The organism is Proteus sp. fly-1013 (assembly GCF_040140245.1).
Classification (GTDB): domain Bacteria; phylum Pseudomonadota; class Gammaproteobacteria; order Enterobacterales; family Enterobacteriaceae; genus Proteus; species Proteus mirabilis_B.
In genome coordinates this window covers 115,344-173,014 of sequence record NZ_JBEEWD010000004.1, presented here as the reverse complement: position 1 = coordinate 173,014, position 57,671 = coordinate 115,344, and the positions used below count along the sequence as shown (strand labels likewise).

The window sequence follows — 57,671 nt, the reverse complement described above, 5'->3', positions numbered from 1 at the left end:
ATGGAAAAAAGCACAGCACAATTAAATAAGAGAATAAAAGTCGTATTCTTAATCGGCTCATTTTCTCTATTTATTCAATCAATGCCTTTTGCCTTTGCTGATGATTATGAATTTGATCCTTCTTTATTATTAGGTAGCAAAAATAATATCAACATTAATCAGCTTCATGACAGTAATTATGTGGAGCCTGGTAATTACGATGTTGATATATATATTAATAATCGTTTTTTTGAAAGAAAAACAGTGAGTTTTCAATTAAATGATAAAGGTAAAGTGACGCCTTGTTTTAATCAACAACAGATTGATGAAATGGGCATTTTGCTTGATAACGAGATCAATCAAGATAATGGTCAATGTTTAGTATTAAACCAAATTGATAAAAACATTGTAGATTCATTTGATGCTTCTAACTTTAGAATAATGATTGCAGTGCCCCAAATCTTATTAAAACGAAGACCACAAGGTTATGTTAATGAAGAAGATTTAGATGCAGGCAACACCATGTTGTTCACCAATTATTCTGGTAATTACTATAAGAATAAATCGAACGGACAAACTTCAGACTATGGTTTTGGTAGTGTCAACATGGGCGTAAATCTGGGAACTTGGCAATTTCGCCAACAGGCGTCTTATTCTTATAACTCATCGAAATCGGGAAGTAATAGTGAATTTAATTGGATAAGAACGTATCTACAAAAACCTTTATTGACATTAAAGTCGATGTTAGTTGTCGGCGATATTTATACAACAGGCGCACAATTTTCAAGTCTGGCATTTAAGGGTATTCAATTAATGTCTGATGAAAGAATGTTGCCGGATTCTCAAAAAGGCTATGCGCCTGTTATTCGTGGTATTGCGACGACTACTGCACGTGTAGTGATAAAACAAAATGGCACTGAAATTTATCAAACGACGGTATCTCCCGGACAATTTGAAATAAATGACCTTTATCCAACCAGTTATGAAGGGGATTTATTAGTCGAAATTAACGAAAGTAATGGTAAAGTTTCTTCTTTCACAGTGCCATTTACCGCATTACCAGAGTCAGTAAGGGCTGGTCGCTTTAAATATAATTTTACCGCAGGTGAAGTGAATAATTTCGGTTCAGAAAATAGTTATTTTTCAGATATCGCTCTGCAATATGGTGTGAATAATACGGTAACCCTAAATACAGGAATGCGTGTAGGACATCAATATCAAGCAGTATTTGTCGGCTCTGTTATTGCTACAAAATTAGGGGCAATTGGTTTTAATTCGGCATTTTCAAATGCGGAAGTGGGCGGCAAAAATTATCAAGGTGGGCGATTAGGTGTTAGTTATAGTCGTACTTTTAGCCCAACCAATACTGTTATTACACTGGCTGGTTATAAATATTCAACAGAGAATTTCCGCGAATATAATGATGTTTTAGGGTTGAGAAAAAGTGCAAACAATGACATGGAATGGAATTCCAGCAGCTATAACCAAGAAAGTCAGTTTACACTTAGTGTTAATCAGTCTCTTGATAAATGGGGACAACTTTATATTTCAGGCTCTATCAGTAACTATTATGGTAATAAAGGACATGATGCTCAGTATCAAATCGGTTATTCAAATACCTATAAAGATATTGCTTATAGCCTCGCTTACAGCCGCCAAAAAACAGGACAAATGACGGCGAATAATACTTTTACACCAATAACAACTGATCCAATATCGGAAGATATGGTGATGTTGTCTGTTTCTATGCCATTAGGACGTTCTGATTATTCACCAATGCTATCGTTATCTTCTAGCCATTCTAGTGATGATTCGAGTTATCAAACGAATTTATCAGGGCTTTTAGGAGAAGATAAAACACTTTCTTATAGTGTAAATGCAGATTATGACACACAAAATAGAGCTGTAGGCAGTGGTTTACATTTAATAAAACAGCTTCCTTTTACTACGTTATCAGGCAGTATTTCTAATGGTAAACATTACACTCAAGGTAGTGTGGGTATTCAAGGTGCGTTAGTTGCTCACAGTGGTGGCGTAACATTAGGACCTCGTATTAGTGATTCTTTTGCTTTAGTGGAAGCAAAAGGTGCAAGTGGTGCGAGTGTGAGTAATGGTATGGGGGCACGCATAGATCCCTTTGGTTATGCTATTGTGCCTTCTCTTGTTCCTTACCAATATAATAATGTTAGCTTGGATGGGAAAAATATTAGAAATAATAATATCGAGTTGCTGGAAAATACTAAGCAAATAGCACCATATTCAGGTTCAAGTACCAAAATCGTTTTTAAAACTCAAGTCGGATATCCTGTATTGATTTCGGTTAAGCCTGAAAGTGTATTGGCATTAGGTGAAAATGTTTATGATAAGGATAGACATATTGTTGGTATGGTGGGGCAAAGTAACCAAATTTATGTCAGGGTTGAAAATAGAAACGGGACACTGACGGTCGGCAAAGATGAAGATAGTTGCCAAATCGCTTACTCAATACCAGAAGAAAAAGAAGCCGATAAACTCATTTTATTATCAGGTCAATGCTTATGAAATTAAATCGCTGTTTACTTTCTTGTCAGTCCTCTATTTTATTGGCGTTGATGCTATTTCCTTCTTTAGCTTTGGCAACATGTTATAAAATAACAACTACGACGACGAATCCCAATAGTTCGTATTATACCGAGCCTGGTAAAGGTTCAGCGAAAAGTTGGCAAGGTGCTCGGGATGATTCAGGATCAATGGGAAGTACCCCTAAAGTCATTAATGTTAATAACGATCAGTTTCAAATTCCGGGTACATTAGTGGCGAGTGGTTTTGTCTCTTTTTTCGAGGCGGGTTATGAAGTTTATGATCCTGAACAAATATTATTTCGTTGCACAGCCGATGAAGAGGGTAAATTAAGGGAGTTCTATTCAACGAATGGTGACTATAACTATGGTGGCAGAAATTTAGTTAATCCAGCTTTAGGCTTAAATGATACTTATATTAGTTTGGCAAGAGGGCTAGGTATTCGCATTAAAAATACCATTACAGGTGAATATTATAGTCGCTATTGGAAATCTCGCGCTTTAAATAATTTAGAAAGAGATAGCCAAGGATGGATCTTAGTAAAAGCAAAAGACTTCTCTAATATGGAAGTAGAGTTATTTAAGATTAATTATGAAAGAACAGGTGATATGCCACCTGCACAATCAAGTAGTGGTTTAATTACTTTTATTAACCAACCAGCAGGTTATATCGCCTTTCAAAGTTCCAATTTCTCTTATTTATTAAAAGATGGTTCAGATCACGCGACAAACTATCATGGCTTTTATGCTTATTGGCCTGCTGCTGTAAACATGTCTCGCCGTATTTATATTCGTAATGCATCCACTTGTTTTGTGCGAAATGTTACGCCTTACGTTTCATTTCCATTGGTCACTATTAATGAGTTAGCAAGTGGTAAAAAAGTGACTTTACCTATTACGATTGATTTTTATTGCCAATTAACACCACCGGCGAGTGATGGTATGAGCAATATTTCTAGTGGAACAGGAGTAGGACAAACCGCAATGGGGTTTTTACCCAGACCTGCAAATGTTAATAAGGCAATTGAATTAGGATTAACAGTACCTAATGGCGCAGGAATTACCCATTTAGTGACAGATGGTTATGGTACTGACTCTCGTATGGCAAAAGGAGTTGGTGTAAGAATATATCGCCCATCCGGTATGGCATTAAATTTATTATCAACATTAGCCAATGAAGGACAAGGTGAGGGCTACGGTTGGTATCCTGTTTATGATGATGCTAGTTCGGTCTCATTTAATAATGGTATTGCCGATTTAACTAAAACATTATATGCCTCATTAGAAGCGCTACCGAGAGAGAAAATAACTGCGGGTAAATTTAATGCGACATTACAAGTGATTATACAGGTGCAATAAATATGAAAAGGATCAGTATTTTTATTCTGTTACTGTGTTTTTCGTTTATCGCCAAAGCGAATTTAGCATTAGATGGCTCAAGAGTGGTGCTTTATCATTCGGACAGAGAAGCATCATTAAATATAAAAAATGATGGTGAGTTTCCGGTGGTGGTTCAAACATGGGTGGATGATGGTAACCCAGAAAATACCCCAGAGACCATAACTGATGTTTCTGCTTTATCACTACCGCCAGTATTACAATTAAAACCGAGTGAATCACAACAGGTACGAGTGATTAATAAGTTTACCAATACAGATAAAGAGAAAGAGACACTTTATTGGCTGAATTTATATGAAATCATGCCTAAGCCAGCGAATAAAAAATATGATGAAGGCTTAATTAATGTCGTTGTCAGATTACAAGTAAAAGTATTTTATCGCCCTGATAATTTAATTATGGCGATTTCCGATGTCAGTAGTGCTCTTATTTTCACAAAATCAGATCAACAGTTAACAATTGAAAATCCGACACCTTTTTATGTCACTATTAAATCAGCGTCGAGTGAAAATAACCCTAATATTCTTATTCCAATGATAGCGCCATTTTCTAAACAGCAAATCAACCTAGTGGATAGTAAAATAAACACTATTAACTATGTTTTGATTGATGATTTTGGCGGGGAATTTAAAGATAAAAAAGAGATAAAATAGGCTTGTTGATAGTTTATATTGAGTTATCTAATTAAACCAGATTAATTGTTTGCTTTAATTGATTCTATCTACTCTAGATTTGGATAAAGAATAAGCGGGTGCGATTTTCTTTAATCGCCGTATTATTTTGCGTTTTCAGCTTAAGATAAATGCGACACTTTTGCGACACTCAGCTATAAAAGCAAAAAACCACTTCTTGCGAAGTGGTTCAATTGCCTGATTTCTCAGCGTAAATTTGGTGGGTCGTGGGAGGCTCGAACTCCCGACCAATTGATTAAGAGTCAACTGCTCTACCGACTGAGCTAACAACCCGATGCGCTGATTATTCTCCTCTCAAATGCGATGGTCAAGCGCTTATTTTGATTTTTTATCAAATGGATAAAATATCGCCGAATAAATTAAAGAAAGGATCTTATCTGGTTATCAAAGCATCATTCATTTTACTAAAAGTGATCTTTTCATTACTTATACTGAGATTTGTGTCACAATAATTTCGCAAACACATTACCGCGCCAAAAAATAAAATAGCGGTAAAAATAACATCGAAAATATGAAAACACTTCAGGTATTGTATGGAAGATCAAACAGAAATTTCTCCTCCCGTTAGAGTGAAAAATGCCACTCTACAGCGCGGGCTAACAAATCGTCATATTCAATTAATTGCTATTGGTGGTGCTATCGGCACTGGTCTATTTATGGGATCAGGGAAAACTATTTCGTTAGCTGGGCCATCAATTATTTTTGTCTATATGATAATTGGCTTTGTCTTGTTCTTTGTGATGAGAGCAATGGGCGAGCTGTTATTATCGAATTTAGAATATAAGTCATTTAGTGATTTTGCTGGTGATTTATTAGGGCCATGGGCTGGCTTCTTTGTCGGCTGGACATATTGGTTTTGCTGGGTCATTACGGGGATTGCCGATATTGTAGCTATAACGTCTTATATTAGTTATTGGGCACCTAATTTCCCTGAGTGGGGCACATCCTTTATTTGTGTGCTGACATTGCTTATTTTAAATTTAGCGACAGTCAAACTCTTCGGAGAAATGGAATTCTGGTTCTCCATGATAAAAATAACCGCAATTGTCTCTTTAATTATTGTTGGTATTGTTCTTATCAGTATTGGATTTGAATCTCCAGCAGGACACACCGCAGCACTAGAGAATATTTGGAATGATGGAGGGATGTTCCCCAAAGGATTAAGTGGGTTTTTTGCGGGATTCCAAATTGCTATTTTTGCTTTTGTTGGGATTGAATTAGTCGGTACTGCCGCTGCGGAAACGCGTAATCCAGAAAAATCCTTACCAAAAGCCATTAACGCTATTCCTATCCGTATTATTACTTTTTACGTATTAGCATTAGCCATTATTATGTCGGTAACTCCGTGGCGTTCTATTTTGGCGGATAAAAGCCCATTTGTTGAGCTATTCGTTATGATAGGAATACCTGCAGCCGCAAGTTTAGTAAACTTTGTTGTATTAACAGCTGCCGCTTCTTCTGCGAATAGTGGGATATTTTCCACAAGCCGGATGTTATTCGGTTTATCTAAAGAAGGCGAAGCGCCAAAACAATTTAGCCAATTATCTAAACGTGCAGTACCTGCCAATGGGCTGTTATTTACTAGCTTATGTCTGTCATGTGGAATTATATTAATTTATTTTATTCCTGATGTTATGCACGTATTTACCTTGGTAACAACAGTCTCGGCGTTATTATTTATGTTTATTTGGAGTATGATTTTATGCTCTTATTTAGCATATCGTAAAAAACGTCCACAATTGCATGAGAAGTCTATCTATAAAATGCCTTTGGGGATTATTATGTCGTGGCTATGTCTTGCATTTTTTGCATTTATGACAGTGCTATTAGCTTTTGAACATGATACTCGCCAAGCATTAAGTGTGACTCCACTGTGGTTTATCGCATTAGCAGTTGGTTATCAATACGTTAAGAAGAACAAACAGAAAAATGGTGTTCAAAAATAACATAGCGACGACCACATAGATTACATAGTAAAACGAGAGAGCCTTATTATTTAATAAGGCTTTTTATTAAAAATAAAATGCCATTGCTAATAAAATAATTACCAGTTTTTAAAATAAAAATTTATTAAAAATAAAGTTTCCATTTATTTTGATTTATTTTTTTACTTATTTCTTATTATTGTTTTGAGTGAAAAACAGACGTTATTTTTCTGAAATAAAATATTTTTAAAATATGTTAACTACATCCGGTATTTTTCTAAAAATACACTATCCTACAATTAAAATAAAAGGAGACGGTATGTATAAAAATATTTTGGTTCCCATTGATATTGATGAAGATAACCTGATGAACAAAGCAATTCCGTTAGTGGAAAATATTGCAAAAAATGAAGATCCTTATGTTCACTTTTTGTATGTACTTCCTAAACTTCCACAATCTTCTTATTATCGACTTGTTATGAATGGTGATCAATTAGATCAAGGATGCTTAAAAACGTCCGCAGAGAAAGAGCTTAAAAAAATAATCGAACGTTTTGATTTACCTGACGATAGAATGCGAACTCACATTTGTATTGGTACACCACGAGATGCAATATTGCAGGTTGCTGATGAAGTGAATGCTGATTTAATTGTGATTGGTTCACATAATCCTGAAGATGATTCATATCATATAGGTTCAACGGCTGCAGATATTACACGTTATGCAAAACGTTCTGTTATGGTAGTAAGAAAGTAGGGCAGTAAGATAAGCCTAATGTTCTTATAAGTGATAAATAAGAATATTTGCAGATTTAGTGATATCGCTGTTATGTTCCGTTCGCGCGTAACAGCGATTATGCAACTTAAAAAGTAAAGCAATCGCACAGAACAGCAGCTTTTATATTTGGAACAAATTCTTTTTTTAATTACTATAAGTTATCTCCTGATAATAATTAAAAACCCCTATGTTAACGATCACTGCATTGCTAGAAAACAAATCGATTAATCCTGAACTTAACCACTATCCTGGTTTGTCATTATTGTTAGAAGATGATGAGTGCCAAGCTAAAATTCTCTTTGATACTGGAAAAGACCTTACTTTTATTTCAAATGCCAAAAAAATGGGTATTGATTTAACCACATTGAAAACAATTGTTGTGTCCCATGGGCATTATGATCATTTCGGTGGACTCACGCATTTACCCGCAGATTTTTTTACTCATAAACCTCGAATTATCGCTCATCCCCATCTGTTTTCTGTTCGTTATTCAGCACTTTTTTTAGGCAATAAAAATATTAAATTTAAAAGGTTAGCGCCTTTATTTGATCGCAAAAAACTTGAAGCACAGTTTTCTTTTGAATTAACACAAGCACCGTTAGCAATCGAAGAAAACTTTATCTATTCAGGACAAGTAACCCAGCGCCAAGTGAATAAACGCTACGGTGTTATTATTCATGAATCAGGTGAAGAAGATGACTATGTTCTTGATGATAGCTTTCTTGTTTGGCAAGGAAAAAAAGGCTTAGTGATTATCACTGGATGTAGTCACTCGGGTATCGAATCCATCATTGGACATGCGAAAAAAATAACAGGAAATAACCAAATTCAAGCGATTGTAGGAGGATTGCATTTACGTTGTGCAACACCATCAGCATTGCAGCGCGCGAAAAAAGCCATAGATACAAACATTGATGTCTATGGATGTCATTGCACGGGCGTGTTAGGACGAAAATATCTTAATGCAAAAGATTTTAATGCAGGGCAGTCTTTATCTTTTGAATAGGATTAATTGTAAATATTGAATCTAAAAAGACCTGAAATTTTAGTTTTTTGGTCTGTATTCTAACAAGTTAACTATTTGAAATAAAAAAATTAAGGTGCATTTAGTGCTATTTATAACGTAGGAGATCACAGAGTTCTTTTGGCAATAAATAACCTAGTATTATTGCCAAAAGAAAAGAGGGCTAGTGATTTTATTTGCGAATGACCATTACCGAACGTGACGTACTGTTTACAATATAATCCGCTGTCGAACCCAGCAATATATTGCGTTGGTTACGTGAGCTTGAACCTATAATAATGGTATCTGCATCAATTTTTTCTGCTAACTCTAGAATATTGTAATTAGGCGTACCAATAACGGCATGACATTGGTATTGTTCTTTGGGTAAGTTAAATTGTTGTTTTACACATTGCTCTAATTTTTCAGTTAATAGAACTAAAGCTTGTTGCTTTTTCTCAACGACAGACGGACTATCACAATTAAGTCCATAAGCTTCTAAAGAGCGTAAATTAGGCATAACTGTAATGAAATGGAAATAATTTTCTGGTTTCCTAGCTAGGAAGCGAATATCTTCGATCATGCGCTGAATTCTGCTATCTTCTAATAAATCAATTGCAACGAGGTATTTGTTAGCCATAGTGTGCCTTTTCAATAAATTAGCTCTTAAATTAAGTATAAGTAAACCCGCTTACAAGTTGAAATTTAAAAGTGAATATTGCGATTATTGCATCATTATTCTTGGTTTTTTGGCTCTAAAAGATAAAAAATAGTGTGATGAATGCATAAATCTATTAAAATTTAGCCAAATTGCCTAATAGGCCTTTTATCATTTTTTACACATCATAGAATGATCTCACTAGGTTATAGTTTATATGAGAAAATCAAGCGAAGACTTACTGAAATGTATTGCCACTATATTACAGTGGGTGCTTAATATTGGATTACTTATTTTAGCGATTGTATTGGTCAGTTTTCTTATCAAAGAAACATATGTAATTGCTTCATTATTATTTAATTTAGGTGCAGAAGAGTCGTCTTATCAATTGTTAGAAGGTATTTTGATCTACTTTCTTTATTTTGAGTTTATTGCGCTTATTGTTAAGTATTTTTTATCTGGCGGGCATTTCCCTCTTAGATATTTTATTTATATTGGAATAACGGCAATCGTACGTTTAATTATTGTTGAGCATAAAGACTCTGTTGATACGCTAATTCAGTCAGGCGCAATCTTGCTGTTAGTTATTGCGTTATTTATCGCTAACACTGAAAAATTAAAACGAACTTGATTTGCCTATAAGTTGTGCTTATTAAGCGACTTAGCATAGAAAGCATGATTTAAGATTAAAAATAAAGAGCAAGGTTTTCCGCAAGATTGGGAGAGGTATGTTATTATCTCTCCCAATTTTATTCTGGATTATGCAAAAAATATTACTATGTCCTATCAATGTCCATTATGTCATCAGGCACTTTCTCTTCGCGCTCACAGTTGGGTTTGTGACAATAATCATCAGTTTGATTGCGCTAAAGAAGGGTATGTAAATCTGTTACCCGTACAATTTAAGCGCTCAAAAGAGCCTGGTGATAGCGCTGAAATGATAAACGCACGCCGTGAGTTTTTAGATGCGGGGTTTTATCAGCCAATGCGAGATAAAGTGGCTGAGTTAATACAAACATTATTGCCTGAAGATAACAGAGTTGTATTGGATATTGGTTGTGGTGAAGGTTATTACACCAACCAGTTTTATCAAAATCTAAAATCACGTAACCCGCAAGTGTATGGTTTGGATGTTTCTAAAGTCGCGATTAAATATGCTGCTAAACGTTATTCATCAATTCATTTTTGCGTAGCTTCAAGTCAGCGCTTACCTTTTTGTGATGCCTCTTTAAACGCAGTTGTGCGCATTTATGCTCCTTGTAATAGTGATGAATTAGCAAGAGTTATTACACACAATGGTTATATTATTACCGTTACGCCAGCACCTCGCCATCTCTATCAGTTAAAAGCACTAATTTATTCAGAAATACATCTTCATCCATTAAAAGAAGAATATTTTGATGGATTTAATAAAGTATCTGAACATCAAGTTGCTTATATGATGAATTTAAATGGCAAGCAGGCTTTTGATTTATTACAGATGACACCATTTGCATGGCGTGCAAGTGAAGAAGTAAAACAGTCATTAGCAGAAAGTAAAAACTTTGAATGTGAAACCGACTTTTTAATTCGTGTTTATCAACGTCATGCTTAATCACATGAAATAAAAAATAGTTTATTTAGTTAATAAAAAAGCTTAGGTCGTAATATTTCAAACCTAAGCTTTTTAATATACTTTATTAGAGATTATTTGGCGTACATAAATAATTCTAGGTGTTCGAAGACAATATTAAAGCCGATTGCAATTAATACGATCCCGCCAATAATTTCCGCTTTTTTTCCAAGTACTGGACCAATATAACGACCAATTAGCATACCCAGAGTTGCCATAATCATCGTCATCATACCAATTGTCATCGCGGTATGAACAATATTGACTTGAAGGAACGCTAAACCGACACCAATTGCCATTGCATCAAGGCTTGTTGCAATACCTGTTGCAATTAAAGACAGTGAGCTGTGGCGTTGTGGAGCATCTTCTTCACAAGGGCAATCATCACCACGTTTTAAGCTTTGGTAAATCATTCGGCTACCAAGAACAAACAATAATCCAAAAGCAACCCAATGATCCCATTGAATAATATATTGGCTAGTATATAAGCCTAGTGCCCAACCAATAACAGGAGTGCTGGCTTCAATAATACCGAATATAAATCCAGTGCGGAGTGCTTCACGAAAACGAGGTTTGTGTAATGTGGCACCTTTACAGACTGCGACAGCAAATGCGTCCATAGAAAGGGCAAGGGCGAGAATGATAGTAGCGTAGAAACTCATAATAAAGCCTCGGTTGGGGTATTTCCATATACACACAATTGACCCCCAACCAAAGAAGTACAATCATGTGTCTATGGTCTTGCCAACCGTATTACGGCATCTGCACCACGCTAGATGAAAATAAGCGAGTATGTTGATACAGATTTCTTAAAATAATGTTTTTTATTTTAAGACAGGCTACTCCCCAATGACTTGGTGCAGAAGATAACATATTATTTTCGAAAGGCAACATATTATTTATTATATTTCAAAGATGATATTGATAATAATTATCATTATTAAATCGAGTGGTTTTAAATATATTATTAATAATCACAAAATGTTAAAAAAATGATAAATTTCAATGTGATGAATAATTAACCATATAATAAACAATGGGTTTTAATTATTTTTATAATAAGAAGTCAAATTTTTATAGAAATAAATACACCTGATAATTATAAGCTCTATTTCTTACAAAATTAAATGAATATTCAATGAGCCTATATTTAATACGTATATTTAATGCTTATATTTAATATGGGAAAATAAGAAAGGTTTAAATTATAGAAAGATATATTACTTAATTTTAAATGTGTATTTTATGATTATTATCTTTAGTTATCTAAGGGTTAAGTGATGATTAAAAATAAAGTAGCCAAAATAAAAAAAGCCATTCAAGATGAATGGCTTTTCGTCTAAATAGTGCTAGTTAGTCACACTGTACTTTGATCGCAAGACCACCGCGTGATGTTTCACGGTATTTAGCATTCATGTCTTTACCTGTTTCATACATGGTTTCAATGACTTTATCGAGAGAAACACGAGGTTCACTGGTACGACGGATTGCCATACGTGCGGCATTAACAGCTTTAACTGAAGCAATAGCATTACGTTCAATACAAGGAACTTGAACTTGACCTGCAACTGGGTCACAAGTTAAACCAAGGTTGTGCTCCATACCGATTTCAGCAGCAATACAGACTTGCTCAGGGCTTCCACCTAATAATTCAGCAAGACCTGCAGCCGCCATTGAACAAGCTACGCCTACTTCGCCTTGGCAACCTACTTCAGCGCCTGAAATAGAAGCATTCATTTTGTAAAGAATACCAATTGCGCCAGATGCTAAGAAATAACGTAAGTAGGTTTCTGGTGTAACGGGTTCGATGCAACGATCGTAGTAAGCCAATACTGCAGGAACGATACCACATGCACCATTTGTTGGTGCTGTGACAACGCGTCCACCTGCTGCGTTTTCTTCATTAACTGCCAGTGCAAACATATTGATCAGATCAACAACTTTCATTGGATCGTTTGACAGGCTGTTGCTTGATGTTAATAAGCGATTTAATGCAGCTGCACGACGAGGTACACGCAATGGTCCCGGTAATACGCCTTCTGTATTTAAACCGTGTTCAATACACTCTTGCATTGTTTTATAAACATCAGCGAAATAAGCATTAATTTCTGCTTGAGTATGCAGATCTAGCTCATTTTTCATCATTAAACTAGAAATGGATAAACCCGTTTCTTTACAGTGCTTTAATAACTCTTCTGCACTTGCATAAGGGTATGAAACTGGCTTGCTATTTAATGTTGATTTACCGAAATTTTCTTCATCAACGATAAAACCACCACCAATAGAGTAGTAGGTTTTTCTATAGACTTCTTTGTCGCCTGCAAAAGCATGGATTGTCATACCGTTTTCATGTAATGACAGGTTGTCATTGCTGAAATGCATACTTTCTGCTGGGAAATCGACCACTTTTAGGCCGTTTGCTAATGATAGCTTGCCAGTTTCTTCAACTTCACGAATAAAACCGGGAATGCTGTCAATATCGACAGTAGCTGGTGCGTTACCTGCTAACCCCATAATAATTGCGATATCAGTATGGTGACCTTTGCCTGTCAAAGACAAGGAGCCGTAAACATCAACAGCTACGCGAGTGACAGACGCAATCAGTTCCTGGCTGACTAAATCATCGACAAATTCTTTACCCGCTTTCATTGGCCCTACGGTGTGAGAGCTAGATGGTCCGATGCCCACTTTAAACATGTCGAAAACGCTAATCACGTCAGACTCCTTAATAATAAGAGAGAGGGTTAAAAAGAATAAAATATAGTTATTTATAGTAAAGGGATCGTTTTTACGATTATATCGTCCCGTTAATGATGTAGTTTACAACATTTTTTTAAAATAGCTAAGTAGAGTTGTGAAGGCGGTGATAAAAAGCACAGGCTGAATATAAAATAGCGTATTAAGTGATATGCAAAGCGAGTCTATGTAAAATAGCGGCGGTTAATCCCCAGACAAGATGTCCATTATAGGGATAAAAGTAGATACGATGATTTTCACCAGCACGATGAAAATCTAATGGTTGATAATGTTGGGCATTAAGTACATGGCTTAATGGCATTTCAAAGATAGAGGCGACTTCAGCAGGATTATGACGCAAAGGTAAGCCCGCAGGAATAACGCCCACAATCGGGGTGACTAAATATCCGCTAGAACTTTGTAAAGGGGCTAACTGACCAATAACGGATACGGCATTAGGTGGAATAGCCACTTCTTCATGTGCTTCCCTTAGTGCAGTTGCAATAAGGTTGCTATCTTCAGGATCACGTTTACCGCCGGGTAAAGCGACTTGTCCTGCATGAGAGCGTAACGTTGATGCTCGCTCAGTTAATAATAATGTTGGGTTAGGTTTATTGATAATCGGCAGCAAGACGGCCGCCGATTTTTGGGCATGAAGAGGCTGATTTACCTTGTCATCAGGTAATGTGAGTTGAAAACGATTGATAAAAGTATCAATGGGTGTCATCGACAGGAGACTCACTTAAAACAGTTAATATTTGCCCAAGTTTATCGAATGTTTCTTGGTACTCTTTTTCAGCAACGCTATCAGCAACAATACCACCACCAGCCCAGCAGTAAATTTTATTTTTTTCAGTCAATAAAGTGCGGATGCTGATATTGGTGTCCATTGTGCCACAAAAACTGATATAACCAATTGCACCACAGTATCCATGACGACGATGAGGTTCAAGTTCTTCAATGATTTCCATTGCTCTGATTTTTGGCGCTCCCGTAATAGAGCCACCGGGGAATGCTGCCCTTAATAAATCAGTCGCTGTTAAATGTGAAGGTAACTGCGCCGTGATCGTACTGACTAAATGATGTACCGCAGGGAAACGCTCAACAACAAATAATTCAGGTACTTTTACTGAGCCTGTTACTGCAACTTTGCCAATATCATTACGCATTAAATCAACAATCATTAAGTTTTCAGCGCGATCTTTACGAGAGTTTGCTAATAACTGTGCTTGTTCATCATCTTCTTCTGGCAATGCTTTACGAGGCAGAGTTCCCTTTATTGGGCGTGTTTCTATTTTATTATCAGCTAAATGAATAAAGCGCTCAGGTGAAACACTAATCACAAAATTGTTGGGTAAACACATAAAAGAAGAGAATGGTGCTTTATTTGCTTGATTCAGTGTCAAGAATGCATTCCATTCACTACCAGTATAATTTGCACAAAAACGTTGAGCTAAATTAACTTGATAGCAGTCACCCGAAAGTAAATATTGGTGTATTTTAGCAATTTTCTCGTTATATTCATCACTACTAATGTTTGATTGCCAATCAGTTGTTAACGTAAATGCGGTATCAATAGATGTGGATGTTTGTTTTTCTAACCACTGTAAGCGCTCATCAATATTGTGATAGCTAATTAAAGTGGCTTTTTTTAAATGGTGATCAACAATAAGTGCCCAATCATAAATACCAATTGCCATATCGGCGAAATTAAGTTCATTTTTCGCTATTTCAGGCAAAGTTTCAAAACGGCGGCCTAAGTCATAACTCCAAATACCTAAAGCGCCTCCCAAGAAAGGCAACGACTCATTATGCTCTGGGTGGAAATTGAATTGTTCTAACGCAGTTTGAATAAGTGTGAACGGATCTTTTTTAGAGCGTTTCACCGCACCATTTTTTTCTTTGATGGTTGTTGTTTGTTTGCGTGTTTCCAAAGTTATAGCCGGATCGGAGACAACAATATCAAAACGGTTATGAGGATGTTCGGCAAAGCCAGAATGAAGTAAACTAGACCAAGGCAATGACGCAATAGGAGAGAATACCCGAAGTGCTAGATCAGGGGTATAAGTTAATTCACGTTGTTGTAATTGCATATCCATCTTATGACCATATAAACAAAGTGTGTTGTATTATTCGCACAATAAATTGTAATCAAAAAGATTACATTCATGTAAATACAAAATAGACGTTAATAAAGATAAGAGTAACATTATGTTTCTAGGAATGCCTACATTAACACATGAAGAACAACAAAAAGCAGTAGAAAAAATTCAATCTCTTATGGCTGAGGGAATGAGTAGCGGAGAGGCAATTCAGTTAGTCGCTCAAGAATTAAGAGAGAAACATACAACCCGTGAATCTGTATCCATCGTATTTGATGATGAGAATGAATAAAACAATTTTTTAATAAATGTCACAATTGTGTTATTAACCATATGCTATGCTTATTGAAAACACATCCTGTTTTAAAAGATATTTTCGGGAGGTTATATGAAATTAAGCAAGTTAGTTGGTCAAACAGGGATACTTGGAGCAGGTCTTTTACTTGCTGTTTCTTTTGGAGTATCTGCAGAAAGTATCGAAAAGGTTAATGACGATATTGTGCGTTCCGCTCCCTTTGCGAGTTGCGTTAATTTAGATAACAATCAACTTGTTACACGAGTAAAGAATGATTATTTACAGAATCGTCTACCTCGCTGGCAAGATGATAAGAATGCGTTAGGGTCAAAACCTGTTGCTAGTATCAATGCGAATGAAGTTATCAAGATGAATAATAACTATCAGATGGTATTGAATGTAAGAGGTGCAAGAACAGACCTTCGTTACAATGTTCAAGTCAATTGTGATGACAATACGATTACTTATGTTTCTCCTAAATAATTGATAATTGATAGGTGATAGTGAGTTGTCGTTAATCTATTGAAAGAAAAAGAGATAAACCTTGGTTTATCTCTTTTTTTATCATTATTAAAGTCGTGCTGAGTGTTTGCTATTTTTTTACCGGAGGTTCATAAGGTAAACGAGAATAGTGTTGGCTTCTTGCACGATAAAATACTAGCCTTTCTTGAAAGAAGGCTTGAAAAGCTTGAGGTTGTTCTCTTAAAACAGCATCTGCTACAACGGGCATGTTATAGCGCTCTTTAAAAGCGACGCCTGAAGCAGCTAAACTTATATTTAGCTTATCTTTTTCTTCTTGTGTCAATTCTGAAAGGTTATAACCCATTATTTATCCCTCTGTAACGATATAAGTAAGGTAAAAGAGCATGCTTATTAATGCAAGCAAATAAAGATATTAGTCATTAATGTGCATTAAAAATGATGTACTTTATTTGGGTCGATTTTTAATCAAGGTGATTTAATATAACAATAAAATCTTATTCCTCTTTAATTGTTATACCACTTTGTGGGTAATTGAAATAAGGCGAATGATAAAAAAAATATTTTTAACCCTTATTAAATAGATTTTAAAATGGAGAAAAAAGCAGTTTACCTACGAAAAGAGTAAATAATATGAATGTTTAATTTGACTTAGATCAAAGAAAATAATGAAGGATTTTGCATTAAAAATAAGTAAATAATGTTAATTTATCAATTAAATATTTCATGTGTTTTCATTTTGTATTACTTGACAAGGGGTTATGGTAAGGTGCTGAAATATTAGGATAAAAAAATGCCCTGTTGGGGAAACAGGGCGAAAATTAATACAACACCAGGGAAAAACATAGTATAAATAAAATTAACCAAATGGTTAATAGGTAAACTTACGTGATTCTGCATTTTTTTATTAATATGAAATAAAGCGTTATTAAACTTTAATTAATGTTCAAAAAAGAAGAGAGTTATTAATGAATAGCAAGTGAATAAAAAAGAGAAGAGAAACTAATCAACAGTATTCTTAAAAATGTAAGATAACAAACCATGTTAGAATTAATACATTGGAGAAGCATGATAAAATAAGGATGCAAAGTTTGTTTTTTATCTTACCTTAATATCTTATTAATATTAAAGCATTTTATTAATGCGGCAATATAAAATATTTATTGTTAATTGTTGTAAAAATCTTTATTTCTTAAATGTTAAATATCAAAATGTTAAATTAGATATTAAAAAAACACTTTAATTAATCACTTTAATAGTTCATTTAAATCTTATTTTAGATAAATAGAAAAGGTTATTAATTGATGTTTTTTTAATCTGTTTATTTTTTTCTAAAATGACTGATTAACTTAATGACTAAAGTATTTACTTTACTTTTTCGAGTTAATAAAATAAAGAAATAATTATTTATCCTAATGATATGTATGGTTTTTTTATTTTGCAATATTGTTTGTTTTAGTTAACGAGATAATTAAAATAAAATAATAACATGTAAAAAAATAAACAAAAAATATACATATCACACAATGTTGTGTTACATTTAGTTCGCTTTTCACACAGTAATCTTTGATATTACTTTAAGACGGATTCGATTCAGTAATTGACTCAATTACACGATATCTGCTTACTTTTTTATTTCAATAGCGATGTAAGGATAGGTTATATACGTTATTATATAAGGGGATTAATTTGACAGGGCTAATAAACTTTGCGAATAACATTTTATGGGGATATGTTCTTATCTACTTACTTCTTGGAGTAGGTATTTACTTTACTATCCGTACTGGATTTATACAAATCCGACATTTTAGTCATATGTTCTCTATTTTAAAAAATAGCCACAAGTCAGATAAATCAGGGATCTCTTCCTTTCAGGCATTATGCACCAGTTTAGCTGCGCGCGTAGGTACTGGAAACTTGACGGGAGTCGCGATTGCTTTAACAGCGGGTGGCCCTGGCGCTATTTTTTGGATGTGGGTCGTTGCTTTAATAGGTATGGCGACATCATTAATAGAAAGTACGCTCGCGCAACTTTATAAAACAAAAGATGATGATGGCAATTACCGTGGTGGTCCTGCTTATTATATGACTAAAGGACTGAAAATGCGCTGGATGGGTGTTCTCTTCGCCATTTTCTTGATTATCGCCTTCGGTTTAGTTTTTAATGCTGTTCAAGCAAATTCTATTGCTCAAGCCACAGCTTCTGCCTTTAATTTTGATCCACTCTATGTGGGGTTCTTTTTAGTACTAACCAGCGGATTTATTATCTTTGGTGGCTTGCGTTGGATTGCACGAGTTGCTGAGTTAGTTGTTCCTATTATGGCAACGGCTTATTTATTATTAGCATTTTGGGTTGTTGCAGATCATATTGAGCGCTTACCTGAAGTTTTCATTTTAATTTTTAAAAGTGCTTTTGGATTACAAGAAGCTGCCGCAGGTGCAATTGCTTACGGTATTAGCCAAGCGATGACACAAGGTATTCAGCGCGGTCTATTTTCTAATGAAGCAGGTATGGGATCGGCACCTAATGCTGCGGCATCAGCTACACCTTATCCACCACATCCAGCATCTCAAGGCTATATTCAAATGCTAGGTGTTTTTATGGATACCTTAGTTATTTGTAGTGCTACTGCGGTGATCATTTTATCATCAGGCGTACTCGATAGTTATCCTGAAGGCATTAACGGGATTCAATTAACACAATTGGCATTGTCATCGAGTGTAGGAGGTTGGGGAAGTACCTTTATTGCGATTGCCATTTTCTTCTTCGCTTTTACCTCTATTATTGCTAATTATGCTTATGCTGAAAGTAATATGATTTTCCTTGGGCGCAATCACACAACAGGGCTGTTTCTTTTACGTTCAGCGGCTTTAGCAATGGTGATGTTTGGCGCTTTAGCGGATATGCCTCTTGTTTGGAAAATGGCCGATCTCTCAATGGGATTAATGGCAATGACTAATTTAATCGCAATCATCTTGCTTTCTGGTGTCGCCTTAAAATTAGTTAAAGATTATAACCAGCAACGACAAGCCGGTTTACTGCCTACATTTGATATTCGCCAATATCCAGAGTTGCAAGATGATATTGAAGAAGGAATTTGGGATGAGAATATTATTCCTGATGAGCCTTTAGTTCGATGTGAAAAAGTGGGCAATAACTAAAGCAATAATAAAAAAGCGTCAAAACACAAAACCCATATTCTTTAATATGGGTTTTTTTATTACAATTTAGCTTTGGGAATATTAAATCAAGGATCAGAAATGAGATCTAGTCGGTATTACATAGGATTACTTATTGCAATAAGCCTCTTAACCAGTTGTGCCAAGCAACCAGAATTTATTGATAGAGGTGAATATATAGTTAAAGTTATTCCTAATAAGCAGGAAGCTAATGACTGTGTAAAATATTTAGTGATGCACTATACCGCGCTAGATGATGAACGCTCACTTAAGGTTCTTACTGGGGGACGAGTTAGCAGCCATTATTTGATCCCCACACATCCTTCATCTATTGACGGAAAACCAGTGATCACTTCATTAGTGGATGAAAGACAAATCGCATGGCATGCAGGCATTAGTCAGTGGGGAGATGCAACTAGCCTAAATAATTGCTCTATTGGCATTGAGATAGTCAATCTGGGTTACCGTGATAATGGTAAGTTTAGGTATTGGTATTCTTATACCGCAGATCAAATCGTGACTATGTCAGTCGTGATGAAAGATATTATTGAACGTTATGATATCGAACCTCAAAACGTTTTAGGTCACAGCGATATCGCACCTCAAAGAAAAGTTGATCCGGGACCTTTATTCCCTTGGGAAAGATTAGCAAATCAAGGAATAGGTGCTTGGGCTGATAAGGAATTAGTGCAAACTTATTTAGCGGGTAGAGATCCTTCAGAGCCGGTTGATGTGGCAAATTTCCAAAAGTTATTACAGCAATATGGTTATCAAACACCAACAAATGGTGTGTTAGATAATAAAGCACTAAAAGTGGTAAAAGCTTTCCAAATGCATTTTAGATCAACGAAAGCCAATGGCATCCCTGATGCTCAATCAGAAGCGATTTTAAGGGCATTGATTGAGAAATACCGAACTTAATTAAAATATCCTGTGATAAGTAGACAATAAAAAAGCGTCTCCAATATAAAATTTGGCAGACGCTTTTTTTATCAACTTACAATCAGTATTACAAATTAGGTGTTATATGCTGATTATTTTGCTGTATTTCCTACTGGAAGGTTTTCTTCTTTAAGGTTTAAGCTAACAACCAGCGAAATTACGAATGCAATCACACCTGGTAATACCCAACCTAAACCATAATCAGAAAGCGGGATATAGCTAAATAATTGTAGTAAATCAGCATTTAACCATTTCAATTGTTTCAATGTATCGAAAAGACTCATTAAGACAATGATTGCAATGGTAAAGCGATAGGTAAAGCGGGGTGCTTTTAATTTATTACGAATAAATTGTAGTAATACTAATGTGACTGATGTTGGATAAATCATTAATAATGCAGGAATAGTCACTCGTAATAATGTATCAAGACCAAAAGTTGATACGACTGTGGTCATTAATGTAAATACCACAACCCAGAAACGATAACCTAAGCGATGATGGAATGTCGCAAAGTAGTCTGCAGCGGCACTTGTTACACCCACAAGTGTTGTCATACTGGCTAATAAAACAATACCACCCATCAGCCAAGTACCCACAGAGCCAAATAATGCATCAACATAACGTGAGAAAATTTGACCACCGTTAGTGGCATTAAGAGCAGGATCAGCAAAGACAGAAACAGAGTGGCTTGTCGCACCTAAGTAGAAAAGGCACAGATAAAGCGCGGCTAACAGTAAAACTGAAATCATGCCGGCTTTTACGGTAATAAAACCGATCTGGCGCGGTTCAGTAATACCTTTGGTATATAAAGCACGAGCCACGATACCACCAAACGCCATAGCAGAAAGGACATCCATGGTTTGGTAGCCATCAATAAAGCCAGAGAAGAAACCATTAACAGCATAAAGACCTGTTGGCTCACCAATTGGGGAAATCGGTTTAGCCACAACAGCAATACCTACAACCACCAGCAGGACTAACAGTGCCGGAGTCATAAACTTACCAATGGCGCTGATCATGGTGCCTTGTTTTAGCATGAAGAACATACTAGTGATATTGAAAATAAGTGCAAAAGTAAGGTGTGTTACCGTATTTTTCTCAATAAGCCCTAAAGGTAAGAAACCCATTTCATAAGCGGTATTGGTGACACGAGGCATTGCAAAAGTAGAGCCTACGATAAGATACAGTGCTACCCAGAAAATAACGGCAACCCATGAAGGCAAATCAACAGAAAGACGCTCACCACGCCCGCGAATTGCAACAATAACTAAGGTTAGGAAAGGGAGTAAGACACCAGTAACAAGGAAACCTAAAGATGTACTAAACCAGAGGTTTCCTGATTGAAAACCCGCCATAGGGGGGAAAATAATATTGCCAGCGCCAAGGAATAGTGCAAAAACCATCATTCCAAGAACGAGCATATCTTTTGTAGAAAGCATAACTTAAACTACCTGTCTGTGAAGAAAATATATAAATGATTTATATTTGTTATTCTACATCTAGCTTAATTAACAGCTTAATATGTTGTGAAAATGCAGTTTGAATAACGAAAAGTGAATTGATAGTAACAAATTCTGAAGGATATGTAAGAAGAAAGGCAGATTTAACGCTCATTTAACAGCAATTATAGAATAATAAAAGGCTGTGTTTTTGGTCGAAAAGCAGTGTGATCCTCTGCTAAGGATCACAATTGCTATATAATTTTGTAGACATTCACGATAAAACACAAAAAAGATCGTGTTTAAATAAATTTATTGATAGCGGCTGCAACACCGTGCTCTTCATTAGAAAGTGTGACGAATTTGGCGACTTTCTTCACTTCTTCAGGGGCATTTCCCATCGCAACACCTAAACCAGCATATTTTAGCATTGCTAAATCATTACCTTGATCACCAATACACATGATTTTTTCTGGTGTAATTTTTAAATATTCAGCCACTTTTTGAACCGCACTCCCTTTATTAACATTGGTGTTCAACACTTCAATAAAATAAGGGGCACTACGTAATATGCTATATTGCTCATAAATATTAGTAGGAAGATATTGAATGGCATTATCTAAAACAGCAGGTGCATCAACAATCATAAACTTACTAAAATACATATCCGTTTGCATTTCATTCAGTGGACGATAATAAAGCGGTGTCCAAGATAAAAAGGCTTCTTGGCAGGTGAAATGGCTAATATGACTATTGGTGGTATAAATCTTATTGTCACTAATAACGTGAAAATGGACGCCTATTTCACGAGCAAGGCTTTCAAAATAGAGGTAATCCTCGAAATTGAGCAGATCTTGAATAATAACCTCACCGTTATCTGCTTGATGGATTTGGCTACCATTATTGCTGATACAGTAACAATCAGAGGTATCAAGACCAAGTGTTTTTAAATAAGGAGAGATGCCATTAAAGGAGCGTCCTGAAGCTAATACAATCTTAACTCCCGCCTCTTTTGCTCGCTGAACTGCTTGTTTTACTTCAGGCGTAATTTCGTGTTGTTTGTTGAGCAAGGTTCCATCTAAATCAATAGCGATAAGCTTAATACTCATTAGCATCCCCATATTAAATAAAAGCAATCATGATAAAGGAAGGGCGAAGCGGTCTATCATCACATAGCTTGAGTATTATTTATGTGACATTAAAGGCTATCTGCATAATGCCACATAAATGGAAGGGTTAATCACAACAAGGTGATTGTAAATGTAAAGGCTGTTTGGTTTCTAAAACGATCTCTTGATTTTGCCGAAAATCGAAAGGCGTGATGCCATACTCTTTACGGAACATATAAGTAAAGTGAGATTGTGAACCAAAGCCGAAATCAAGGGCGATATCGAAGATAGAGCGCTCACTGGTACGTAATAAATGAATAGCGCCAGCTAATCTACGCTGACGGATATACTTTCCTAAAGAGGTGCCTGTGACTTCTTTAAAGATTTTCTGCATGTGCCAAAGAGAATACCCAGAATAAGCCGCCAACTCTTCAAGATGGATAACACGGCCTAAATGCTCCTCAATCCATTTACTTAGCGCGCAAACCAATGCGAGATGATTATCTTGTGGCATTACAGTTCCATTCTATCAATGAAGTTAAGGTAAAAATCAAAATTAACTCCCTAATCTTATACAAAAAATGGCAGACAGAGAAATCCATATTAATGGATAGCTATCTCTAAATCGTTGGCAAAATGTGTAATTAAATAATATAAGGTCATTTTACATACAGTTTAGAGCGAAATAATGCAAATTATCTGAAGTCTGTCGAGGAAGCGTTTACCTTTCATAATGAAAGTTATGCTAAATTTACTCATAGAGATAATTGATTGCGGATTTTATAACAACAACTCCCTGTCTTGTTATCGTATTTAAGCGAATGCTTATAATGTGATAAGTCATACTAACAAAATGTATTTAAAGGATTTTAAATTGAACGCAAAGAAAATAATTATTAGCTTAATTATTGCATTAGCCATTACCTTTGGCCTCTATCTTGTGGCTTTAGATAATTTTTGCGATCGTGGAGAGGATTTCCAACAAGGTCTTTGTCGCTTTACCACATTATTCCCCTCTAAACATCACTAAAAGATAGCTTTTCTTATTATTTTTCGCCTAGCATAAAATGTATTTGTTATTCAAGTCAGAATAGTGTTTTAATGGTGGCTTGAAATAAACAAAATCGTAAATATTAGTTTACACGTTAAGTTGATAAAATAATAAAGAGAAGAGGATGTATGGCGAGAGAGTCGCAACAGACAGAACTTAAGCGCGGTCTGAAAAATCGACATATCCAGCTAATTGCGCTGGGTGGTGCTGTCGGCGCTGGTCTGTTTCTTGGTATAGCGCAAACAATTAATATGACAGGTCCATCAGTTATCTTAGGATATGCTATTGGTGGTTTTATTGCGTTTATGATCATGCGCCAATTAGGCGAAATGGTTGCCGAAGAGCCAGTTGCGGGTTCGTTTAGTCACTTTGCTAATAAATATTGGAGCCCATTTGCAGGCTTCTTATCTGGCTGGAACTACTGGGTGATGTTTATTCTTGTCGGCATGGCAGAATTAACCGCAGCAGGTAAATATATTAACTATTGGTTACCCGATATTCCTGTTTGGGTTTCTGTTGCTATCTTCTTTGTGGCAATCAACTTAATTAATCTGATTAACGTGAAAATGTATGGTGAAACAGAGTTCTGGTTTGCCATTATTAAAGTATTGGCGATTGTCGGGATGATTTTGTTTGGAAGCTACTTACTGGCGAGTGGTAATGGTGGCCCTCAAGCTTCTGTCAGTAATTTATGGGAGTTAGGCTTTTTCCCTCATGGTTTTACGGGCTTTATGTCTGCATTAGCCATTGTAATGTTCTCTTTTGGTGGACTTGAGCTGGTGGGGATCACCGCTGCTGAAGCTGAAAATCCAAAAGTCAGTATCCCGAAGGCGACTAACCAAGTTGTTTATCGTATTTTAATTTTCTATATCGGTTCGCTATTAGTGTTACTTTCACTTTATCCTTGGACTCAAGTTGTTAAAGGTGAAAGCCCATTCGTTCTGATTTTCCATAACTTGGATAATTTCCTAATCGCGAATATTTTAAATGCGGTGGTATTAACAGCGGCACTGTCTGTTTATAACAGTGGTGTTTATTCTAATAGTCGCATGCTTTATGGTTTGGCTAAACAGGGTAATGCACCGCATGCACTCTCTCGTATTAATAAACGTGGTGTGCCAGTCGTGTCGTTACTGTTATCTGCAATTGCGACTTCATTGGGTATTTTAGTTAACTACTTATTACCTGATCAGGCATTAGAGTTATTAATGGCATTGGTTGTAACCACGTTAGTGCTTAACTGGATTATGATCTGTTTGGCGAATTTAAAATTCAGAGCCGCAAAAAACAAAGAGGGTGTAGAGCCTTTCTTTAAAGCACTTTGGTATCCATATGGTAACTATATCTGCCTTGCTTTCTTATGCATGATTTTAGTGATTATTTTATTTATGCCACAAGTGAATATTTCGGTGATTTTAATGCCATTCTGGATTGCATTCTTATGGGTTGGATTTAAGATTTCCCGTATGAAGAAAGCACCTAATAGTACTCAAGCAAGCCAAGATATTTAAGTTATTACAGATTGATTGAGTCATTTTGCTGAATAAGAAAAACGCATCTAAATGATGCGTTTTTTTATGTTCTATTTTTATTGCTTACACTTATTCTGATAGACAAAAATAAGGAAACTACTGCCAACGTAACCAAGCAAATAACACGTTACCGTTGTTATAAGTTCCTGGTACATAGGTTGCTTGTAGTGAAAGATGCCCGTAGCCGACAGAAACTAACGGTAAAGGAAGTGGCATAGGAATATAGTTGTATTCATGGCGCGCTGTAATGCTTAGTGTAAATCCTGCCCCCATACGGAACCCGTCTTGATCGCCGGGATACCACATTTTCTCAAAACCATAGCCCATAATAGGTTGTACTCGGTTATTTGAGTCCATAAATGCCATCGCATAAAGAGAGTGCCAATCACCGTCATTGTCATAACGATATTTACCCATACCAAAACCCCAAGGTGTTTCGTTATAGCGATTAGTTTTTTCTCTATCGTAAGTAAAACGGTTATGCCAAGTCCATACTGGTAAATAGTAATTATATTGGTCGTTATCCCAAGTTTGATTGACATTACGCTTAAATTTTCCCCAGTAGCTCTCTTCATTATTAGATTGAGACGCATTACTGGTGACTTGTTGGTTTTCTGTCGTAATAATCTGATGGGTATTTGTATTATTTTCAGAAGCGAAAGCAGTTGTTGTTAACGCAAGCGAAAACAACGTGGTTGCTAATACGCTAGAGTGAAAATAGGATGATGACATAATATAACTCCGAGTACGGCATAAACAGTGATTCTGGTGATGACAAATAAACATTACTAATAGTGTTATTTAATCGACAAGTATTTAAGATAAGAGGTATCTGAAACTTTACTTCTTAAATAAAATCTTAAGGGATTAGAATCGGTTAAGAAGAAAACAAATAGATTTATTGTACTTATGAACGTAATTTTGTCTGATATTAAATGCTGTTATTCTTTATGATAATGTATTGTTTTTAATAAAAAATTAAGTTTTTATTAGATTTTAAATAAATAACTGATAAATAAGGCCTGTAAGATATAATTTAGGCTTAGTCATCTTCAACAGAAAAAATCCACAAAATATCTATTTTTATGACTTAATTGAAATATTGATATCAACTTGAGATAAATTTAATATCAATAACATCAACTTATCAAAAGAGATTAATTTCCAGCAGGATAATAGAGTAATGAATAAGAAGAGTTAAATAAAAAAAAGAAAAATTCTGTGTTGGTTTATAAATCGTTTAAGTGGTGAGCGTTTTATTTAGTAAGGTGTCGGTTTTTTGTGCAGATTGTCCTAAAGCAAAAACGTGCGAATAATGTTTATTCACATATTTTCAGGAAATATATTGTTTATTATTGAGATAATTTTTCTTGGCTAATGATAAGTAGCCGATGGGTATCGTGATCTTTACTCCAGTAACAATTTTCCCATTTTTCATAAAGTTCATCTAAACAGTTTATCGTAGTTAGTGAATGAATACCTTTTGTTCTATTTGAAAGAGATATAAAGTATTTTTTGCTAAAAGCCCATGAAATCATTATGTCCCAAAATCGTTTATTTATCCCTAGTTGGTCTTCTAAAGTGATCATAATGTGATAATCATTTAGGATGTGATGGACTATAGATCGTGGAAAATCATTATTTGCATCACGATGTTTAGGTATACGGGAACGCCAAACTTTTATTTGAGTACACGTTGTTTTTCCATAAACAATATCTTGCCGAAGTCTAAGTTCAACAAGGTAGGCTGTTTCACTTTCTTTATCTGCGGTGATAAGTCTGTATTGATCTTTACGTAATGATTTAACTAAACGGTATCCGATTGGAATTTCAAAATAATTTATTGAAATATCGTTAACTCCTTCATTTAAAAAGTGAATTGTATTTTCAACATTGGCGCTATTTATTCTTAATAATTTATCAAGATTTATATCGTGTTCTTTATAATTCATTGATTTTATTCTGTTATTTTATTTGATGATTTATCATATTCACTTCTTCTGACAATTAATATATCGATTATCGTTAAAACGGATAAAAATATACAAAGCGATCCTCGCTGGTTACTAGCATCTTTATCTTGAGCATGCGATACTCCTTATCGCCTGAATTTACAGGCTTTGGCTCGGGGCGCCTTATGGCTGAGATGAACCCGTATAACCTGATCTGGATAATGCCAGCGTAGGGAAGTCAAGGTAACTCTGCTGATTAACAGAGCCCGACTTTTCTGTAACTGGTGAAAGGAGGAGTTAATCAGTGAGATTCAATGCATTGTCTATCGCAGGCACCGATCCTAGTGGTGGTGCGGGTATTCAGGCTGATCTGAAAACATTTTCCGCACTGGGTGTCTATGGCACGACAGTAATGACAGCACTTGTTGCTCAAAATACCTGTGGTGTCCGTCGTGTTTATGATTTATCCCCCGATTTTGTTGCCGCTCAATTAGATGCTGTTTTGTCTGATGTTCGCATTGATAGTGCCAAAATTGGTATGCTCTCTAATGCCGCGATTATTGATGTGGTTTGCGACAAACTTCAGCAATATGCCATTCCTTTTGTTGTACTTGATACCGTAATGATTGCAAAAAGTGGTGATCCGCTATTACAGCCTGATGCCGTTAATAAAATGGTTAATCAGCTTTTGCCTTTGGTTGATTTGATCACACCTAATTTACCTGAAGCGGCAGCACTGCTAGGTTGTGAGGTCGCTAAAGATGAAATAACGATGAGACAACAAGGTTATGCATTACTAAAACAAGGATGCAAAGCGGTGTTGATGAAGGGGGGGCATTTAGCTGAAAATGAAAGCCCTGATTGGTTATTTACTCAAGATGGCGAGTGGCGATTTACTTCAAAACGCGTTAATACAAAAAATACCCACGGTACAGGATGTACTCTTTCAGCCGCTTTAGCGGCTATTCGTCCTCAAGTTTCTGATTGGCAAACTTGTGTTGAACAAGCAAAAGCCTATTTACAACAAGCGCTAGAACATGCCGATAGTTTAGAAGTTGGGCAAGGCTTCGGCCCTGTACATCATTTTCATCGCTGGTGGTAATGTGGCTTACAACAACACTTATTTTAAATAGAGTCTTTATGGCTCTATTTTCATTTTATGATCAAACTCTCTAGATAATTAACACTGTCCTCAATATAAACAGCCTGTATATTGAGGAACTAAGGTAAGATATATTTTATTTTCAATAAGGGATGATATGAATACTGCTTTTCAAAAACCACGCTGGTTACGTGATTTACTTCGCTTTATTCCATTGAAAAGCCAGTTTGTGTTATTTGGTAATGTGCGCGACTTACAAGCCAGTGAAGTTGCACCCAATATAATAACACCACTGCCTTTTAACCAGTCACTTTATAACAGTTTGTATGAAGTGGGCTACGTTCATATCATCACTTACACGCCGTTAGCTGGGTTTCAATGGGTTGCTAATCCTACGCAGTCTTTACAAGATGGCGCAATATTAATGCAACAATTAGGATTAACAGTTACGGGCGATCGCGCATCAGGTAATATCGACAGCTTAAATAGCGTATTAGAAAAATGGCAAACGATAACAGGTCAGCCGATTGCGTTATGTATCGATTTCGCCTCTTGCTTGCTTTCTCATCGTGATAATCTTACGCCTGCCGAACATAGCTTATTTACACGAGCATTAGTGACTTCTCATCAAGCTAAAGCAAGACCCGCCGGCGAACATAATCAACCTTTCTTTAATAGCGTTTTTTGGGTAGTGGAAAAAGAGACTGATTTACCGGATTGGTTTACCGTTAATAATCCTCGAATTCGCGCCATTCCTGTTGCAAAACCCGATAGCCAGATCCGCAGAGCGCTAGCACCTAATTTATTGGTGTCATTGGCAGGATTTTCATCGCTTATTGAGAGTGAAAAAGAGTCACTTCTTAATGATTTTATTGATGAAACAGAAGGGCTATTACTGCTGGATTTAGTCGCGATAGTGCAATTAGCGCGTATCGAAGAAGTGGAAATAACGCGAATTAGTGATGCGGTAAGACGTTACAAAGTCGGTATTACGGAAGATCCTTGGCAAAAAATCGATAAACAAAAAATTCGTAACGCACCACAAGTTATACAACGTCGTGTTAAAGGGCAACAACATGCTGTCACGCATTTATTAGATATTATTAAGCGTGCAATGACGGGTGTCGGTAGCAATAAAGGCGGAAGACCTCGGGGCGTGCTATTTTTAGCAGGACCAACGGGGGTGGGTAAAACTGAGTTAGCGAAAACGGTGACACAACTGCTGTTTGGTGATGAAAGTGCTTATATTCGTTTTGATATGTCTGAATTTAGTGCCGAACATGCAGATCAACGTTTAATTGGTGCGCCTCCAGGTTATGTCGGTTATGACTCTGGTGGTGAATTAACCAATGCTATTCGTGAAAAGCCTTTTAGTGTTGTGTTATTTGATGAAATAGAAAAAGCACATCCTCATTTAATGGATAAATTCCTACAAATTATTGATGATGGGGTATTAACCTCTGGGCGTGGTGATCGCGTCTATTTTTCTGAAGCTTTAATTATATTCACCTCAAACCTTGGAATTTATCGCGTTGATAATAATGGCGAAAGAGTGGCGAATGTTCTACCTCATGAACCGTTTGAAAATGTCAGCCGTAAAGTAAAAAGTGAAATAGAGCGTCATTTTAAATTAGTTTTAAATCGACCAGAATTATTAAACCGTATAGGTGAAAACATTATCGTTTTTGATTTTATTCGAGAAGATGTCGCAGAGCAGATATTTGAACAAATGGTCGCAAATATCTTATCTAGCCTTGATAAACAATCGCTTACATTGTCGATATCAGAGGCGGCTAAATCAACGTTAAAATCCTACTGTTTATCTGATTTATCAAATGGTGGCCGTGGTATTCGTAACCAATTAGAGGTTTATTTAATTAACCCGCTCTCAAGGGCTATTTTTGACAGTGATTTAGCAGTAGGAAAAGCCTATCAAATTGCGGATATTCAAATAGGTGAAATGACCAATATTATTTTGGTGCCACAGGCAAATTAATGCAGATCAGTTTATCTCGAATTCACTTTCCAGTGACAACATTAGGGCCAGGAAAACGAATTGGTATCTGGTTTCAAGGATGCTCTTTACGCTGTAAAGGCTGTTTATCACCAGATACATGGGAAAGCAAAGCCGAAAGCTCCTCAGTTGATGCACTTATTCAACAAATTCAACCTTGGTTTGCATTTGCTGATGGTATTACGATTTCGGGTGGTGAACCTTTTGAACAGCCAGAGGCGCTTTATGCGTTATTAATCGCGCTACGTCAGCAATTCACAGGGGATATTTTTATTTACAGTGGTTATCACTGGGATGAGATAGAACCTCAAGTCACTAAAATGTCAGGCTTAATTGATGCGTTGATGAGTGGTCGATATCAAGTGGAAACCACGCAAAGTTTGATGTTACGAGGCAGTGATAATCAGCAACTTCATTGCTTAACAGCGATGGGGTGTGCGCGTTTTAGTGCCTTTGATAGAAGCGTGACCGAAGAAGATAAAGTGCTTGATCTCTCAATGGATAGCCAAGGACGTATTTACCTTACAGGTATTCCTCAAAAGGGCGATATGGCTCGTTTGCGTGAAGTATTAGCACAACAAGATATTCAGTTAAAACAGATAAAAAGATAAGAGAGATGGAATAAAGGATGACCATGATACGTTTTTGTCCTCACTGCCAAACTGAGCGTCAGTTAACCGAAATTTTCTGTGCAGGACAAGTGAATGATAAGCTTTGTGGATGGGATCTAACGATTGAACCTATTCATGAGTCAGGGTGGCGTCCATCTCCTCCAATATCTTCTTCCATTGATACACCTGCGATAATTCCCGATCTTAATCACGATCAGCCTAGAAAGTGTATTAACGGACACTTGATGGGAGAAGATGATTTTATCTGTTTTGAATGTGGTGCTGATCCGGCTGATGAGATTGAAAATAACGACGCTAGCGATAATGAAACGTTTAGATTGATTGGTGATTGGCGTCTTGAACAACGTATCAATTCTATTAATAGTGAAAGAGAACGCTATAACGTAAGCAATATCAAAACAGATCAAGAAGGTGTATTAACACTCTATCTTAAAGGTGAAGAGCCTGATCCTGCTATTTATCAAGTCTTAAATCTGATCTCTATTGACCATATTCCTGTATTTTACGAAACGGGTCGATGGGAGGATCGCGCTTGGCACGTTACTGAGCGATTAAACGGTGGTTCACTAAGCCAATTTATTGAACGCGGTGACTTTTGGCAACCGGATGAAATTAATGTATTAGTCTCCGAATTAGGTACGGCGATTGCAGCATTAACTGAACATGGTGTGCGCCATCGTGATTTAAAACCCTCAAACTTGATGATCCGTGCTCGTGATCCTCTTGATATTGTGGTGATTGAATATGGCTCGGCATGTTTATCTGAGTTCGATCTCGATATTGTCTCTCCGCTTGAAATTTCACGTTATAGTGCGCCAGAAATATTAGCGGGGGGGGGTTCGGCAGCATCAGACTGGTGGAGTTTGGGGATCATTTTACTTGAGCAATTAACGCAAGGAGACTGTTTTAAACATATCCATGATAATGCGTTTTTAATTCAAGTAATGACTAATGGTGTTGAATTACCGGATAATTTAGAACCCAACATTCAATTACTTTTACGCGGCTTGCTCTGCCGTGATCGCTTTCAACGCTGGCAATGGAATGAAGTTAATGCGTGGTTACAAGGTTTAGCGGTACAAGCGCCAGATATTAATCACAACAATGGAAATCAGCAATATTATCAATTTCAATTTGCAGATCATCAATTCAATCAACCTGATGCGTTTGCGATGGTGGCGGCACAAGCACAATATTGGGATCAAGCCACGCAATTACTTCTTCATGGTGAAATCACGACTTGGTTAAGCCAATTTGATAATAGTGGAAAGCAAGTTACCCAATTGCAGTCATTAGTTGAAAAACAAGATATTGAGCCAAGTTTACGTTTTACTCTCGCGTTACGAATTTTAAATCCGAATATGCCATTGATTCACCGTGGCGAGATCATTACACCTTCATGGCTTTTAGAGCATCCCTTATTAGGTTATCAATTAATTTGTCAGCCTATTGCCACGGAACTGCAATCTATTGATGAGACACATTGGCTTGTTCAGCTCTATTATCGTCAATGCGCTGTTCGTGAGAGGGCTCAGCAACAACGTATTCCATTAAATGAAGAAAGCTTACAGCTTTATTTGTTAATCACCTCTTTAAGTCAATTAGTGGCTCGTTGGGAGATCCTTCGTGCCGAATTTCCTGATGCCTATAATGAAAATCTACGGGCATTAATTGATCGTAAAAACATGCATGAAAATGACTATATTTTGTTATTAAGTGCAGAGATTGGGCAATATATCACGATAGATTCGTTGGTGAATAATGCGGCTAAATTAGCCAGAAATCTTGCAATTAAAACGTTTGATAAACAGCAAGCAAAAACATTATTAGCCACCCCTCGATATCAACTTATTGAACAGCTTAGTGAAAGAATAGGGGATTTTAAGCGTGTTAATATCGATATTATTGATAGATGGGCTGATGATTTTCTTTTAACTCGTAGATTGCCTCTTGAGCATATTATTGTGATGCTCTGTATTCCCGTTGAACAATGGCAAGTACCTGAATCACAAAAATATATTTTAGAAGTATTGCATTTTTTTGCTAAGAAATTAGTTTCCACAAGTCAACGCGGTAATTTAGTCAGAATGCGTTTAACGCCAAATGCGGGGCGTGTTGATTTAACTGAATGCTGTTCTGATAATGAAAAAGCGACAAACTTACTTGAGCATTTAATTAACCGCAAGAAAAGGCTGTTTTCATTAGAGGGTGAAGTATTACGTCAACGTGAAAAATTAAATAATCGCTTGTGGCTCTTGCAACAGAATACTCAGTCTTACCAACGAGATACGGGTATTAACGGCATGTATTTAGGCTTTCCTTTTTTAGTACTAAATACGCAACCTAATAAAATAAAACCGCGTATTGCACCGCTTTTCTTGTGGCCTGTTTCAATGAATATTTTGGGTGGCACTCAAGGTGCTGTGCAAATTGGATTTGATACAGAGCGTGCCTCAGTGCGTTTAAATCCTGCTCTGGCGAATTTTGTCGGTATTCCTGCGGTTAATGAATGGCAAAAAGTACTCGATAGCTTAATGTCACAAACGGGCTTGAGTGTCAGTGAAATGATGAGCACACTTTCGTCGTTATTAACCACAACTGAACATTCACTAAGCTCGTTGCCTTCATTAACTAAAGAAATACCAGAAAACAGTGCTTATATTCATTGTTCAGCAGTGTTATTTCACACCTCTTTTATTGGGCAGATGATAAGTGCTGATTTACAACAAATTGCCAATTTACCTATTAACGGCACGGCTCTTGCCACTATGTTGCAAGTCAATACACAGGCAAAAACGTTAGAAACACAAGATCCATTGGTTGATAACTATTTGCTGTCGCTGGCAGATCCTTCTCAAAATACCATTATTCAAGCGGCAAGAAAGCAAACGGGGTTATTAATAGAAGGGCCTCCGGGAACAGGTAAAAGCCAAACTATTGTTAACTTAATTGCTGATGCAATAGGGCGGCAAAAAACAGCACTGGTGCTTTGCCAAAAGCCTGCCGCGCTGGATGTAGTGTATAAACGATTAGTTGCAAATGGATTGCAAGATAGGGTGCTGATTATTCATCAAAACCCTAAAGGGCGAGAGATTATTTCAGCAATTAGAGAACAACTACAATTAGAGCGTAAACGGCAGTTGATTGCAGATGTTAAGCAAGATACCCCTTTTAATCGTGATAGAACGCTTAACTTAATTCAATTTTATGAAACAACATTAGATGCCTACTATAAAGCGTTATATCTAACTGATAAACAATATGATTATTCCTATCGAGAAGTGTTATCTGGATTACTCGAATTAGAGTCACAACAAAAGCTAACAATAAGTTCGGATAAATTAACCTCACTGCTTTCTCAATATAATAAAACAACTTTTGTTCAGCTTATCGATAAATTAACGTTATATGGTTTAGATTGGTATGCGATTAATTATGAAAACACACCATTAAATGGTGTTGTATTGTTCTCGCCTGAAAGTACGCTATATCGCCAATTTAATGAAAATATCACGCTATTTATCGAAGCAGAAAAACAGCGTGATGCAGCATACAACTTGCCTTATCAACAAATTACAATCGATAAATTAACGACTCACGAAACAACACTAGAGCAGTGTAAACAGCAGTTAAAAAATCGTAATACTCAACAATGGGATAATTTATCTCATTGGTTAACTCTGTTTTTAAATGAACAAGGTAAGCAAGGTAAAGGTGAGCAGTTAATTGCTCAATTGGCGCAATTAGAGACACGTTTACAGCAAATTGATAGTGAAGGTTGCGATCCTTTAATTTTCCGCTTACTCGCTCCGTTAGATAATGCCATGTTAGCAACATTATCAAGAGCGGCTACTGATAAGATCAAATCTTCATTCTTACGCTTCTTAAATCCTTATTATTATAGTCGAAACAGTAAGTTAAAAGACTTTATGGCGCAAAGTGGTATAGAAGATAAAGCCGAACACTATATTACGCTACATAAAACCATCACCACAGAACAACAATGGCGTTTGTTGCACCAAGAGCTGCAACCTATTTATCAACAATTAGGGCTAGAACAGCACCTCAATCGACAAAATACGCAGTGGCAGAACACAATAAATACGGTGATCACTGAGCTTAAAGCTAGTAATGATGATATTGCGATATTAGCGTTATATCCTCAACCTGAACATTTTGTTGAGTCCATTCAATCAGCGAAAAAACAGGGCTTTGAACAGCAATGTTTAGAAATTGAGAATGCCATTGTTCGCGCTAAAGCACAGCAAACTAGTCTCGCTAAATTAACTGGCTTACAAGAAACCCTCACCGAACTCTGTTATCAGCAATTTTATGATGCAATTAATCAAGGCGAGTTGCTGACAACTAGATTACAGCAGTTAGCTCAAAGCTTACCTTTTTTAAGTCAATTTCAGCTATTTCGAGAAAGAACAACGCATTTTACGCACAATGATTGGCAAGTTTTAGCATTATCACGTCAATGGCTTGATAAAAATGAAAGTTCATCTTCTAACCCTGTCGAGCTTTTAAAAGCAACATTGAGTCATATGTTTTATGTTGCTGTTAAAACTGAAATTGAAATAAAAAACACAGTATTAAAGACGCATACTGCTCAACAATTACAGGAATATATTGAGCAGTTAACAGAGAGCTATCAGCGATTACAACAAGTAAATCGTGAGCTATTAACTGAAAATATCGAATTATCAAGAATTGAAAATGCGCGTCATTGGGAAAGAATAACACGCTTAACTGGTCCTAGAGCATTACGGTTACGCGAGTTTATTGACGAAGCGACTCAAATGGGATTGTTAAGATTGCGCCCTATTTGGTTGATGACGCCAGATGTGGCAAGCCAAATATTGCCTTTAAAGGCAGGACTTTTTGATAGCGTTATTTATGATGAAGCCTCGCAAATGCCTATTGAATTTGCATTACCGACGTTATATCGCGGCAAACAAGCCATTGTGAGTGGTGATGAGAAACAGATGCCGCCTTCATCTTTCTTCAGCGGTAAATTTAACGAAAATGAAGACGACGAAGATAACGATAATGAGGAAGATGAACAACAAGAGAAAAGTAGTGAGCAATGGGACTCAAGCCAAATTTGCCATTGCCCTGATTTGCTTCACCTTGCACGAACCGTATTGCCTATTCATACTTTAGATATTCACTATCGCTCGGCATTTAGAGAATTAATTAATTTCTCAAATTATGCCTTTTACGAAAATCGGCTGAATATTCCTGCCCAACATTCAGCGAAAACCATTAGCACAGTAAAACCACTGCATTTTATGGCGATTAATGGCACTTATATTAATCAAACCAACGAAAAAGAGGCATTGGCGATCGTTGAGCATTTAGCAACACTCTGGAAGGTGCCTTTTGATAAACGCCCTTCAGTGGGAGTGGTGACGTTTAATCAGAAACAAGCTCAATTAATTAATCAACATATTCGTGATCGCAATGACTATGATGTGGATTTTTTAAAGGCTTACACCGAAGAATGCGTACGCTTGGATAATGATGAAGATATGTCGTTTTTTGTGAAAAATGTCGAGAATGTACAGGGTGACGAGCGAGATGTTATTTTGTTTTCGACGACGTTTGGTCGTAATGCACAAGGTACTTTTAGGCGTAATTTTGGTGTGCTTGGGCAAACTGGAGGAGAGCGTCGCTTAAATGTCGCGATCACCAGAGCGAAAAAGCAAGTGGTTATCATGTCGTCAATGCCGATTGATGAAATCTCTGACCTATTAAGTACGAATAAACACCCTGAAATTCCGCGCGATTACTTACAAGGGTACTTAACTTACGCGAGTCATTGCCACCAGATTAATAAACAAGAGGAAAATAAACGTTTATTAGCCCGTTTATGCCGTACTCAAGCCAGCGTGGCAACGCAAGATCAGGTAAACGATCAGTTTGTTATTGATGTAAAACGCTTTATTGAGTCTCAGGGATATCATATTGCACCATCACAACAAGTTGGTATTTTCTCTTTTGACTGTTTAATCGAAGATGAGCAGCAAGGCAAATTACTGATGGGAATTGAGTGCGATATGCCACAACATGAGTGGTTATCTCAGGCTTGTGCTCGTGAGTTATGGCGAAAAGATATTTTGCGTAAAGTGGTGCCTTATCATTATCGCGTTTCGTTGACACAATGGTTTTATCATCGCCAAGAAGCGCAACAACAACTTCTTGAAGCCTTACAACATGCCTCTTTACTGAATGAAAAAGTGAGTGAATGATGAGTTCATCAGTACATTATATCTCTGTAAAAGAAACCACAGTTATTCGTTATCACCGACAATTAGCGAATAGCAAAAAACAATTCAAGCAATGGAAGGCATTAGTTGAACAACTCACATATCAAGATGAACGTGTGAGCCAAATTGAATCGACTTTTAATGCATTGGTTAAAGATAATCAGCAATTGGATGCATTAGACGCTCGTTCAGTGAGTCGATTAACAGAAAAATTAGGCCAGTTTATTGCACCGTTACGACAGGATATGAAAAACATACGCGAACAAGTCATTGAAGAAAAAGCGCTTGAACGTCATATCCAACAGGGGAAACAGAAATCATCGGTACTGTTAAAACAACTAAAATCACAATTAGCACCCAACAGTGTTTTAAAGGCTGAAATTGAATTGAGCGAAAACATGAGTGTGGAAGAAATTAGCTTATTGCTATTTCGTGTAACGGGTGAAATTGAGGCGCAAAAAGCACAACTTAGCCCCGCTCAAACTGAATTATTGACGCAATTAAAAGCACAATCCACATACACCCAACAGTTATGGCAAAGTGGTGAGCCTCAAAGCCCATTTGCACAGCAATGCCACCAAGTTGAATTGATGATTGAAAAGTTACGGCTAGTGGGGAATGAAGTAGAAACCAATCATCATGCAAATCAGCTTATTGAAATGCAAAAGCTTTCTGATAGCAAGAAACAGCGTTTACTGGCAGATTCACTGATAATGAATATGGCTGAAAGCTTGCGTAATAGCATAAGACGCATTGAGTTAATGGAAGAATTAGCACGTCTATGTGCAGAGCTTGAAAGCTTTGATGATAAAGAGATGCTGACACTGAGTCGTGATACAGAAGCAGTTGCCTCATTAGCAATAGCCGAGCAACTTGATGTGATGATCACCAAGCTAAAACAGGCAATTGAAACTCACGAGCAACAACTTTCGATGAGACAGCAATGTGAAGCCGTATTAGCTGGCTTAAGTGAGTTAGGCTATGTGGTGCATAAAAATGCAGTAAATTCGTGGCTTGATAATGGGCAAGTTGTTGTGCCTCATGCCACTATTCCTGATTATGGCTTAGAACTAGGCGGAAAACAGGCGCGTTTTCAAGCAAGAACAGTGGCGTTAACACATCAACGTGATACGACACGTGATAAAGATGTTGATGCCATTTGGTGTAGCCAACATCAGCAATTACAAACAATTTTGGCGAAGTCTCACGCAGAGTTATTGATTGAGCGAGCATTGCCAGCAGGGCAAAATGCAATGAAAGTGATAGAGAGTGAAGATACTGCTCATCAACATGCAGTGACACAAGTGCACAAACCCAAAACGTTTAGCCGCTAAGCAATAAACAATAAAAGCCACTCAGTTCAAGTTGAGTGGCTTTCACATTTAAATCGATCAATTAAGCAATGGTGACAGATTTATTTAGATAAACATCTTGTACTGCATTAATTAGGGCAACGCCGTCTTTCATTGATTTCTTGAACGCTTTACGTCCTAAGATCAGACCCATACCACCAGCACGTTTATTAATAACCGCGGTGCGAACAGCATCTTCAAGATCATTATTACCTGAAGCACCACCAGAGTTAATTAATCCCGCACGACCCATATAGCAGTTTGCTAATTGGTAACGAACTAAATCAATTGGGTTTTCAGTGGTGAGTTTTGTGTAAACACGCTCATCAGTATGACCAAAACCAATCGCTTTAAAACCACCGTTATTTTCAGCCATTTTTTGTTTAACGATATCAGCACCAATTGTTGCGGCTAAATGGTTTGCCTGACCGGTTAAGTCCGCACTTGCATGGTAATCAACGCCATCTTTCTTAAAGGCTGGGTTACGTAAATAAGCCCATAATACCGTGACCATACCTAATTCATGAGCACGCTCAAATGCCATTGAGATCTCTTCAATTTGGCGACGGCTTTCTTGTGAACCAAAGTAAATGGTCGCACCCACTGCAACAGCACCCATTTCAAAAGCTTGTTCTACACTGGCATACAGTGTTTGGTCATATTGCGCTGGGTAGCTTAGAGTTTCGTTGTGGTTTAGTTTCACAAGGAAAGGGATTTTGTGTGCATAGCGGCGAGAAACAGAAGCAAGAACACCATAAGTAGAGGCAACACAGTTACAACCTGCTTCAATCGCTAACTCAACAATATTTTTCGGATCAAAATAGAGTGGGTTTGCTGCAAAAGAGGCTGCGGCAGAGTGCTCAACACCTTGGTCAACAGGTAGAATAGACAGATAACCCGTTCCCGCTAAACGCCCGTGATTAAACAGGGTTTGCATTGAACGTAATACGCTATTAGGGCGATTGTTATCAATCATAACACGATCAACAAAGTCAGAACCTGGCAGGTAGAGATTTTCGCTCGGGATGGTTTGGCAACGATGTTCTAATAATGATTTTGCATCAGCACCTAACAAACTTACTATATCAGTCATTACATACTCCAGTTCATGATGAGATGAGAGTGATTGTCATTTATCTACATTAAGATAACAAGTCACATTGAGGCGGTAACCGGCAGTGGATCGCTTCAGGTAACACAATAAATTCAAATTTATTCCCTAAAAGGGGTTCTCCATCTAAATTAAACACCATTTCATGAGAAGCACTAATGTTTACCCAGCGACTTTCTCGCTCGATTATCTTGTCATTCTTCTTGCTATCAAACATGCTGCTTAAAATGGATGGGAGAAGCTCGTGAGCCTCAACGATGGTGATATTGAGCTTATTGTCATTAATTAAGGCATCAGAACATAGTTTTTGTCCTCCACCAGCTTGACGGCCATTGCCGATAGCTAAAATAAGAGACTCACCTTCCCAGTGGAAATTTTCCGCTTCAATTGTGCAATGATCCGCTTTTAAAGAGTCGATACTTAAAAGACCATTAATAAAATAGGCAGCTCCACCTAATGCAGACTTTAATGCTTCAGGCGTTTCTGTTGTGATTTTAGTTCCAAAGCCCCCAGATGCCATATTGATAAAATAGTGTGTCTTATTCACGGCGATTACATCAATAGGTATTGCACGGCCTTTAACGGCTAAGTTAAGCGCATTTTCCATATCACGAGGGATCTGTGCGCTGGTGGCAAAATCATTTGCTGTGCCCAAGGGAATAATGCCAAGTGTCGGTAGAGATGAGGGTGAGAGATGAATTAATTTAGAAACAACGCTATTAATCGTTCCGTCGCCGCCTGCGGCAATCACCGTTTCGGCTTGCATATCGATAGCTTCTTGTACAAAACGTTGTATATCACTGGATTCCCAAGTCACTCTTACTTGGAGATTAAAACCTTCGTTACGTAATTGGTAAACCGCTTTTCTCAATGCACTGTTGTTAGCGCTTTTTCCATTAATGATTAGCAAACTAATTTTACTCATTGATGAGTCCCTTTAATTGAATCACTCTTTTAAAGGTAATGGATATCGAGAAAATTACTATTTTTTTTACAAATGATAACGAAAAAGAGAATGGGCTTTATGTAAGAGAGAGTTGCTAAGGAGAGTATAAAAAGAAAAGGCAAATCCAAGGGAGATTGGATTTGCCAAGGAGGTGGTTCCTAGTCTTACTGTATTCATTCTAGTTCTTTATTTTTCGGAACTGATGATACGGTAAACAAATCATTATTGATGTGATCTGTATTTGAAATTGACCACTTTAAATCAGATTATGACGCTTTACTTCACTTCTACCGCATCAATTTTATGCGGTTGACGTGTTGTTGTACCTTGTAGATTGCGGATCAGCAGTGCAAAATCTAAATCAACATCTTCAGGAACAGATAAATAAACCATGTGACCATTACCTGGTGCAACATCGGTTGGCTGTTGTTTTTTGTTAAACAGCGCTTCTAGCGTAAATTGAATATTTCCAGTTGGTGTCATTAATTCTAGGCTATCACCTAAAACAAATTTATTTTTAACATCAACTTCGGCTAAACCGTTTACACGTTTACCTGTGAATTCACCGACAAATTGTTGAGTGTCGGAGACAGAGTAACCATATTCATAAGTTTGGTATGCATCATGGGTATGACGACGTAAGAAACCTTCTGTATAACCGCGGTGTGCTAAGCCTTCTAATGTCGTTAGCAGTGTTGGATCGAAGGGTTTGCCTGCAACTGCATCATCAATCGCACGACGATACATTTGAGCTGTACGGGCACAGTAATAGAAGGATTTAGTACGACCTTCAATTTTCAGCGAATGCACACCCATTTGAGTTAATTGCTCAACGTGTTCAATCGCACGTAAGTCTTTAGAGTTCATGATATAAGTACCGTGTTCATCTTCGAACGCAGTCATATATTCACCAGGACGTTTTGCTTCTTCGATTAAGTAGACTTTATCGGTTGGTGCGCCAACACCTAAAGTAGGCTCAACGTTTTTAACTGGGATTGGTGTGTATTTTTCAACGATATTACCTACATCGTCTTCTTTGCCTTCTTCGACTTTATATTCCCAACGGCAAGCATTAGTGCAAGTACCTTGGTTTGGGTCACGCTTATTAATATAGCCAGATAACAGGCAACGACCTGAATAAGCCATACATAATGCACCGTGAACGAAAACTTCTAATTCCATATCAGGAACTTGCTTACGAATTTCAGCAATTTCATCAATAGAGAGTTCACGAGACAGGATCACACGAGTTAATCCCATTTGACGCCAGAATTTTACGGTTGCCCAGTTAACGGCATTGGCTTGTACTGAAAGGTGGATATCCATTTCAGGGAAGGCTTCACGCACCATCATGATCAAACCCGGATCAGACATAATCAGCGCATCAGGACCCATATCAATGACGGGTTTTAAGTCACGGATAAAGGTTTTTAATTTAGCATTATGCGGTGCGATATTAACCACAACATAGAAGCGCTTACCTAATTCGTGGGCTTCTTGAATACCTTTAGCAAGGTTTTCGTGGTTAAACTCATTATTACGCACACGTAAGCTATAACGTGGCTGACCTGCATAAACGGCGTCTGCGCCATAAGCAAATGCATAGCGCATATTTTTTAATGAGCCAGCAGGAGAGAGCAATTCGGGTGTAAACATGGTTAAATTTCCTGGTTCTGATTTCAAGTCAGTCCCCCACACATTGGGTAGGGGTATATCATAAAGGGGTGGATTCTAGCGCTTAAGTGTAGCGAGGTTCAATGTATTCCTGAAAAAATATCATCGAAAACGGTAAGCTTGGGTTTCCCAACGATAACCTTGACCATAAATTGAGCGAATAAATTCAATTTGATCGTTAAGTTGCTCAAGTTTGCGTCGTAAATTTTTAATATGACTATCAATGGTTCTATCCGTGACAATGCGGTAGTCATCATAAAGGTGATCCATTAACTGATCACGGGTTAATATTTTGCCGGGTTGCGTGGCTAAGGCTTTTAGCAAACGAAATTCCGCAGTCGTTAAATCGAGAATTTTATTGTTGTATTGGATTTGATAAGCCTGCTCATCAATAACGACTAATTTATCGCTTTGAACAATATCTTGTGGTCGATAAAAACGACGCAATAAGGTTTTGACTCGGGCTACCACTTCTCTTGGACTGTAGGGTTTGCAAATATAATCATCAGCACCAATTTCAAGCCCAAGTAATCTATCAACCTCTTCTGTTTTAGCTGTCACCATAATGATGGGAATATCTGAAAACTGACGTAACTCTTTACAGACCGTAATGCCATCTTTAACTGGCAACATGAGATCTAACAAGATTAAATCGTAATGTTGTTGTTTTACACAATGACTCACTTCAGCGCCATCCGCTAACCAATAAGTTTGATAGCCAGATGCTTGAAGGTAATCAATAAGCAATTGGGCAAGTTTAGGTTCGTCTTCAACAATTAGGATTGAATAGGGCGATTCAGATACTGTCATTTATTGGCTCAATGGTTATAGGCTTAAAGATCATCAGAATATGCGGGTAATTCTATAAGGATTTTCATGCCACCTAAAGAGGAAGGCATAGCACTTATTTTACCATTATGAGCTTCAACGATATTTTCGCAAATCGCAAGACCTAAACCTGAACCACCACTTGCACGATTTCGTGAGTTTTCTGCGCGATAAAAACGTTGGAAAACAACTTCATATTGAGCACTATCAAGCCCCGGAGCACTATCTTCTAATGCAATAAGAACATGGTTTTGCCCTTTATGGGTGCTGATATGTAATTGACCACCTGAATAAGTATAGCGCACGCTATTCTCTAGCAGATTATGGAAAAGCTGGATCAACCTATCAGGATCGGCTTGTACAATGAGTGGCGATAAATCATCTAACTCGGTGAGTAGCGTAATATCTTTAGTTCGATATGTGTGGCGATAAGAAGCGACAGCCAACAAAATCACCTCATTAATATCAATAAAATCTTTACGATAAGTTAAAGAGCCTCTATCTGATAATGAAAGCTGGTGGAGATCATTAACCAGTTTTGTCAGATTTGTAACTTCAAATAAAAGGGAGTTTAACGTTTCTGTTGTGGGTTTTCTGACACCATCTTGTAACGCTTCAAGCTCACCTTTTAAAATGGCAAGAGGGGTTCGCAATTCATGTGAGATATCAGCCATATAATCGCGACGAATTTGCTCATTTTTTTCTAGTGTGCTGGCAAGTTGATTAAAGTCGATAGCGAGTTGACTGATTTCATCTTTACTTGTAGGCGTTACTCGTACAGAAAAATCACCAGCTGCTAATTTATGTGTCGCCTCAACAAGACGTTTAACAGGGCGTATCATATTGCGAGAAAGAATAAGAGTGATGAATAAAGCAAAAAGAACCGTTAAACCTGCAATTATCCAACTGGTAAGTAGTTGTTGTTTATCAAAACTAATATCAGCTTCACTACTGATTTTATCTGCCGCACTGACAATCACCCATCCAACAATTTCATCGTGAGAAGTAATGGGTTTTTTAAATGTCTCTGCGGGAAATTGATTGTCATGTCCAAATAAGCGTTTCATATCTTTATCAACGATCCAAAACTGTGTCCGCCACCCTCTAGGAGGAGGACCTTCGCTACTTTGGCTTATTTGGTCAATACTTCGTAATATTTGATAAAGAGAACGATCATCTCTATTGAGAAAACGCCAATCTCCTGTTAAAGCGTATTGTTCAGTTAAGGCTTCTGCCAAAAGAGTTGCACGCTGTTCACTGTTTTTCTTGATATAACCAATGAATCCTTGCTGGAAGCTACCACGGATACCAATATGCATGGCGAGAACAACCACCATACAAGTAGCGAAAACCACTAAAAACAGCTTGCTTCTCAATTTCATGCATTTGCCTCTTTTTTGCTGATACGTCGTTGTTGCCAACGTTCACGCAATCCATCAAAAAATAGATAAATAACAGGGGTTGTATAAAGGGTTAGTAGTTGGCTCATTAATAAACCACCTACAATTGTTATTCCTAAAGGTTGTCTTAACTCGGCACCATCTCCACTACCTAACATTAATGGCAATGCCCCAAATAATGCGGCAAGCGTTGTCATAATAATAGGACGAAAACGCAGTAGGCTAGCCTGAATAATGGCCTCTTTAGCCGACAATTTGCCTTCACGTTGAGCAGTAATTGCAAAATCCACCATGATAATGGCGTTTTTCTTCACAATACCAATCAGCAACATAATGCCAATAAGTGCAATTAGACTAAAAGGCGTATTAAAAAGCTGTAATGCTAATAAAGCGCCTACACCCGCAGAAGGTAGGGTCGATAAAATGGTCAGCGGATGAATATAGCTTTCATACAGCACACCTAATACCAAATAGACCGTTACAATCGCCGCTAAGATAAGAATAAGCTGTGATTTGATGGTTTCTTGGAAAATCTGTGCTGTACCTGCAAAAGTCCCTCTGACGGTATTAGGCACACCTAACTCTGTCATTGTGCGTTCAATAGAATCAATTGCATCAGCTAATGTATAGCCTTCAGGAATATTAAAGGCAATAGTTGAAGATGCAGATAATCCTTGGTGATTAACACTTAATGGCGCATTTGCCGGATACCAACTTGCAAATGCAGATAATGGAATGCGCTCACCTTGATTATTGACCACATACATTTTATCTAACGCAGAGACATCTTGTGTATATTGCTCAGAGACTTCCATCACGACTTTATACTGATTTAACGGCGCATAAATGGTAGAGATCTGACGTTGACCAAAAGCATTGTTCAGCAAATTATTGGCATCACTGACGTTAATACCTAATTGCGACATAGTATCGCGATCGTAAGTCAGTGCCATTTCAGCACCTTTATCTTCTTTATCAGAGTTAACATCGACAAGCTGGGGCAGTTCGCCTAAAGCTTTACGGACAATCGGCTCCCATTTACGCAACTCGCTTAAATCATCCGCTAATAATGTAAATTGATAACTGGCATTCGCTTGGCGTCCACCAGCCCTAACATCTTGCACGGGCATTAAAAAGAGGTTGGCACCGGGTTCATTAGCTAATTTTGTCCGTAGGCGGTTAATCACTTGATTTGCGCTATCGGTACGCTCTGACAGTGGATTGAGAGAAATAAACATAAATCCACTATTAATACGGCCTCCACCTGTAAAGCCTGTTACGCTATCGACGTCTTTATCTGCATTAATTTCTTGCATAAAACGGGTCATTTTTTCTTTCATCGATTGGAATGAAATACTCTGGTCTGCACGCACAAATCCCATCAAACGACCCGTATCTTGATCGGGGAAAAATGTTTTTGGCGCACTGATGTATAAATAAGCATTTAAACCCAAAGTGGCGAGAAAAATGGCCATAACCCAGCGTCGATGGTGCAATGCAGCCTGCAATGTGACACTGTAACCTTGCTGAGCGCGAAAAAGTAACTTACCAAAACCGCGTAAATGTGACTGCGCTTTGGGTTTCATTCCTTTGAGTAAATGCGCACACATCATGGGGGTTAGCGTTAGAGACACAAATAGCGAGATAGCAATGGCCGTTGTTAGGGTGATGGCAAATTCTTTAAATAATCGTCCAACAAGACCATCCATTAACAGTAATGGAATAAAAACGGCAACAAGAGAAATACTCATCGAAAGGACAGTAAAACCGACTTCACCAACCCCTTTCAAGGCGGCTTCTTTAGGTTTTAAACCATTCTCAATATGACGAGAAATATTTTCAAGCACCACAATGGCATCATCAACTACAAAGCCTGTTGCTACAGTTAATGCCATCAATGAAAGGTTATTTAAACTAAAGCCACAAAGGTACATGGCTGAAAAGGTACCAATTAATGAAACGGGTACAGCAACCGCAGGGATCAGCGTGGCGCGACCTGAGCGTAAAAATAAGAATACAACTAAAATGACCAGTGCTACAGCAATGGCTAACGCACGTTCAACTTCTGCTAATGATGCGCGAATAGTTGGTGTTCTATCTTGTGCGACTTTTAAGTCAACGCTTGCAGGAATAAGCTCACGTAATTCTGGAAGCTCATCACGAATACGATTTACAGTTTCAATGATATTGGCACCCGCTTCACGACGAATAACCAGCAAAATTGCAGGCTCTCCGCCGCTCATTCCTGCGGCTCGCGAGTTTTGTACTGAGTCGGTAACTTGTGCCACATCACTTAAACGTACAACGGCATCTTGATTGTAATGCACGATCACAGGGCGATATTCAGCCGCTTTACTGAGTTCATCATTAGTTTGGATCTGCCAACGACTTTCATCGTTATTGACAAAGCCTTGAGGTCGCCGCACATTCGCTTGATTAATCGCCTTTCTAACATCATCAAGACTGACATTTTGGTTAAATAACGCATCGGGATTGAGGGCGACACGTATCGCGGGCAATGATCCTCCACCAACCGAAACTTCACTCACACCTTCAATCTGTGAGATTTTTTGTGCTAACCGTGTTGAGGCGAGATCGTAAAGCTCCCCTGTATTTTGAGTATCAGAGGTGAGCGTTAAGATCATAATCGGAGCATCAGAAGGATTCGATTTATAATAACGCGGACGGCTTGGCATACCTGAAGGCAACAAACTTTGTGAGGCATTTAACGCTGCCTGTACATCACGAGCTGCGGTGTTGATATCTTTGTTTAAATCGAACACCAGCGTAATGCTAGTACTTCCAAGCGAACTGCTTGATGTCATTTCATCAATACCAGCAATTCGCCCTAAAGAGCGTTCAAGCGGTGTTGCCACAGAAGATGCCATCGTTTCTGGTGACGCCCCGGGTAAGGAGGCGTAAATATTAATAACCGGATAATCAACTTGGGGCAATGGAGCAACAGGGAGCAACATAAACCCTAATGCACCACATAGCGAAATCGCCAAACTAAGCAACGTAGTTGCTACGGGTCGTTGAATAAAGAGGGCGAAGAACTTCATGATACAGCCCCGTTATTATTCTCGACGTGTTTATTACGGTTGATGTAGAGCGATAATTTATCAAATAACAGATAAATCACTGGTGTTGTAAACAGGGTTAAGATCTGGCTCATAATTAAGCCACCGACCATACAAACCCCTAATGGCTGACGTAATTCTGCACCTACACCCGTACTTAACATTAAAGGTAGAGCACCTAAAAGGGCTGCCATTGTGGTCATTAATATTGGGCGGAAACGCAATAAACACGCTTGGTAAATCGCTTCGTAAGGCGTTAAACCTTGTTCTCGTTCGGCAGCAAGGGCAAAGTCTATCATCATGATCGCATTTTTCTTTACGATCCCGATAAGCAAGATGATCCCAATAATCGCAATAATATCAAGTTCATTGCCTGCGGCGATTAACGCCAATAATGCGCCGACACCTGCTGTTGGCAGTGTAGATAAAATAGTAATAGGGTGAATAAAACTCTCATATAGCACACCTAATACAATATACATTGCGACAATTGCTGCGATAATTAGCCACAAAGTACTTGAAAGCGCACTTTCAAACGCCAACGTCGCACCTTGGAATTGAGTCGTGATATCTCTTGGCATCGAAATTTGCTCTTCAGCCAATTTCACTGCTTTCACCGCTTCTTCAAGAGAAGATTGTTCCGCGACATTAAATGAGAAGGTTGCCGAAGGAAATTGCTCTTGATGATTAATAGAAAGTGGCGCTAAGCGTTGCTCAACGGATGCAATAGATAACAAAGGTACCATCGCACCATCTTTACCCGTTAAATGCACGGCAGAAAGTGCCTGTAATCCATCACCATTACGAATATCTTGTTCTAATACCACGCGATACTGATTGGCTTGAGTGTAAATAGTTGAAATTAAACGCTGACCAAAAGCATTATAAAGTGCGTTATCAATTTCACTCATTGAAATGCCTAAACGACTTGCTGAGTCTCTATCCACTTTGATATACGCCATCATGCCGTTATCTTGCCAATCACTGCTGATATCAGTTAATTCAGGGCTATCTTTTAGTGCTTGAGAAAGTTTTGGTACCCAATAAGCTAATTCATCTAATGATGTTGCTTGTAGTGTAAATTGATACTGAGTACGAGAAACTTGCGTATCAATCGTTAAATCTTGGGTGGGTTGCAGATAGAGAGTCATTCCTGAAATAGAAGCAATACGCTCTTGTAAACGAGGAATAATCACATCAATACGGGAATCTCGCTGATCAAGAGGCTTCAATGTAATTTGCAAGCGGCCAGTGTTTAAGGTTGCATTGCTTCCATCAATACCCACAAAACTAGCAATATTATCAATAGCGGGATCATCAATTAATTTATCAACGACCTGTTGCTGTTTTTCTACCATTGCTTGATAAGAGATGGATTGTGAGGTTTCAATGGTTCCTTGCAATAGCCCATTATCTTGTAATGGGAAGAAGCCTTTAGGAATAAACATATATAGCAATACAGTCAGCACCAATGTGCTAAGTGCCACGCCAAGGGTTATCCATTGGTGGTTTAAAACACGTTTTAACCAAACTGCATACACTGCAATCATTCTTTCAAAGAAACGTTCGCACGCCATTTCAAAACGGTTGTGTTTAATTTCATTTTCAGGTTTTAGCAATCGAGCACACATCATTGGCGTTAATGTGAGCGAAACCACCGCAGAGATTAGAATGGCGACAGCAAGAGTGATTGCAAACTCTCTAAATAACCGACCTACAATATCACCCATAAATAACAGTGGGATCAGTACAGCAATCAGAGAGAAGGTAAGCGAAATAATGGTAAAACCAATCTCTCCAGCGCCTTTTAAGGCAGCTGTTAGCGGTTTATCACCACGTTCGAGATAACGGGAGATATTTTCAATTACAACAATGGCGTCATCGACAACAAAGCCTGTGGCAATGGTTAATGCCATTAAGGTGAGGTTGTTGACAGAGAATCCACAAAAATACATCACGGCAAACGTACCCACTAATGAAAGTGGTACAGCAATACTTGGGATTAAGGTCGCGACACCATTACGTAAAAAGAGATAAATCACCATCACCACAAGGGCGATAGCTAAGCCGAGCTCAAATTGTACGTCTTTAACTGAAGCGCGGATTGTTGTAGTTCTATCAGTTAAGATCTCAACATTCACTGATTTCGGTAAATTGGAGACTAAATCGGGTAATAAATTACGAATATTATCAGTGGTATCAATGACGTTAACGCCGGGTTGACGTTGAACATTAATAATAATCGCCTGCTCATTATTCGCCCATGCACCTAACTGATTGTTTTCAGGTGCTTGTTCAATAGTTGCAATATCAGATAGACGAATGGGCGCACCATTTTTATAAGTAACGATTAATTGGCGGTAATCTTCTAATGATTTCATCTGATCATTAGCGGATAACGTCACAGAGCGAGTTGGCCCATCAAGGCTACCTTTCGCTGAGTTAACGTTCGCATTATTAATTGCTACACGAATTTTTTCGCTATCTAAACCGTAAGATGCTGCGGCTTGTGCATTGAGTTTGACTCTAACAGCAGGGCGCTGACCACCCGCTAATGCCACTAAACCGACACCATTAACTTGTGAAATCTTTTGCGAGATACGAGTTTCAACCATATCTTGCAACTGTGTCATCGGTAATGTTGAGCTAGTCACCGCTAAGGTTAGAATAGGCGGATCTGCTGGGTTTACTTTGCTGTAAATTGGTGGATAAGGTAAATCGGATGGCAGCAGATTAGTCGCCGCATTTATCGCAGCTTGTACCTCTTGCTCTGCAACATCTAATGGTAATGTTAATTGGAACATCAGTGTGATCACCGAAGCCCCACCAGAGCTTTGTGACGACATCTGTTTTAACCCAGACATCTGTCCAAATTGACGTTCTAGTGGAGCAGTAACCGCTGATGTCATTACATCAGGGCTTGCTCCGGGATAGAGAGTAACGACCTGAATCGTCGGATAATCAACTTCAGGTAATGCAGAAACGGGCAGCATACGATAGCCGACAATCCCGGCTAAGAGTATGGCGACCATAAAAAGGGTTGTTGCAACAGGGCGCAGAATAAATAAGCGAGATGGCCCCCCGCCTGTACCGTGTGTTTTTTCGGTCATTACGCTTTCTCCGCAACAACACGGTTATTTTCTTTCGTCTTTGGCGCTGTTGGTGTCACGATATCGACTTTCGCACCCTGAGTTAATCTATCCACACCATCGGTGACAACACGTTGATCTGCCGATAAACCGGAAGCTATCACGACTTTTTCCGCATTTTGTAAGGCAACTTCAACACGTAATTTACTCACTTTATTTTCGCTATCCACCACCCAAACAAAGTGACCTTCATTACCCATTTGTAGCGCTGCATTTGGAATAACAACGGCTTTCTCTAATGTGGTGACATAAAGACGAACATTGACAAATTGGTTAGGAAATAACGTCGTCTCTTGCTGAGGGAAGCGCGCTTTTAATTTAATGGTGCCAGTTGTTGCATCAATTTGGTTATCAACACTAAATAATTTTCCTTTAGCTAATTCAAATTGATTATTTCTATCTAATGCGGTGACAGGTAAATCTGCATTATTTTTACGTGCTTGAATAACATTCGCTAGATCTTGTTCTGGCAATGTAAAAAGTACATCAACAGGGTCCATTTGATTGATAACGACGATAGGCGTAGATGAACCACCAGAAATATAATTACCGATATCAACTTGTTTTAAACCCACTTGACCTGAAATAGGTGCTGTGATTTTGCTGTAAGTGAGTTGCAGTTGTGCATTACTGATAGAGGCTTCATCAATACGAATGCTCGCTTCAGACTGTTTTACTAAAGCTTGCTGATTATCTAGCTCTTGTTGTGAGACTAAATTGGTTTTTGCTAATTTCTGATAACGGGCTAAATCAAGACGCGCATTAGCTAATGTAGCCTGATCTTTTGCAAGCTGTCCTTTAGCTTGAGCTAATTGAACTTCAAATGGACGAGAGTCAATTTCAGCTAATAAATCACCTTTCTGAACGTGTTGTCCTTCCGTGAAATGTAATGCCATTAGTTGACCTTCAACGCGGCTAGTAACTGTTACGCTGTTTGTGGCTTTTACTGTACCTAAAGCAGATAAAAATTGTGGCACATCTTCTTGTATTGATGTTGCAACTTGAACTGGTGGTAAAGGCGGGCGACGAGATCCAGATGTACCTCGACTTTGTGAGTTTGTTGCTTGAGCCTCTTTATTTTCAGGCGACGCTGTTTTTGCTGCATTAAATTGCCAATAGGCGTAACCACCTGCGATTACGACGATTAAAGCGATAATGAGAGAAACTCTTTTTTTAGCATTTTTGTTTTTATTCATTACTTTTGTGATCCCACTGGCAACTAGCTAATCAGAAATACTGAAATGAAAATTTGGAATGGTGACATTCTACCTGTTTCTTCACAGTTAAAAATGGAGGAAATATGGAAATTAAGTCAAGGAATGTGTTTTATTGGCGTTATTTTAATCAATTAAAACAAATTGCTACTGGCATTATTTTATCGTTGTTATTCAATAAGGGATAATTTGGCAAAATAGGGGTAAGCAGTAGTGTAGCTTAATTGTTTATATAGGGATAATTAAGTAGAAAATAATTTATTGATTATCAGTGGGTTATTTTGTTTGCTGTTTTTTTAATCGCATAACTATTTTGTACAAATGCCTGTAACTATGATAAAACGCAATAGTTAGTTATAATTCTTAGATAATTATGCTTTCCAGTGATAGAATGCCAACCTTGTTTTTCTCTGCGTTGAACTCTTTTCAAAGAATAACAATCCAGTATGAAATTCACCGAGCTTTAACTCTGTCTTAAATAAAGAAATTTTTGTAAAAAATTAGCCTAAATATAAAGGCATAATAGAATAATTAGAGGTTTTTAGTGTCAACTGCAAACACACCTGATGATGGACAAAAACCGAGCCTGAATGCGTTTAAACAGCCTCGTGCGTTTTATCTCATCTTCTCAATAGAATTATGGGAACGTTTCGGCTATTACGGTCTGCAAGGGATCATGGCCGTTTACTTGGTTAAAATGCTGGGCATGGGTGAAGCAGAAGCTATCACTGTTTTTGCTGCATTTACCGCATTAGTTTATGGCTTTGTTGCTATCGGTGGATGGCTTGGGGATAAAATCCTTGGTACTAAAAGGGTTATTATTCTTGGGGCAATCGTACTCGCAATTGGTTATGCAATGGTGGCATTCTCAGATCACGATAAAGACGTGATTTATTGGGGACTTGCAACGATTGCAGTAGGTAATGGTTTATTTAAAGCCAACCCATCTTCATTATTAGCAACATGCTATGAGAAAGACGATCCGCAATTAGACGGTGCATTTACGATGTACTATATGTCTATCAACGTAGGTTCGTTCTTATCTATGTTAGCAACACCGTGGTTAGCCGCTAATTATGGTTGGGATGTTGCGTTTGCATTAAGCGTTGTAGGTATGCTGATCACCTTAGCAAACTTTATGGTTTGTCGTGGTTGGATCAAAGATAAGGGTTCTAAACCTGACTTTGAACCGCTTAATTATTCAAAATTATTATTAACGCTGGTGGGTATCGTTGCACTCACAGCATTATCGACTTGGCTGTTACACAATAATGAAGTCGCAAGTTGGTCTTTAGCAATTATCTCATTAGGTATCATTCTAATTTTTGCGCGCGAAACCTTTATGATGAAAGGTGCTGCACGTCGCAAGATGATTGTTGCATTCTTATTGATGGTTGAAGCAGTGGTTTTCTTTGTTCTTTACGATCAAATGCCAACGTCTTTAAACTTCTTCGCAATCCATAACGTTGAACACTCTCTGTTAGGTTTCAGCGTTGAACCAGAGCAATTCCAATCACTTAATCCATTCTGGATCATGTTAGCAAGCCCGCTATTAGCGGCTGTGTATAACTTTATGGGTGATAAACTGCCAATGCCATATAAGTTCACCGTAGGGATGTTCTTAAGTGCAACTGCATTCTTAGTGTTACCACTGGGTGCTAGCATGGCAAATGAAGCGGGTATTGTGTCTTCATGGTGGCTAGTAGCAAGTTATGGTTTCCAAAGTATCGGTGAGCTAATGATTTCAGGGCTTGGTCTTGCAATGGTTGCTCAACTTGTACCACAGCGTTTAATGGGCTTTATCATGGGCGCTTGGTTCTTAACTTCGGCAGCCGCAGCAATTATTGCAGGTAAAGTTGCAAGTTTAATGGCAGTACCTGAAGATGTGCAAAGCGCTCATGCTTCATTAGAAATTTACAGCAGTGTCTTTTTACAAATCGGTATTGTAACAGGTGTTATCGCAGTTCTAATGCTGATCACCGCACCTATGCTGAGTAAAATGATACAGTAATTTGTAGCATCAAAAACGAAAGCTGAAGAAAATAGAGGATGCCAAAAGGCATCCTTTTTTGTATGTAAATCATACTTGTTTTTTACACTTTACCCATCATATAATCAGAAAAAGGTAAAGGGGGCGTTATGAATACCACAATACAAAAAAGATCACCTCAAGCGTTATCAATAGAGAGAATGGCTGTTCTTAAAAGAATGGCTAATTTAACTCAAGAGTTAGTTGAAACATTGGCAGAGAAAAAAAGTTTAACTAATGCATTAGAAATGACAGATAACGAACTCGCTAGGCTTATTTTTGAAACACAACTGGAGCGTGCCAGTGAGGTATCGCCAAGGGAACAACGCCAAATTGCTCGTTTAAATGAAGGGGCTATTAAGTTTTCAGAGCAATTAAAAGCATTGGGCGGAACATGTCGTGCTAGCCAAGCCGCTAAAATTTTAGGTGTCAAACGTCAGACAATTAATAACCGCCTGAAAGCAAATAAGCTATTAGCTGTTAAAGTAGGAGGCGAGTATCGATTACCCATATTTCAGTTTGACGGTAACCAACTGATTGATGGTTTAGATGAAATCTTAGTTTTACTGGGTGATATGAGCTCGATCACCAAAATTTCTTTTTTAACAAGCATGTATTTTTTTGATGATGACAAAAATCTTAATGTTATAGATGCATTAAAAAAATATGGACGAATGAGTGAGCAAATGCAGGAAATTATTCATCAAGCTAGCCTTTTTGGTAAACATGTTGCTATTTAATAAACAGCCCAGTATTGGGCTGTTTATTCGTCGATATTAATATCAAATTGCAATGTTTCTGTAATGATCTCAATTCCTGAAATATCAGCATATTGCCAATTCTGTGGGAAGTTTTCTTTTCTATTATCACTATAATTATCAATAGAACAATGTGATAACTCTATTAAAGGAGCTAGGCGCTCTTTCCTCGCCCAAAAAGCAGTACACATACCAAAATAGTGCCTTGAAGGATAGGTTATACCATCATAATCGAGCTCTGGTGTATTCGCTGCCCAGTCAACAATAGTTTGAGTAAAGCTATAATGTTTGCCCGTCATTTTATCCGCGGTGATATGCAGTATGCCTTGTAGTCTTGATATATCGATAAGCTTTGTTTTACGTGTAGTACTTAGTGTATATATCTGTGCTTTTTTTAAATCACTGGAACCAATAATAAAGTTTTTTCTATTTTGATAAAGACGTCCTAAAGATTCAGCAATTGCAATAACAGCATAATCAGAGGTGTAGCAAATACCCGTTCTTGCCGTTGGATCATTATAACGACCCATTTCCAATACATTGCTTGGCGCAGAGTAATGTATACCTGATGAGTAAGACTTCCATTGCCAGCGTTTTTGTTGAATTTTTCTTTGTGTTTTATAAGGAATGTAACCTTGCAACTCGAGTATATTCAACTTCTTGTGAAGTCCTTTTCTATTTTGATATGTCATCAGTTTTCTATATTCCCTATTAAGAAAATAAAACGTTTGAATAGGGTAGAGGTCAATAAAATCCTTTTCAACACTTTGAATTTAAAAGTAATAAAATTCAGAAAAACTGCAACACACAAAAAAATACCGCCCTCATTAAGGGCGGTATTGTATAAGGGGATACTTATAGAACATATTTATACATTGATAAAGGTTTAACCAATCACTTTATCAATCTGCAATGCAACATCTTTCTCTCTTGTTGTGGGTTTTACTGCCGCCCAACCTTTATACGCTAAAGGTAAGAAAGCGACTGCAATAGCTAATAATGATACGCCAGCGACATAATAGGCACCCGCCATTGCGGTTTTTTCTAACCATATACCTGTTAACATTGGCGTTAATCCACCGAATAAGGCATAAGCCATATTGTAAGCAAAAGACAAGCCAGAAAAACGAATTGATGGTGGAAATGCTCTTGTGCTAACAATCGGTGTAGTTGCAATCGCTCCTACAAAAAAGCCCATCAAACCATAGTTAAACGCTAACTGAAAACCTGTCATCGCGGCATCTAAACTGCCATAGAAATGGAATGCAGTAACAATCAAACCACCCCATGATAATGTCATTGAAGCGCGCGTTCCTAATTTGTCACCAATCCAACCCCAGAATATGCAACCTAAGGTTAAAGTTAATGTTGCAACACAGTTTGCTTCTAATGACGTTGTTCTATCAATTTTATAGATCCCTTCAACAATAACGCCCGGTGTCATTAAAATGGTGACAACGATAGCCGTTGATAAAGACCATGTTAACGCAGCAGTAATTAAACACGCTTGTTTGTGGTTCTTAATAACTGAAACGACTGGCATTTCTTGTGCTAACGCTTTTTTCGCCGCCATCTCTTTAAAGATAGGGGTTTCTTGTAAAAAACGACGTAAGTAAACAGAGATTAAGCCAAATACGCCCCCCAAGATAAAGGGAATACGCCATGCAAAATCATTCACTTCTTGGCCGGTATAGCTACGTTGAACGATAATCGCAACGATGGAACCTAATAAAATACCGCCAGTAATACCTGAGGTTAATGTTCCTACACCTAATCCATAACGTTGTTTTGGTGTGTGCTCTGCGATAAATACCCAAGCACCCGGCATTTCACCACCAATAGCCGCACCTTGCATAATACGCATTAATAACAACAATAATGGTGCTGCAACACCAATGCTGGCATAAGTTGGTAATAAACCAATAACTAATGTTGGTACCGCCATTAAGAAGATACTTAAGGTAAACATACGTTTACGACCAATAATATCTCCGTAGTGTGCCATAATAATGCCACCCAGAGGGCGAGCAAGATAACCGGCTGCGAAAATACCTAATGTCTGCATTTGTGCAATAAAGGCGTTATCACCGGGAAAGAACAAGTGGCTCAATGTTTTCGTAAAGAACACGAAGATCACGAAATCATAGAACTCCAAAGTTCCCCCTAGTGAGGATAAACCCAACGTTTTATAGTCGTTGCGGTTCAATGGTCTTGCCGTAGGTTGACTCAACGGCTGAGTGGAGTGTGATTGTGATGTCATAATAACAACCTATAATAATCATCGTGATAAAAATAATAAGTAATAAGTTCACAATTAAATTCTTTTTAAATTAGCGAATAAAATAGGGTGAAAATAAATAACAGCAAAAGGTTATTTAAAGACTATTTATGCGAGAAAGAATAATGTTGTGATGATGGTTTAAGTTATAACAGGAAGCTCTTAATAATGTAAATAGAAGAAATTAAAACAACAGCATGTACTGCTTTTCGGGGGTGTTTTTAGATTATCTTGTTTTTGTTGTTGTTATTTCATTTGTTTAAATATCGATATTTTAATAATTACCAACATAAAATAAAAATATTAAATGACTTACAAATAAGTAAGAACTCTGTATTTTTAAATAAAAAATGTTTAATGCTGAATATATTTCTTCTAATTTAAATAACCGTAAAAATAATAAATTAAGAG

At 37.6% G+C, this 57,671-nt stretch carries 42 protein-coding genes, 1 tRNA gene and 2 riboswitches (1 of these 45 only partly in view); of the genes, 21 read left to right on the top strand and 22 right to left on the bottom strand.

The features are described 5' to 3' along the window. The 3 genes in view from ABN236_RS09495 to ABN236_RS09485 are tightly spaced (at most 2 nt apart) and all read left to right on the top strand, a layout consistent with a single transcriptional unit that may run on beyond the window. Positions 1-2,520: the 3' portion of a fimbria/pilus outer membrane usher protein gene (locus ABN236_RS09495; protein ID WP_349473882.1), read on the top strand. The gene continues 9 nt to the left of window position 1, outside the view; the window shows 2,520 of its 2,529 coding nt (coding positions 10-2,529); its start codon lies beyond the left edge, outside the window; it ends in the stop codon at positions 2,518-2,520. Then, entirely contained in the window at positions 2,517-3,896 is a 1,380-nt protein-coding gene (locus tag ABN236_RS09490; RefSeq protein WP_237585727.1) for a fimbrial protein, read from the top strand. The genes ABN236_RS09495 and ABN236_RS09490 overlap by 4 nt, the downstream gene beginning before the upstream one ends. A 2-nt stretch (positions 3,897-3,898) precedes the next feature. Next, positions 3,899-4,588, top strand: a complete 690-nt coding sequence (locus ABN236_RS09485; RefSeq protein ID WP_088495251.1) for a fimbrial biogenesis chaperone — start codon at positions 3,899-3,901, stop codon at positions 4,586-4,588. Between the two features lie 236 nt (positions 4,589-4,824). On the opposite strand, the gene ABN236_RS09480 is transcribed toward ABN236_RS09485, so the two are convergent. Then, a tRNA-Lys gene (locus ABN236_RS09480) sits at positions 4,825-4,900 on the bottom strand. A gap of 260 nt (positions 4,901-5,160) precedes the next feature. On the opposite strand from ABN236_RS09480, the gene cycA reads away from it, so the two are divergent. The 3 genes from cycA to ABN236_RS09465 all read left to right on the top strand — a co-directional run bounded on the left by cycA (position 5,161) and on the right by ABN236_RS09465 (position 8,336). After that, entirely contained in the window at positions 5,161-6,573 is a 1,413-nt protein-coding gene (cycA, locus tag ABN236_RS09475; RefSeq protein ID WP_088495259.1) for a D-serine/D-alanine/glycine transporter, read from the top strand. Between the two features lie 298 nt (positions 6,574-6,871). Then, entirely contained in the window at positions 6,872-7,309 is a 438-nt protein-coding gene (locus ABN236_RS09470; RefSeq protein WP_349473881.1) for a universal stress protein, read from the top strand. 208 nt (positions 7,310-7,517) lie between these two features. Further along, the gene (locus tag ABN236_RS09465; RefSeq protein WP_161711418.1) at positions 7,518-8,336 is read left to right on the top strand and encodes an MBL fold metallo-hydrolase; all 819 of its coding nucleotides are present in this window, start codon (positions 7,518-7,520) and stop codon (positions 8,334-8,336) included. A gap of 190 nt (positions 8,337-8,526) precedes the next feature. Here ABN236_RS09465 and ABN236_RS09460 read toward each other — a convergent pair whose 3' ends face one another. After that, entirely contained in the window at positions 8,527-8,973 is a 447-nt protein-coding gene (locus ABN236_RS09460; protein ID WP_088495261.1) for a universal stress protein, read from the bottom strand. Between the two features lie 235 nt (positions 8,974-9,208). Here ABN236_RS09460 and psiE point away from each other — a divergent pair, with 235 nt between their 5' ends. Next, positions 9,209-9,622, top strand: a complete 414-nt coding sequence (psiE, locus tag ABN236_RS09455) for a phosphate-starvation-inducible protein PsiE (protein ID WP_023581865.1) — start codon at positions 9,209-9,211, stop codon at positions 9,620-9,622. A 147-nt stretch (positions 9,623-9,769) separates the two neighbouring features. Next, positions 9,770-10,585, top strand: a complete 816-nt coding sequence (gene rlmA / locus ABN236_RS09450; protein WP_349473880.1) for a 23S rRNA (guanine(745)-N(1))-methyltransferase — start codon at positions 9,770-9,772, stop codon at positions 10,583-10,585. 92 nt (positions 10,586-10,677) lie between these two features. Here the strand turns inward: rlmA and mntP are convergent, their stop codons facing one another. The 4 genes from mntP to pabB all read right to left on the bottom strand — a co-directional run bounded on the left by mntP (position 10,678) and on the right by pabB (position 15,438). Next, entirely contained in the window at positions 10,678-11,265 is a 588-nt protein-coding gene (gene mntP / locus ABN236_RS09445; protein WP_349473879.1) for a manganese efflux pump MntP, read from the bottom strand. 84 nt (positions 11,266-11,349) lie between these two features. Continuing rightward, positions 11,350-11,463, bottom strand: a riboswitch (yybP-ykoY riboswitch). Positions 11,464-11,956: 493 nt separating this feature from the next. After that, positions 11,957-13,318: an L-serine ammonia-lyase gene (locus tag ABN236_RS09440; protein WP_088495262.1), complete on the bottom strand. Its 1,362-nt coding sequence runs from the start codon at positions 13,316-13,318 to the stop codon at positions 11,957-11,959. 184 nt (positions 13,319-13,502) lie between these two features. Beyond that, a complete protein-coding gene (locus ABN236_RS09435; RefSeq protein WP_023581869.1) occupies positions 13,503-14,066 on the bottom strand; it encodes a CoA pyrophosphatase in 564 nt (187 codons plus the stop codon). Then, on the bottom strand, positions 14,053-15,438 hold the full coding sequence (gene pabB / locus ABN236_RS09430; protein WP_349473878.1) for an aminodeoxychorismate synthase component 1: 1,386 nt from the start codon (positions 15,436-15,438) through the stop codon (positions 14,053-14,055). Before pabB ends, ABN236_RS09435 begins: the two co-directional genes overlap by 14 nt. 112 nt (positions 15,439-15,550) lie before the next feature. Between pabB and ABN236_RS09425 the strand changes: the two genes are divergently transcribed. After that, positions 15,551-15,733 (top strand): YoaH family protein, encoded by a 183-nt coding sequence (locus ABN236_RS09425; protein ID WP_069367593.1) that lies wholly within the window; start codon positions 15,551-15,553, stop codon positions 15,731-15,733. A 96-nt stretch (positions 15,734-15,829) separates the two neighbouring features. After that, the gene (gene yebF, locus ABN236_RS09420; RefSeq protein WP_088495264.1) at positions 15,830-16,219 is read left to right on the top strand and encodes a protein YebF; all 390 of its coding nucleotides are present in this window, start codon (positions 15,830-15,832) and stop codon (positions 16,217-16,219) included. 109 nt (positions 16,220-16,328) lie between these two features. Here yebF and ABN236_RS09415 read toward each other — a convergent pair whose 3' ends face one another. Further along, positions 16,329-16,562 (bottom strand): DNA polymerase III subunit theta, encoded by a 234-nt coding sequence (locus ABN236_RS09415; RefSeq protein WP_088495265.1) that lies wholly within the window; start codon positions 16,560-16,562, stop codon positions 16,329-16,331. Between the two features lie 1,343 nt (positions 16,563-17,905). Here ABN236_RS09415 and ABN236_RS09410 point away from each other — a divergent pair. Further along, positions 17,906-19,378 (top strand): alanine/glycine:cation symporter family protein, encoded by a 1,473-nt coding sequence (locus tag ABN236_RS09410; protein ID WP_349473877.1) that lies wholly within the window; start codon positions 17,906-17,908, stop codon positions 19,376-19,378. 99 nt (positions 19,379-19,477) lie between these two features. Further along, positions 19,478-20,317, top strand: coding sequence for an N-acetylmuramoyl-L-alanine amidase (locus ABN236_RS09405; protein WP_349473876.1), 840 nt, complete (start codon positions 19,478-19,480; stop codon positions 20,315-20,317). A 113-nt stretch (positions 20,318-20,430) separates the two neighbouring features. On the opposite strand, the gene brnQ is transcribed toward ABN236_RS09405, so the two are convergent. From brnQ to ABN236_RS09390, 3 genes are all read right to left on the bottom strand, one after another. After that, a complete protein-coding gene (gene brnQ, locus ABN236_RS09400) occupies positions 20,431-21,777 on the bottom strand; it encodes a branched-chain amino acid transport system II carrier protein (RefSeq protein ID WP_088495268.1) in 1,347 nt (448 codons plus the stop codon). Positions 21,778-22,079: 302 nt separating this feature from the next. Then, positions 22,080-22,886: a sugar-phosphatase gene (yidA, locus tag ABN236_RS09395; RefSeq protein WP_349473875.1), complete on the bottom strand. Its 807-nt coding sequence runs from the start codon at positions 22,884-22,886 to the stop codon at positions 22,080-22,082. Positions 22,887-23,013: 127 nt separating this feature from the next. Next, complete coding sequence (locus tag ABN236_RS09390) at positions 23,014-23,400, bottom strand: helix-turn-helix domain-containing protein (protein WP_006533085.1); 387 nt, start codon at positions 23,398-23,400, stop codon at positions 23,014-23,016. Between the two features lie 360 nt (positions 23,401-23,760). Here ABN236_RS09390 and mgrB point away from each other — a divergent pair, with 360 nt between their 5' ends. Next, the gene (mgrB, locus tag ABN236_RS09385) at positions 23,761-23,916 is read left to right on the top strand and encodes a PhoP/PhoQ regulatory lipoprotein MgrB (RefSeq protein ID WP_226892284.1); all 156 of its coding nucleotides are present in this window, start codon (positions 23,761-23,763) and stop codon (positions 23,914-23,916) included. 149 nt (positions 23,917-24,065) lie between these two features. After that, a complete protein-coding gene (locus ABN236_RS09380; protein ID WP_161711426.1) occupies positions 24,066-25,448 on the top strand; it encodes an amino acid permease in 1,383 nt (460 codons plus the stop codon). Between the two features lie 117 nt (positions 25,449-25,565). Here ABN236_RS09380 and pagP read toward each other — a convergent pair whose 3' ends face one another. Next, positions 25,566-26,201 carry a lipid IV(A) palmitoyltransferase PagP gene (pagP, locus tag ABN236_RS09375; protein WP_349473874.1) on the bottom strand — a complete coding sequence of 212 codons (636 nt, stop codon included), beginning with the start codon at positions 26,199-26,201 and terminating at the stop codon, positions 25,566-25,568. 620 nt (positions 26,202-26,821) lie between these two features. Beyond that, a complete protein-coding gene (locus ABN236_RS09370; RefSeq protein WP_349473873.1) occupies positions 26,822-27,421 on the bottom strand; it encodes a hypothetical protein in 600 nt (199 codons plus the stop codon). Positions 27,422-27,585: 164 nt separating this feature from the next. Further along, positions 27,586-27,674, top strand: a riboswitch (TPP riboswitch). 51 nt (positions 27,675-27,725) lie between these two features. Here ABN236_RS09370 and thiD point away from each other — a divergent pair. The 5 genes from thiD to ABN236_RS09345 all read left to right on the top strand — a co-directional run bounded on the left by thiD (position 27,726) and on the right by ABN236_RS09345 (position 38,775). After that, on the top strand, positions 27,726-28,523 hold the full coding sequence (thiD, locus tag ABN236_RS09365) for a bifunctional hydroxymethylpyrimidine kinase/phosphomethylpyrimidine kinase (RefSeq protein WP_349473872.1): 798 nt from the start codon (positions 27,726-27,728) through the stop codon (positions 28,521-28,523). A 157-nt stretch (positions 28,524-28,680) separates the two neighbouring features. Then, entirely contained in the window at positions 28,681-30,519 is a 1,839-nt protein-coding gene (locus ABN236_RS09360; RefSeq protein ID WP_349473871.1) for an AAA family ATPase, read from the top strand. Beyond that, the gene (locus ABN236_RS09355; RefSeq protein WP_349473870.1) at positions 30,519-31,148 is read left to right on the top strand and encodes a 4Fe-4S single cluster domain-containing protein; all 630 of its coding nucleotides are present in this window, start codon (positions 30,519-30,521) and stop codon (positions 31,146-31,148) included. Before ABN236_RS09360 ends, ABN236_RS09355 begins: the two co-directional genes overlap by 1 nt. A 17-nt stretch (positions 31,149-31,165) precedes the next feature. After that, positions 31,166-37,423 (top strand): protein kinase domain-containing protein, encoded by a 6,258-nt coding sequence (locus ABN236_RS09350; protein ID WP_349473869.1) that lies wholly within the window; start codon positions 31,166-31,168, stop codon positions 37,421-37,423. Beyond that, on the top strand, positions 37,420-38,775 hold the full coding sequence (locus ABN236_RS09345) for a hypothetical protein (protein ID WP_349473868.1): 1,356 nt from the start codon (positions 37,420-37,422) through the stop codon (positions 38,773-38,775). The genes ABN236_RS09350 and ABN236_RS09345 overlap by 4 nt, the downstream gene beginning before the upstream one ends. Before the next feature lie 61 nt (positions 38,776-38,836). Here the strand turns inward: ABN236_RS09345 and fbaB are convergent, their stop codons facing one another. The 8 genes from fbaB to ABN236_RS09305 all read right to left on the bottom strand — a co-directional run bounded on the left by fbaB (position 38,837) and on the right by ABN236_RS09305 (position 52,177). After that, positions 38,837-39,886 carry a class I fructose-bisphosphate aldolase gene (gene fbaB / locus ABN236_RS09340; protein WP_006533078.1) on the bottom strand — a complete coding sequence of 350 codons (1,050 nt, stop codon included), beginning with the start codon at positions 39,884-39,886 and terminating at the stop codon, positions 38,837-38,839. Between the two features lie 49 nt (positions 39,887-39,935). Further along, a complete protein-coding gene (gene yegS, locus ABN236_RS09335) occupies positions 39,936-40,829 on the bottom strand; it encodes a lipid kinase YegS (RefSeq protein WP_161711433.1) in 894 nt (297 codons plus the stop codon). A 297-nt stretch (positions 40,830-41,126) separates the two neighbouring features. Beyond that, complete coding sequence (trhP, locus tag ABN236_RS09330; RefSeq protein WP_088495277.1) at positions 41,127-42,506, bottom strand: prephenate-dependent tRNA uridine(34) hydroxylase TrhP; 1,380 nt, start codon at positions 42,504-42,506, stop codon at positions 41,127-41,129. A 120-nt stretch (positions 42,507-42,626) separates the two neighbouring features. Continuing rightward, complete coding sequence (gene baeR, locus ABN236_RS09325) at positions 42,627-43,334, bottom strand: envelope stress response regulator BaeR (RefSeq protein ID WP_349473867.1); 708 nt, start codon at positions 43,332-43,334, stop codon at positions 42,627-42,629. A 23-nt stretch (positions 43,335-43,357) separates the two neighbouring features. After that, complete coding sequence (baeS, locus tag ABN236_RS09320; RefSeq protein ID WP_349473866.1) at positions 43,358-44,734, bottom strand: envelope stress sensor histidine kinase BaeS; 1,377 nt, start codon at positions 44,732-44,734, stop codon at positions 43,358-43,360. After that, a complete protein-coding gene (gene mdtC, locus ABN236_RS09315) occupies positions 44,731-47,814 on the bottom strand; it encodes a multidrug efflux RND transporter permease subunit MdtC (protein ID WP_349473865.1) in 3,084 nt (1,027 codons plus the stop codon). The genes baeS and mdtC overlap by 4 nt, the downstream gene beginning before the upstream one ends. Next, on the bottom strand, positions 47,811-50,942 hold the full coding sequence (locus tag ABN236_RS09310) for an MdtB/MuxB family multidrug efflux RND transporter permease subunit (protein ID WP_088495281.1): 3,132 nt from the start codon (positions 50,940-50,942) through the stop codon (positions 47,811-47,813). Before ABN236_RS09310 ends, mdtC begins: the two co-directional genes overlap by 4 nt. After that, positions 50,942-52,177: an MdtA/MuxA family multidrug efflux RND transporter periplasmic adaptor subunit gene (locus ABN236_RS09305; RefSeq protein WP_088495282.1), complete on the bottom strand. Its 1,236-nt coding sequence runs from the start codon at positions 52,175-52,177 to the stop codon at positions 50,942-50,944. Before ABN236_RS09305 ends, ABN236_RS09310 begins: the two co-directional genes overlap by 1 nt. A gap of 562 nt (positions 52,178-52,739) precedes the next feature. Between ABN236_RS09305 and dtpA the strand changes: the two genes are divergently transcribed. Together dtpA and ABN236_RS09295 are read left to right on the top strand one after the other, a co-directional pair. Further along, positions 52,740-54,206: a dipeptide/tripeptide permease DtpA gene (dtpA, locus tag ABN236_RS09300; RefSeq protein ID WP_088495283.1), complete on the top strand. Its 1,467-nt coding sequence runs from the start codon at positions 52,740-52,742 to the stop codon at positions 54,204-54,206. A gap of 128 nt (positions 54,207-54,334) precedes the next feature. After that, on the top strand, positions 54,335-54,964 hold the full coding sequence (locus ABN236_RS09295; RefSeq protein ID WP_088495284.1) for a DNA-binding protein: 630 nt from the start codon (positions 54,335-54,337) through the stop codon (positions 54,962-54,964). Between the two features lie 23 nt (positions 54,965-54,987). Here the strand turns inward: ABN236_RS09295 and ABN236_RS09290 are convergent, their stop codons facing one another. Both ABN236_RS09290 and ABN236_RS09285 read right to left on the bottom strand, forming a co-directional pair. After that, a complete protein-coding gene (locus tag ABN236_RS09290; RefSeq protein WP_349473864.1) occupies positions 54,988-55,638 on the bottom strand; it encodes an RES family NAD+ phosphorylase in 651 nt (216 codons plus the stop codon). A 230-nt stretch (positions 55,639-55,868) separates the two neighbouring features. Continuing rightward, entirely contained in the window at positions 55,869-57,242 is a 1,374-nt protein-coding gene (locus ABN236_RS09285; RefSeq protein WP_088495286.1) for an MFS transporter, read from the bottom strand. Between the last annotated feature and the right edge of the window lie 429 nt (positions 57,243-57,671).

What these genes read in the sequence shown, in the direction of transcription:
- trhP (WP_088495277.1), bottom strand. Translation starts at nt 42,506, where the DNA reads ATGTTTACACCCGAATTGCTCTCTCCTGCTGGCTCATTAAAAAATATG.
- psiE (WP_023581865.1), top strand. Translation starts at nt 9,209, where the DNA reads ATGAGAAAATCAAGCGAAGACTTACTGAAATGTATTGCCACTATATTA.
- brnQ (WP_088495268.1), bottom strand. Translation starts at nt 21,777, where the DNA reads ATGCTTTCTACAAAAGATATGCTCGTTCTTGGAATGATGGTTTTTGCA.
- yidA (WP_349473875.1), bottom strand. Translation starts at nt 22,886, where the DNA reads ATGAGTATTAAGCTTATCGCTATTGATTTAGATGGAACCTTGCTCAAC.
- mntP (WP_349473879.1), bottom strand. Translation starts at nt 11,265, where the DNA reads ATGAGTTTCTACGCTACTATCATTCTCGCCCTTGCCCTTTCTATGGAC.
- baeS (WP_349473866.1), bottom strand. Translation starts at nt 44,734, where the DNA reads ATGAAATTGAGAAGCAAGCTGTTTTTAGTGGTTTTCGCTACTTGTATG.
- ABN236_RS09380 (WP_161711426.1), top strand. Translation starts at nt 24,066, where the DNA reads ATGGCGAGAGAGTCGCAACAGACAGAACTTAAGCGCGGTCTGAAAAAT.
- baeR (WP_349473867.1), bottom strand. Translation starts at nt 43,334, where the DNA reads ATGACAGTATCTGAATCGCCCTATTCAATCCTAATTGTTGAAGACGAA.
- mdtC (WP_349473865.1), bottom strand. Translation starts at nt 47,814, where the DNA reads ATGAAGTTCTTCGCCCTCTTTATTCAACGACCCGTAGCAACTACGTTG.
- ABN236_RS09390 (WP_006533085.1), bottom strand. Translation starts at nt 23,400, where the DNA reads ATGCCACAAGATAATCATCTCGCATTGGTTTGCGCGCTAAGTAAATGG.
- ABN236_RS09435 (WP_023581869.1), bottom strand. Translation starts at nt 14,066, where the DNA reads ATGACACCCATTGATACTTTTATCAATCGTTTTCAACTCACATTACCT.
- ABN236_RS09470 (WP_349473881.1), top strand. Translation starts at nt 6,872, where the DNA reads ATGTATAAAAATATTTTGGTTCCCATTGATATTGATGAAGATAACCTG.
- cycA (WP_088495259.1), top strand. Translation starts at nt 5,161, where the DNA reads ATGGAAGATCAAACAGAAATTTCTCCTCCCGTTAGAGTGAAAAATGCC.
- ABN236_RS09415 (WP_088495265.1), bottom strand. Translation starts at nt 16,562, where the DNA reads ATGGGTTATAACCTTTCAGAATTGACACAAGAAGAAAAAGATAAGCTA.
- ABN236_RS09305 (WP_088495282.1), bottom strand. Translation starts at nt 52,177, where the DNA reads ATGAATAAAAACAAAAATGCTAAAAAAAGAGTTTCTCTCATTATCGCT.
- ABN236_RS09370 (WP_349473873.1), bottom strand. Translation starts at nt 27,421, where the DNA reads ATGAATTATAAAGAACACGATATAAATCTTGATAAATTATTAAGAATA.
- ABN236_RS09345 (WP_349473868.1), top strand. Translation starts at nt 37,420, where the DNA reads ATGATGAGTTCATCAGTACATTATATCTCTGTAAAAGAAACCACAGTT.
- ABN236_RS09460 (WP_088495261.1), bottom strand. Translation starts at nt 8,973, where the DNA reads ATGGCTAACAAATACCTCGTTGCAATTGATTTATTAGAAGATAGCAGA.
- rlmA (WP_349473880.1), top strand. Translation starts at nt 9,770, where the DNA reads ATGTCCTATCAATGTCCATTATGTCATCAGGCACTTTCTCTTCGCGCT.
- ABN236_RS09485 (WP_088495251.1), top strand. Translation starts at nt 3,899, where the DNA reads ATGAAAAGGATCAGTATTTTTATTCTGTTACTGTGTTTTTCGTTTATC.
- ABN236_RS09285 (WP_088495286.1), bottom strand. Translation starts at nt 57,242, where the DNA reads ATGACATCACAATCACACTCCACTCAGCCGTTGAGTCAACCTACGGCA.
- ABN236_RS09350 (WP_349473869.1), top strand. Translation starts at nt 31,166, where the DNA reads ATGACCATGATACGTTTTTGTCCTCACTGCCAAACTGAGCGTCAGTTA.
- ABN236_RS09295 (WP_088495284.1), top strand. Translation starts at nt 54,335, where the DNA reads ATGAATACCACAATACAAAAAAGATCACCTCAAGCGTTATCAATAGAG.
- ABN236_RS09355 (WP_349473870.1), top strand. Translation starts at nt 30,519, where the DNA reads ATGCAGATCAGTTTATCTCGAATTCACTTTCCAGTGACAACATTAGGG.
- ABN236_RS09360 (WP_349473871.1), top strand. Translation starts at nt 28,681, where the DNA reads ATGAATACTGCTTTTCAAAAACCACGCTGGTTACGTGATTTACTTCGC.
- yegS (WP_161711433.1), bottom strand. Translation starts at nt 40,829, where the DNA reads ATGAGTAAAATTAGTTTGCTAATCATTAATGGAAAAAGCGCTAACAAC.
- ABN236_RS09405 (WP_349473876.1), top strand. Translation starts at nt 19,478, where the DNA reads ATGAGATCTAGTCGGTATTACATAGGATTACTTATTGCAATAAGCCTC.
- ABN236_RS09490 (WP_237585727.1), top strand. Translation starts at nt 2,517, where the DNA reads ATGAAATTAAATCGCTGTTTACTTTCTTGTCAGTCCTCTATTTTATTG.
- ABN236_RS09310 (WP_088495281.1), bottom strand. Translation starts at nt 50,942, where the DNA reads ATGACCGAAAAAACACACGGTACAGGCGGGGGGCCATCTCGCTTATTT.
- pabB (WP_349473878.1), bottom strand. Translation starts at nt 15,438, where the DNA reads ATGGATATGCAATTACAACAACGTGAATTAACTTATACCCCTGATCTA.
- fbaB (WP_006533078.1), bottom strand. Translation starts at nt 39,886, where the DNA reads ATGACTGATATAGTAAGTTTGTTAGGTGCTGATGCAAAATCATTATTA.
- ABN236_RS09425 (WP_069367593.1), top strand. Translation starts at nt 15,551, where the DNA reads ATGTTTCTAGGAATGCCTACATTAACACATGAAGAACAACAAAAAGCA.
- pagP (WP_349473874.1), bottom strand. Translation starts at nt 26,201, where the DNA reads ATGTCATCATCCTATTTTCACTCTAGCGTATTAGCAACCACGTTGTTT.
- yebF (WP_088495264.1), top strand. Translation starts at nt 15,830, where the DNA reads ATGAAATTAAGCAAGTTAGTTGGTCAAACAGGGATACTTGGAGCAGGT.
- ABN236_RS09465 (WP_161711418.1), top strand. Translation starts at nt 7,518, where the DNA reads ATGTTAACGATCACTGCATTGCTAGAAAACAAATCGATTAATCCTGAA.